The organism is Mycobacterium angelicum, from assembly GCF_002086155.1.
GTDB lineage: Bacteria > Actinomycetota > Actinomycetes > Mycobacteriales > Mycobacteriaceae > Mycobacterium > Mycobacterium angelicum.
Genome location: NZ_MVHE01000036.1, coordinates 1 through 52,149 on the forward strand (window position 1 = coordinate 1; position 52,149 = coordinate 52,149).

The 52,149-nt window shown below is 66.4% G+C and carries 49 protein-coding genes and 1 pseudogene; 18 read left to right on the forward strand and 32 right to left on the reverse strand.

Annotated features, from left to right (window positions below):
- Positions 1–1,083: glycoside hydrolase family 183 protein (locus tag BST12_RS18875; protein WP_139801772.1), on the forward strand; the 1,083-nt coding region annotated here is incomplete at its 5' end.
- Positions 1,084–1,090: 7 nt separating this feature from the next.
- On the opposite strand, the gene BST12_RS18880 is transcribed toward BST12_RS18875, so the two are convergent.
- Complete coding sequence (locus BST12_RS18880) at positions 1,091–1,960, reverse strand: oxygenase MpaB family protein (RefSeq protein WP_083114699.1); 870 nt, start codon at positions 1,958–1,960, stop codon at positions 1,091–1,093.
- 154 nt (positions 1,961–2,114) lie between these two features.
- On the opposite strand from BST12_RS18880, the gene BST12_RS18885 reads away from it, so the two are divergent.
- The 4 genes from BST12_RS18885 to BST12_RS18900 are packed head-to-tail and all read left to right on the forward strand — an operon-like array spanning position 2,115 to position 6,610.
- A complete protein-coding gene (locus tag BST12_RS18885; RefSeq protein ID WP_083114661.1) occupies positions 2,115–2,690 on the forward strand; it encodes a TetR/AcrR family transcriptional regulator in 576 nt (191 codons plus the stop codon).
- 2 nt (positions 2,691–2,692) lie between these two features.
- Positions 2,693–4,114 (forward strand): adenylate/guanylate cyclase domain-containing protein, encoded by a 1,422-nt coding sequence (locus BST12_RS18890; RefSeq protein WP_083114662.1) that lies wholly within the window; start codon positions 2,693–2,695, stop codon positions 4,112–4,114.
- Positions 4,115–4,132: 18 nt separating this feature from the next.
- On the forward strand, positions 4,133–6,370 hold the full coding sequence (locus BST12_RS18895) for a heavy metal translocating P-type ATPase (RefSeq protein WP_083114663.1): 2,238 nt from the start codon (positions 4,133–4,135) through the stop codon (positions 6,368–6,370).
- A gap of 21 nt (positions 6,371–6,391) precedes the next feature.
- The gene (locus tag BST12_RS18900) at positions 6,392–6,610 is read left to right on the forward strand and encodes a heavy-metal-associated domain-containing protein (protein WP_083114701.1); all 219 of its coding nucleotides are present in this window, start codon (positions 6,392–6,394) and stop codon (positions 6,608–6,610) included.
- Here BST12_RS18900 and BST12_RS18905 read toward each other — a convergent pair.
- Entirely contained in the window at positions 6,607–8,520 is a 1,914-nt protein-coding gene (locus BST12_RS18905; RefSeq protein ID WP_245850431.1) for a cytochrome c oxidase assembly protein, read from the reverse strand. The two genes, BST12_RS18900 and BST12_RS18905, sit on opposite strands and share 4 nt — an antisense overlap.
- 109 nt (positions 8,521–8,629) lie before the next feature.
- Between BST12_RS18905 and BST12_RS18910 the strand changes: the two genes are divergently transcribed.
- On the forward strand, positions 8,630–9,307 hold the full coding sequence (locus BST12_RS18910) for a DUF5134 domain-containing protein (RefSeq protein WP_170062155.1): 678 nt from the start codon (positions 8,630–8,632) through the stop codon (positions 9,305–9,307).
- On the opposite strand, the gene BST12_RS18915 is transcribed toward BST12_RS18910, so the two are convergent.
- The 6 genes from BST12_RS18915 to BST12_RS18940 form a co-directional block, all read right to left on the reverse strand.
- Positions 9,276–13,388, reverse strand: a complete 4,113-nt coding sequence (locus BST12_RS18915) for an AMP-binding protein (RefSeq protein ID WP_083114665.1) — start codon at positions 13,386–13,388, stop codon at positions 9,276–9,278. The genes BST12_RS18910 and BST12_RS18915 overlap by 32 nt on opposite strands.
- Positions 13,370–13,600 (reverse strand): acyl carrier protein, encoded by a 231-nt coding sequence (locus BST12_RS18920; RefSeq protein WP_083114703.1) that lies wholly within the window; start codon positions 13,598–13,600, stop codon positions 13,370–13,372. Before BST12_RS18920 ends, BST12_RS18915 begins: the two co-directional genes overlap by 19 nt.
- A 4-nt stretch (positions 13,601–13,604) precedes the next feature.
- Entirely contained in the window at positions 13,605–15,176 is a 1,572-nt protein-coding gene (gene fadD10 / locus BST12_RS18925) for a fatty acid--CoA ligase FadD10 (protein WP_083114666.1), read from the reverse strand.
- Positions 15,173–15,727, reverse strand: a complete 555-nt coding sequence (locus BST12_RS18930; RefSeq protein WP_083114667.1) for an FcoT family thioesterase — start codon at positions 15,725–15,727, stop codon at positions 15,173–15,175. The genes fadD10 and BST12_RS18930 overlap by 4 nt, the downstream gene beginning before the upstream one ends.
- Positions 15,724–16,602: a (3R)-3-[(carboxymethyl)amino]fatty acid oxygenase/decarboxylase gene (gene scoE / locus BST12_RS18935; RefSeq protein ID WP_083114668.1), complete on the reverse strand. Its 879-nt coding sequence runs from the start codon at positions 16,600–16,602 to the stop codon at positions 15,724–15,726. Before scoE ends, BST12_RS18930 begins: the two co-directional genes overlap by 4 nt.
- Before the next feature lie 101 nt (positions 16,603–16,703).
- Complete coding sequence (locus BST12_RS18940) at positions 16,704–18,119, reverse strand: PPE family protein (protein ID WP_083114704.1); 1,416 nt, start codon at positions 18,117–18,119, stop codon at positions 16,704–16,706.
- Between the two features lie 111 nt (positions 18,120–18,230).
- Between BST12_RS18940 and BST12_RS18945 the strand changes: the two genes are divergently transcribed.
- Positions 18,231–19,040: a class I SAM-dependent methyltransferase gene (locus BST12_RS18945; RefSeq protein WP_083114669.1), complete on the forward strand. Its 810-nt coding sequence runs from the start codon at positions 18,231–18,233 to the stop codon at positions 19,038–19,040.
- Positions 19,041–19,209: 169 nt separating this feature from the next.
- Here the strand turns inward: BST12_RS18945 and BST12_RS18950 are convergent, their stop codons facing one another.
- Both BST12_RS18950 and BST12_RS18955 read right to left on the reverse strand, forming a co-directional pair.
- Positions 19,210–19,920 (reverse strand): zf-HC2 domain-containing protein, encoded by a 711-nt coding sequence (locus tag BST12_RS18950; protein WP_083114670.1) that lies wholly within the window; start codon positions 19,918–19,920, stop codon positions 19,210–19,212.
- Between the two features lie 3 nt (positions 19,921–19,923).
- The gene (locus BST12_RS18955; protein WP_211281305.1) at positions 19,924–22,191 is read right to left on the reverse strand and encodes a heavy metal translocating P-type ATPase; all 2,268 of its coding nucleotides are present in this window, start codon (positions 22,189–22,191) and stop codon (positions 19,924–19,926) included.
- Positions 22,192–22,317: 126 nt separating this feature from the next.
- On the opposite strand from BST12_RS18955, the gene sigC reads away from it, so the two are divergent.
- Complete coding sequence (gene sigC, locus BST12_RS18960; protein ID WP_083114672.1) at positions 22,318–22,872, forward strand: RNA polymerase sigma factor SigC; 555 nt, start codon at positions 22,318–22,320, stop codon at positions 22,870–22,872.
- A gap of 10 nt (positions 22,873–22,882) precedes the next feature.
- Here the strand turns inward: sigC and BST12_RS18965 are convergent, their stop codons facing one another.
- The 6 genes from BST12_RS18965 to BST12_RS18990 all read right to left on the reverse strand — a co-directional run bounded on the left by BST12_RS18965 (position 22,883) and on the right by BST12_RS18990 (position 26,917).
- Complete coding sequence (locus BST12_RS18965; protein ID WP_083114673.1) at positions 22,883–23,689, reverse strand: SDR family NAD(P)-dependent oxidoreductase; 807 nt, start codon at positions 23,687–23,689, stop codon at positions 22,883–22,885.
- Between the two features lie 72 nt (positions 23,690–23,761).
- Positions 23,762–24,535, reverse strand: coding sequence for a 5'-methylthioadenosine/adenosylhomocysteine nucleosidase (locus BST12_RS18970; RefSeq protein WP_083114674.1), 774 nt, complete (start codon positions 24,533–24,535; stop codon positions 23,762–23,764).
- Between the two features lie 20 nt (positions 24,536–24,555).
- On the reverse strand, positions 24,556–25,023 hold the full coding sequence (locus BST12_RS18975; protein WP_083114675.1) for a winged helix-turn-helix transcriptional regulator: 468 nt from the start codon (positions 25,021–25,023) through the stop codon (positions 24,556–24,558).
- Positions 25,020–25,496 carry a PaaI family thioesterase gene (locus BST12_RS18980; protein ID WP_211281302.1) on the reverse strand — a complete coding sequence of 159 codons (477 nt, stop codon included), beginning with the start codon at positions 25,494–25,496 and terminating at the stop codon, positions 25,020–25,022. Before BST12_RS18980 ends, BST12_RS18975 begins: the two co-directional genes overlap by 4 nt.
- An 81-nt stretch (positions 25,497–25,577) precedes the next feature.
- The gene (locus BST12_RS18985; protein ID WP_083114676.1) at positions 25,578–26,351 is read right to left on the reverse strand and encodes a DUF2127 domain-containing protein; all 774 of its coding nucleotides are present in this window, start codon (positions 26,349–26,351) and stop codon (positions 25,578–25,580) included.
- Between the two features lie 32 nt (positions 26,352–26,383).
- A complete protein-coding gene (locus BST12_RS18990) occupies positions 26,384–26,917 on the reverse strand; it encodes an MmgE/PrpD family protein (RefSeq protein WP_245850429.1) in 534 nt (177 codons plus the stop codon).
- Positions 26,918–27,047: 130 nt separating this feature from the next.
- On the opposite strand from BST12_RS18990, the gene BST12_RS18995 reads away from it, so the two are divergent.
- The gene (locus BST12_RS18995; protein WP_083114678.1) at positions 27,048–27,461 is read left to right on the forward strand and encodes a nuclear transport factor 2 family protein; all 414 of its coding nucleotides are present in this window, start codon (positions 27,048–27,050) and stop codon (positions 27,459–27,461) included.
- Positions 27,462–28,049: pseudogene (locus BST12_RS19000) on the forward strand (SDR family NAD(P)-dependent oxidoreductase).
- On the opposite strand, the gene BST12_RS19005 reads toward BST12_RS19000, so the two are convergent.
- Positions 28,046–28,645, reverse strand: coding sequence for a class I SAM-dependent methyltransferase (locus BST12_RS19005; protein ID WP_083114706.1), 600 nt, complete (start codon positions 28,643–28,645; stop codon positions 28,046–28,048). The pseudogene BST12_RS19000 and the gene BST12_RS19005 overlap by 4 nt on opposite strands.
- Positions 28,646–28,670: 25 nt before the next feature.
- Between BST12_RS19005 and BST12_RS19010 the strand changes: the two genes are divergently transcribed.
- On the forward strand, positions 28,671–29,483 hold the full coding sequence (locus tag BST12_RS19010) for an SDR family oxidoreductase (protein WP_264062663.1): 813 nt from the start codon (positions 28,671–28,673) through the stop codon (positions 29,481–29,483).
- A 17-nt stretch (positions 29,484–29,500) separates the two neighbouring features.
- On the opposite strand, the gene BST12_RS19015 is transcribed toward BST12_RS19010, so the two are convergent.
- On the reverse strand, positions 29,501–31,177 hold the full coding sequence (locus BST12_RS19015) for a PE family protein (RefSeq protein ID WP_083114681.1): 1,677 nt from the start codon (positions 31,175–31,177) through the stop codon (positions 29,501–29,503).
- Between the two features lie 128 nt (positions 31,178–31,305).
- Between BST12_RS19015 and BST12_RS19020 the strand changes: the two genes are divergently transcribed.
- A complete protein-coding gene (locus tag BST12_RS19020) occupies positions 31,306–32,463 on the forward strand; it encodes a Zn-dependent alcohol dehydrogenase (protein ID WP_083114682.1) in 1,158 nt (385 codons plus the stop codon).
- Here the strand turns inward: BST12_RS19020 and BST12_RS19025 are convergent.
- From BST12_RS19025 to BST12_RS19035, 3 genes are all read right to left on the reverse strand, one after another.
- The gene (locus BST12_RS19025) at positions 32,403–33,974 is read right to left on the reverse strand and encodes a flavin-containing monooxygenase (RefSeq protein WP_083114683.1); all 1,572 of its coding nucleotides are present in this window, start codon (positions 33,972–33,974) and stop codon (positions 32,403–32,405) included. The two genes, BST12_RS19020 and BST12_RS19025, sit on opposite strands and share 61 nt — an antisense overlap.
- Positions 33,971–35,752, reverse strand: a complete 1,782-nt coding sequence (locus BST12_RS19030; RefSeq protein ID WP_083114684.1) for a flavin-containing monooxygenase — start codon at positions 35,750–35,752, stop codon at positions 33,971–33,973. The genes BST12_RS19025 and BST12_RS19030 overlap by 4 nt, the downstream gene beginning before the upstream one ends.
- A gap of 78 nt (positions 35,753–35,830) precedes the next feature.
- Positions 35,831–36,484, reverse strand: coding sequence for a TetR/AcrR family transcriptional regulator (locus tag BST12_RS19035; protein ID WP_083114685.1), 654 nt, complete (start codon positions 36,482–36,484; stop codon positions 35,831–35,833).
- Between the two features lie 88 nt (positions 36,485–36,572).
- On the opposite strand from BST12_RS19035, the gene BST12_RS19040 reads away from it, so the two are divergent.
- Positions 36,573–37,190: a TetR/AcrR family transcriptional regulator gene (locus tag BST12_RS19040; protein WP_083114686.1), complete on the forward strand. Its 618-nt coding sequence runs from the start codon at positions 36,573–36,575 to the stop codon at positions 37,188–37,190.
- On the opposite strand, the gene BST12_RS19045 is transcribed toward BST12_RS19040, so the two are convergent.
- Positions 37,167–37,802, reverse strand: coding sequence for a TetR/AcrR family transcriptional regulator (locus BST12_RS19045; protein ID WP_211281306.1), 636 nt, complete (start codon positions 37,800–37,802; stop codon positions 37,167–37,169). The genes BST12_RS19040 and BST12_RS19045 overlap by 24 nt on opposite strands.
- Positions 37,803–37,962: 160 nt before the next feature.
- Here BST12_RS19045 and BST12_RS19050 point away from each other — a divergent pair, with 160 nt between their 5' ends.
- Positions 37,963–38,517, forward strand: coding sequence for a pyridoxamine 5'-phosphate oxidase family protein (locus BST12_RS19050; RefSeq protein WP_083114688.1), 555 nt, complete (start codon positions 37,963–37,965; stop codon positions 38,515–38,517).
- A gap of 1 nt (position 38,518) precedes the next feature.
- Here BST12_RS19050 and BST12_RS19055 read toward each other — a convergent pair whose 3' ends face one another.
- Complete coding sequence (locus BST12_RS19055) at positions 38,519–38,992, reverse strand: SRPBCC family protein (RefSeq protein ID WP_083114689.1); 474 nt, start codon at positions 38,990–38,992, stop codon at positions 38,519–38,521.
- Between the two features lie 93 nt (positions 38,993–39,085).
- Between BST12_RS19055 and BST12_RS19060 the strand changes: the two genes are divergently transcribed.
- On the forward strand, positions 39,086–41,368 hold the full coding sequence (locus BST12_RS19060) for a heavy metal translocating P-type ATPase (RefSeq protein WP_083114690.1): 2,283 nt from the start codon (positions 39,086–39,088) through the stop codon (positions 41,366–41,368).
- A gap of 151 nt (positions 41,369–41,519) precedes the next feature.
- Positions 41,520–42,335: a polysaccharide deacetylase family protein gene (locus tag BST12_RS19065; protein ID WP_083114707.1), complete on the forward strand. Its 816-nt coding sequence runs from the start codon at positions 41,520–41,522 to the stop codon at positions 42,333–42,335.
- 145 nt (positions 42,336–42,480) lie between these two features.
- On the opposite strand, the gene BST12_RS19070 is transcribed toward BST12_RS19065, so the two are convergent.
- Genes BST12_RS19070 through BST12_RS19095 form a run of 7 tightly spaced genes read right to left on the reverse strand, consistent with a single transcriptional unit; the run spans position 42,481 to position 49,380 of the window.
- A complete protein-coding gene (locus tag BST12_RS19070) occupies positions 42,481–43,245 on the reverse strand; it encodes an SDR family NAD(P)-dependent oxidoreductase (protein ID WP_083114691.1) in 765 nt (254 codons plus the stop codon).
- Positions 43,242–45,515 (reverse strand): CaiB/BaiF CoA-transferase family protein, encoded by a 2,274-nt coding sequence (locus tag BST12_RS19075; protein WP_372511043.1) that lies wholly within the window; start codon positions 45,513–45,515, stop codon positions 43,242–43,244. Before BST12_RS19075 ends, BST12_RS19070 begins: the two co-directional genes overlap by 4 nt.
- Complete coding sequence (locus BST12_RS19080; RefSeq protein ID WP_083114692.1) at positions 45,515–46,486, reverse strand: enoyl-CoA hydratase/isomerase family protein; 972 nt, start codon at positions 46,484–46,486, stop codon at positions 45,515–45,517. The genes BST12_RS19075 and BST12_RS19080 overlap by 1 nt, the downstream gene beginning before the upstream one ends.
- 32 nt (positions 46,487–46,518) lie before the next feature.
- The gene (locus BST12_RS19085) at positions 46,519–47,355 is read right to left on the reverse strand and encodes a mycofactocin-coupled SDR family oxidoreductase (protein WP_083114693.1); all 837 of its coding nucleotides are present in this window, start codon (positions 47,353–47,355) and stop codon (positions 46,519–46,521) included.
- The gene (locus BST12_RS32080) at positions 47,355–47,513 is read right to left on the reverse strand and encodes a hypothetical protein (protein ID WP_170062156.1); all 159 of its coding nucleotides are present in this window, start codon (positions 47,511–47,513) and stop codon (positions 47,355–47,357) included. The genes BST12_RS19085 and BST12_RS32080 overlap by 1 nt, the downstream gene beginning before the upstream one ends.
- Positions 47,510–48,172, reverse strand: a complete 663-nt coding sequence (locus BST12_RS19090) for a TetR/AcrR family transcriptional regulator (protein ID WP_083114694.1) — start codon at positions 48,170–48,172, stop codon at positions 47,510–47,512. Before BST12_RS19090 ends, BST12_RS32080 begins: the two co-directional genes overlap by 4 nt.
- A gap of 32 nt (positions 48,173–48,204) precedes the next feature.
- Complete coding sequence (locus tag BST12_RS19095; protein WP_211281303.1) at positions 48,205–49,380, reverse strand: aromatic ring-hydroxylating oxygenase subunit alpha; 1,176 nt, start codon at positions 49,378–49,380, stop codon at positions 48,205–48,207.
- A gap of 64 nt (positions 49,381–49,444) precedes the next feature.
- Between BST12_RS19095 and BST12_RS19100 the strand changes: the two genes are divergently transcribed.
- Entirely contained in the window at positions 49,445–50,251 is an 807-nt protein-coding gene (locus BST12_RS19100; RefSeq protein ID WP_083114696.1) for a PaaX family transcriptional regulator C-terminal domain-containing protein, read from the forward strand.
- 32 nt (positions 50,252–50,283) lie between these two features.
- Positions 50,284–50,790 carry a DUF3558 domain-containing protein gene (locus BST12_RS19105; protein WP_083114697.1) on the forward strand — a complete coding sequence of 169 codons (507 nt, stop codon included), beginning with the start codon at positions 50,284–50,286 and terminating at the stop codon, positions 50,788–50,790.
- Positions 50,791–50,803: 13 nt separating this feature from the next.
- Here BST12_RS19105 and BST12_RS19110 read toward each other — a convergent pair whose 3' ends face one another.
- Together BST12_RS19110 and BST12_RS19115 are read right to left on the reverse strand one after the other, a co-directional pair.
- Positions 50,804–51,427, reverse strand: coding sequence for a hypothetical protein (locus tag BST12_RS19110; RefSeq protein WP_083114698.1), 624 nt, complete (start codon positions 51,425–51,427; stop codon positions 50,804–50,806).
- 35 nt (positions 51,428–51,462) lie between these two features.
- Positions 51,463–52,149: PE-PGRS family protein (locus tag BST12_RS19115; RefSeq protein ID WP_211281304.1), on the reverse strand; the 687-nt coding region annotated here is incomplete at its 5' end.

The following is a 52,149-nucleotide window of genomic DNA, read 5'->3' on the forward strand; positions in this document are numbered from 1 at the left end:
CCGGCCCCGCCGGCCCCGCCGCCGCCACCGGACGGCGGCCCCGGCCTGGGTGGATCAACGACGTCGCTCGCCGAGTGGGTAACCGGGCCCGACAGCCCGAACAAGACCCTGGACCGCTTCGGCGTCTCTGGCACCGACCTCGGAATCCTTTGGGACAACGGCGATCCCGCCAACCACCAGGCGCTGATGATCTTCGGCGATACCTTCGGCTACTGCGCCGTCAACGAACATCAATGGCGGTACAACGTACTGTTCCGTAGCCAGGACCGCGATCTGGGCGACGGAATCAACGTGACCCCCGGCGACCCCGCCAACAGATTCTCCGGATCGCCCATGCGCCAGGCCGGCTTCGCCAAGCAGCTGATCAGCAGCATCAAGTGGGCGCCGAAAGAGGACGGCATCATCCCGACCGCCGCCGTCTCCGTCGGCAAAACCCAATACGTCAACTTCATGTCCATCAGGGACTGGGGCCGCGACGGCGAATGGACCACGAACTACTCGGGCATCGCGGTATCCAACGACAACGGCCAGAACTGGGGCGTCTATCCCAACACCATCCGCGCGTCCGGACCGGACAGCGGCAGAGCCAGATTCATTGAGGGCAACGAGAATTTCCAGATGGGGGCGTTCCTGAAATCCAGTGACGGCTACCTGTACTCGTTCGGCACCCCACCCGGGCGCGGCGGTTCGGCGTTCCTGGCACGGGTGCCCCAACGGTTCGTGCCCGATCTCACCAAATACGAGTACTGGAACGGAGATTCGAATTCCTGGGTGCCGAACAAGCCGGCGGCGGCCACCCCGGTCATCCCCGGCCCGGTCGGCGAAATGTCAGCCCAGTACAACACTTATCTCAAGCAGTATCTGGTGATGTACACCAACGGCGCCAACGACGTGGTCGGCAGGACGGCGCCGTCGCCGCAAGGACCGTGGAGCCCGGAGACGATGCTGGTGTCGTCGTGGCAGATGCCCGGCGGCATCTACGCGCCGATGATGCACCCCTGGTCGACGGGCAAGGACGTGTACTTCAATCTGTCGCTGTGGTCGGCCTACAACGTGATGCTGATGCACACCGTGTTGCCGTAGCGCGGCGCTATGCGCGGCGCGGGTCGACGCCGGACCGGACCCACGCGTCGGCCGCCCAGGGTGTGTAGATCAGCCGCAGGGGAAGGCGGCTGATCAACGGATTCAGGGCGCGCATCGCCGCGGCAAAGCGCTGAAATCGCTTTTCCCGCTTGGCATTCCAGGCAAGGTCACACACCTCGCGCATTTGCGGCGGTAACGTGCCCACTACGACCAAGCGGGCGTATGCGTTCAGCGGTGCGGACAGGATGCGCCAGATCGGTCCCGGCACCTGGCGGGGACCGGGTATGCCCTTGCGCAGGTATCCGGTGCCGTACAGCACGGTCTTGTGCGGGACGAACCGGTCGAGCATGCCGTCCCAGTAGGCGACGAACTCGTCGTAGGTCTGCGGCTGGCCGCGGTCGCTGACGCCGTAGAGGCCGTACCAGACCTTGCTCTCGGCGAAGATCTGCTCCTTCTCGGCGCGCGACAGCCGCCGGATGAACATGTCGGTGTTGTAGATGACCTGATCGACGAATGTGGCGTGCGCCCAATAGAACAACTCCGGGTTCAAAGCGTGGTACCTGGACCCGTCGCCGATGGTGCCTTTGATCGGCTTGTGGAAATCGCGGACCGTGCGGCCCCATTTGTGCGGGTCGTCGGAGTAGATGGTCTTCATCAGCGGTGGCGCGGTGCGCTTGGCCCTGCCCAAGGTGTCGCTGAAGATCACCGAGTGGTCGAACACGCCCTGGGCGAGTTGCTCGATGCAGTTCTCGGTGCCGGCCACCCGCTGGAAGCCGAACAGCTGAGTGCGGTTGTCGCCGTAGAACTTCCAAATCAGCGAGCCGGGACCGAGCCGGGCGACGTCCGCGTCGTCACGATCGTCGAGGGGCATCGGCATGGCCTCGCGCACGCCGGTGTCGAAACTCAGTTCAGCCGTCACCGCCAACTCCCCACCCGTTGTGAAACAGTGGAACAAAAGCGTATCTTTGTTCCAGCCCAACCCAGCCCAGCCTAGCAGGTTGCATCCAGATTGCCGTGGGGGTCGTTGATCGATGCCAGACCGCAGCCCTGACGGCAATCTCGACGAAAGCATTCTGGACACCGCCCGCGCGGTCTTCGAAACCTACGGTGTGCGCCGGGCCAACATCGAAGACGTCGCCGCACGCGCCGGTGTCAGCCGCAGCACCATCTACCGCCGCTTTCCCACCAAGGACGAGCTGTTCGCACAGGTCGTGCGGCGCGAGGGTGAACGGTTCTTCGCCACCCTGGACCAGGCCACTAGAAACCGATCGGCCCGCCAGGCGGTCGTCGAGGCATTCGCCCTGGGCGTGCGCCTGATCCAGGATTCGCCGCTGTATTCGCGCATCGCCGAAAGCGAACCCGAGCTCTTCGGCCTGTTCTCCAGCTCGCACGTGTTCCCGATTACCCAATTCGCCGACGGCATCGCCCACACCCTGCGCCGCTGCGGCGCCGAGATCGCCGACGCCGACCTCGCCAACGTCGCCGACATCCTGCTGCGCGTCGCCGTCGGCATCATCATGTTCCCCACCGACCGCCTCGACACCTCTGATCAGGCGGCCGTGCGTGCATACGCCGCGAGGTATCTGGTTCCGATCATTAGCCTGTAACCGTGGCGCAGGCCCCGAGAACTCGCTACGCCAGGTGCGGTGACCCCGAACTAAACCTGGATATCGCCTACCAGGTTCTCGGCGAGGGTCCCATCGACCTGCTTGTCGTACCCGGCCCGTCAATCCCGGTGGACACGATCGACGCCGAGCCCTCGATGTACCGCTTTCACCGGCGGCTGGCGTCCTTCAGCCGGTTGATCCGGTTCGACCATCGCGGCGTCGGCCTGTCGTCCCGGGTTCCCTCCCTCGACCTGCTCGGGCCGCGGTCCTGGGCCGAGGATGCGATCGCGGTGATGGACGCCGCGGGCTGCGAGCGGGCCGCATTGCTCGGGTCCGGGTTCACCGCGACCACCGCTCTGGTTATCGCCGCCGAATACCCCGAACGGGTCAGCAGCCTGGTGATCGTCAACGGCTCGGCGCGAACGCTGTGGGCGCCCGACTACGACATCGGAACCCAGCCGGAGATCGCCGATCCCTTCATCAACATCGGGACCGAGCCGGACGCGGTCGAACGAGGCTTCGACGTGCTCGGCATTCTCGCGCCCAGCGTCGTCGATGATGACGCCTTCCGCTCATGGTGGGACCTGGCCGGCAACCGCGCCGCCTCGCCCAGCATGGCTCGCGGCTTCATCAGTGCCGTGCGCAACTGTGATGCGCGCGACTGCCTGGACGGGATCACCGCGCCGACGCTGATCCTGCATCGCGACGACACCCGGTTCGTCCCGTGCGCGCATGGTCGCTACCTCGCCGAACACATCGCCGGAGCGCGCTTCGTCGAGCTGGGCGGGTCCGACGCGCTGTACTGGGTCGGCGACACCGCGGCCATGCTCGACGAGATCGAGGAGTTCATCACCGGCGTCCGGGGCGGCGGCGAGGCCGAGCGGGTGCTGACCACGATCATGTTCACCGACATCGTCGGCTCCACCCGGCGTGCGGCCACCCTCGGCGACGAACGCTGGCGCGACCTGCTCGACAACCACGACAACCTGGTCCGGCACGAAATCCAGCGCTTCGGCGGCCGCGAGGTCAACACCGCCGGTGACGGCTTCGTCATGACGTTCACCAGCCCCAGCGCCGCCATCGCGTGCGCCGACGCCATCGTCGACGCGGTTCACGTACTCGGCATCGAGGTCCGGGTCGGCATTCATGCCGGCGAGGTCGAGATACGCGGTGCCCTTAAGAGCGACGTTGCGGGTATGGCCGTGCACATCGGTGCGCGGGTCTCGGCGCTGGCCGGTCCCAGCGAGGTGCTGGTGTCCGCCACGGTGCGCGATATCGTCACCGGCTCGCGGCACCGATTCGCCGAACGTGGCGAGCATGAACTCAAGGGCGTGCCCGGCCGCTGGCGCGTATATGCGCTGAGCAGAGCAGACGCGGCCGGCGATCGGGCCGAGCTGCGCCGGTACCCTGGCGGTACCGAATAAGCCGATCTGAGGAGAGCCGTGACGGCGCCGCTTGTAGAGGACTCCCACCTCGCCTCGGCGCGCCGCGTCCAGCTGGAAGTTTCGGGCATGTCCTGCGCGGCCTGCGCCGGCCGCGTCGAAGGCAAGCTGAACAAGGTCCCGGGCGTGCGCGCATCGGTCAACTTCGCCACCCGGCTGGCGACCATCGACGCCGTCGACATGGACGTCGACCAACTGTGCGAGGTGGTGCAGAAGGCCGGATACCAAGCGGCCCCGCGCACGGCCTCAGACGCCCGGGAAGCCAGGGATCCCGACGCCGCGCACGCTCGCAGTCTGCTGCGGCGGCTGCTGGTCGCGGCGGTGTTGTTCGTGCCGCTGGCCGACCTGTCCACGATGTTCGCCATCGTGCCCAGCGCCAGGTTCGCCGGCTGGGGCTATGTGCTGACCGCCCTGGCCGCGCCCATCGTGACCTGGGCCGCCTGGCCGTTCCACTCCGTTGCGCTGCGTAACGCGCGCCATCGCACCGCGTCCATGGAGACGCTGATCTCGGTGGGCATTGTGGCGGCCACCATCTGGTCGTTGTCGACGGTGTTGGCCCCCCGGCAGCCGCGGCCGACAAACGGCATCTGGCAGGCGATCCTGCACAGCGACTCGATCTACCTCGAGGTCGCCGCCGGAGTCACCGTCTTCGTCCTGGCCGGCCGCTACTTCGAGGCCCGCGCGAAGTCCAAGGCCGGCGGCGCGCTGCGGGCACTGGCCGCGCTGGGCGCCAAGGACGTCACGGTGCTGCTGCCCGACGGGGCCGAACTGGTGATCCCGGCCGCCGAACTGAAAAAGCAACAGCGCTTCGTGACGCGCCCGGGCGAGACCATCGCCGCCGACGGCGTCGTCCTGGACGGCACTGCGGCCATCGACATGAGCGCAATGACCGGTGAGGCCAAACCGGTGCGGGTAGGTCCGGACGCCGCCGTGGTGGGTGGCACCGTCGCGCTGGACGGCAGGCTGATCATCGAGGCGACCGCCGTCGGCGCCGATACGCAATTCGCCGCAATGGTCCGGCTCGTCGAGGAGGCGCAGGCCCAGAAGGCCCGCGCCCAGCGGCTCGCCGACCGGATCTCCGCCGTCTTCGTGCCAGTGGTCTTCGCCATCGCGTTGACCGCCGGCGCGGCCTGGCTGGTCAGCGGCGCCGGCGCGGATCGCGCCTTCTCGGTGACGCTCGGGGTGCTGGTGATCGCCTGCCCGTGTGCGCTCGGGCTGGCCACCCCGACGGCCATGATGGTCGCCTCCGGGCGGGGCGCGCAGCTCGGCATCTTCATCAAGGGCTACCGGGCGTTGGAGACGATCCGCGGCATCGACACCGTGGTGTTCGACAAGACGGGCACGCTGACCGTCGGGCAGCTGACGGTGACCAACGTGACGACGATCAGCGGCTGGGATTCGCAGCGGGTCCTTGCGCTGGCCTCCGCTGTCGAGGCGGCCTCCGAGCATGCGGTTGCGACGGCGATCGTCGCCGCTTGCGCGGACCCGGCTGCGGTCACCGAGTTCGTTGCGGTCGCCGGCCGCGGTGTGTCCGGAGCCGTGGACGGTCACCGCGTCGAGGTCGGCAAGCCATCCTGGGTAACCCGAGACCTGCCGGGCGACGCGGTGCTGGGATACGCCCGGTGCGACGGCGAATCCCGCGGCGAAACAGTGGTTTTCGTGTCGGTCGACGGTGTCGCCTGCGCTGCCGTCGCGATCGCCGATACCGTCAAGGATTCGGCCGCTGACGCCGTCGCCGCATTGCGCGAGCGCGGGCTGCACACCATTCTGCTCACCGGCGACAATCAGGCCGCCGCCGATGCGGTGGCAGCACAGGTCGGTATCGACACCGCCATCGCCGATGTGCTCCCGGAAGGCAAAGTCGAAGTGATCCAACGACTTCGCGCGCAGGGACGAACCGTCGCCATGGTCGGCGACGGCATCAACGACGGCCCCGCGTTGGCCGGGGCGGATCTCGGGTTGGCGATGGGGCGTGGTACCGACGTCGCGATCGGCGCGGCGGACATCATCTTGGTGCGAGACGATCTGCACATCGTCCCGCAGGCCCTGGACTTGGCCCGCGCCACCATGCGGACGATACGGATGAACATGATCTGGGCCTTCGGTTACAACATCGCGGCAATACCCATTGCCGCCGCGGGACTGCTCAACCCGCTGATCGCCGGGGCCGCGATGGCGTTCTCGTCGTTCTTCGTGGTATCAAACAGCCTGCGGCTCCGCACTTTTGCCGCTCACTAAGATGCGACGAAGGATGTGATGATGGCCGAACAGAGTTTCTCCGTCGACGGACTGCGCTGCGGGGGCTGCGTAGAGACCATTACCAACGCGTTGCTGGCCCTGCCGCCGGTCAGCGCCGTCGACATCGACCTGGACACCGATGGCACTTCCACAGTACGGATTTCGACCGATACCGAACTGACGCGCGATCAGGTTCAGGCAGCCCTTAGCGGCGACGGGAACTTCTCGGTAGTGGGTTAGCGGCGCATCCGCGACAACTCGCGAAGCATCGCGTTGTAGGCCTCCAGGTCGTCGTCGGCGTAGTCGCTGTCGGCGTGCCGGTCCTCGCGCGACGCGACCCGGCGATCCTGGCGCGCCCACTGCGTCACCAGCGCCACGATGACGATGACCACCGGCAATTCGGTTAGCGTCCAAGCGATTCCGCCGCCCAAATGCTGATCGGCGATAATGCTGCCCAGCCAGGGCAGGTTCACCGACCGGTAGAAGGTACCGCCTACCGCCGTCGACATGGTCATAAGTGCCACACCGAAGAACGCGTGGAACGGCATCACCGCGAACAGCAGACCGATCCGGCCGGGATAGGGCAGCCGGCGTGGGCCCGGATCGATACCGATGATGGCCCAGTAGAAAAGATATCCGACCAGCAGGAAGTGGATGGCCATGAACTCGTGGCCCCAGTGATAGCGGACCAGGGTATCGAAAATCGGTGTGAAGTAGACGATGTAGGGCGAGCCCACGAATAGGACGAACGCGACGACAGGGTGCGACAAGAACGTCGTCACCCGGGAATGCAGCAGCCAGGCCAGCCACTCCCGCGGACCGGGTGGCTGACCTTCACCGGCGGCGGGCAATGCCCGCAGCGCCAGCGTGACCGGTCCGCCGAGGACCAGCAGGACCGGGATGAACATGTTCAGCGTCATGTGTTCGGCCATGTGCACGCTGAACATCGCCGAGCCGTAGGCGCGCACACCCGAGCTGGCGGTGAATACCAGTGCTGCGCAACCGATCAGCCATGACACCAGGCGACCGGCCGGCCAGGAGTTGCCGGCCCGCCGCAGCCGGACGAAGCCCACCACGTAGACGACCGCGAGAACCAAGCCGGCCGTTCCGACGAAACCGTCATAGCGCCAAATGGTAAGCATGGTAACGACGGTCGGCGGTTGCGGCAGTTGATAGCCCAGGAACACATCCCACGCCGTGAACTGGTGGGTGAGCAGTCGCGGCGCGGTGGTAACGGCCATACCCGCGAGCGCCGCCCCGGCGGCCATCATCGCCAGCGCCGCGACGACGTCAGGAACAGCGCGCGCCGAGCGGCCGAACAGCCGCCAGCAGTCGGACAGCCACACCAGCGTCACCAGAACGCCCGCGGCAATGCCGAGGCGGCCGAAATCCGAACCGAGATCCCAGCCGGGGATCAGCAGATAGAGCAGCGCCGCACCGTACACCAGCGCCACTGCCCCACTGACAACCTGCGTGACCTGCACCGCGCGGTTGGGCGTCGCGGCCGCCAAGGCGGCGGTGATCTTCAGTCCGGTCAACAGGGCCACCGCGACCGCGAAGACGATGGCGGCGCTGGTCGCGTAGTCATGGTCGGGCCCCTGGCCGGGGTTGCCGGTCACCACCGTGGCGACGACGGCGACCGCGGTGGGAACCAGCAGCACGCAGTGACCAAGCCAGCGCGTGCTGAACCGCATCGTCACCGTGACCACCAGCGCAAAAACAGCGACCAGACACCACGCCGGGGCGGTCTCGGATGCACTGATGGCGTCGGGCAGTGCACCACTGGACACCAGCCGCCCCGGCGGCACTCCGCAGTCGTGCGATGCCTGAATCACCACCATCGCCAGGGCGATCACCAGCCACGCCGGTGAAACCCGCTCTAGCACAAGGTGAATGCGAAAGGCCGCGGGATCGATCAGGCCGTCTTGCTGCGGCCGTGCCGTCATGACCACGTAGCACAACGCGCCGAGAGTGATTGCGCCCAGCAGGGAGCCGACGAAGTACCCGACCGGTTCGGCGATGCCGACGAAGGCGCCGGGGTAGGGATTGCCGGCCTCGGCGAAGCGGCGTGGCCCCGACACCAGGCCGTAGCCGGCCAAGGCGGCCGTGATGGCCAGAAACCCAGCCAGTAGACCAACCCGCGCCGCGATCGAGGGCCCGGCAACGTGCGCAGCCGAGGACGCATCTTCGGCCGGCCGGTCATTCTTCACCCCTGCAGCTTACGGCCGTGCAGCGTCAGCGACCGAACGCATAGTCTTGGTGACCGCTGTACCCGGCACGGTATCCGAACCGCGAAAGCAGGCCCATTACGTGATCGCTGACCTAGCGCTTCGTTGGCTGGTCACCGGCCTGTCCCTGCTCAGTGGCACCGGATTCCTGGTGCTCATCGACCGCCGCTCGTGGATTTCTGCGCTGAGCCACGGTTGGCACGTCGCGATGGCAATCGCGATGGCCGTGATGGCCTGGCCGCAGGGGCTTGCGCTGCCCGTGAAGCTGCCTGAGGCCTTTTTCCTGGTCGGTGGGCTGTGGTTTGTCATGACGGCTGTGGTTGCCGCACGGCGGCTGGCCCAGCGGCTGGTGTGCGGCTACGGCGCGGCGACGATGTTCGCGATGACCTGGATGTATGCCGTGCACGGTCAGCTGCGGCCCGGCCACGTCAGCGTCCCCGAGCAGCACCACGGACATCACCACATGGTGCCGGGCGAGGAGATGACCGCGACCGACGTGCACGCCGCCGGCGATTGGCCGGGCTGGATCGACGCCGGCAACGGGATCTGGACGGCCGTCTTCGTGTGCGCCGCGCTGGCGTGGAGCTACTGGTTCGTCACGCAACGCGGTGCCCGGCGGCGCCGGCGCCTGTCGCTGGCAACTGCGGTTCAGGCGATGATGGCCGCCGCGATGGCGATCATGTTCGGCACGACGCTGTTGCAGGGCTGAGGCCGCGGGTTAACAGCTCCCGCAACGACAGTGGGGTCGCGACGAGCGCACCGACAGGTTCGACGCCAAGGTCGATGGTGGGATATTGCGCCAAATGCTCGGCGTAAGAGCGCGGCCCCAGCATCCTGCCCAAGCTGGCCCACGCATCCACCACCGACCACCGGCGCGGGTTGCGCTTTGCCCAATCGCTTTGATCCAGTAGGCATTTCCACTTTGTGACGTCGAGTTCGTCCAGCCCGTAGCCACTGAGCAGTTCCGCGTAGGCCAGCGCCTGCCCGTGAACTACGGTGATGCCGCGGCCCAGTTCACCTCCACCGCTTACCTCCGGCAGCAGGCCCAAGATGGCGGTTGCCGCCGCTCGGCCGGTGGTGACCTCTTCGGTCAAAGTCAGCTCCGGATAGGCCCCCATCGCGATGCAGGCATCGACGACTGAGACCAGAACGTCGGCGGAGTCGTGCAATTGGTAGTCCTCGCCGAGTACCCGCGGCAGGCGCGCGATGGTGAAGTCGATCGGCGCGGTGGCTACCACCAGCTCCGCGAGCGACTTGGACGCCGCATAGGGATACGGCGATTCACGGGGATCGGTTACTCGCGGGGCGCTGACATCCGCGTTGACGACGAAGGTCGACAACTGCACCAACCGCGTACCGCGGATGGCGCATGCCTCGGCAATCGCCGAGACCAGCGCCACGTTCGCCGGTCGTAGTTCGCGATAGGGCACAACCACATTGGTGTTGCCGATGCAGTTGATGACGGTTCCGGCATCCGTTAGTAACGCGTCCAGTTCAGCGGCACCGAGTTCGGTAGGGAGCGTGACGACCCGAACTCCGTCGAGGGCGTTGAGTGCGGTCCACGGATTGCGTTCCGGGAGCGAGGATCTGGTGGCGAAGACGACGTCCGGCAGCAGCGCCCCCGAATGTTTGAGGTCGAGCACCGCTCGGGCGAATCCAGTGCCGAGAATTCCGGACGCGCCGAGTACGACTATTGCCTGCCCGCCGCCGGTGTTCGGCAACGTCGGGGCCCGCGGCCGCGACAGCGCCGCAAGATCGCCCTCGATCTCGGCTGTCACACCAGAACCCAACTCGCACACCAGGTTCGAAGCGGTGTCAGCGCTGATCAGATCCAGAATGGAGAGTTGCCGGCCCAGGTACCGCCGCGTGTCGGGCAGTATTCTGATCAGGTCGAGCGAGCCGATCCCCTCATCGAGTAGCGACGATTCCGGCCGGATCGTCCGGCCGAGGTGCAGGCTCCAGACTTCGGCGAGCCCTGTCGCCGTCGCGTCCGTCTCGTCGTCTCGCAGCGGGGCGGGGACGCCGGATGTGGTGTGCAGACCGCCGCTGTCTAACTTGCCGTTGGGCTTTCTCGGGATATTCGCCACTGCCACAACGAAGAACGAAGACACACCCAGACTCACCAGCTTGCGCCTGATCCGCGCGGCCACCGCATCGTCCTCGGCATCCTGGCGAGTCCGCGGGGTTTCGAACCACACCCCGAGACGGCCGGCGTGCAGCTCGACGGCGACATCGGACACCTCGGGGTCCTCGGCGATGCGCCGGGTTACCTCGGCGGTATCCACTCGCTTGCCGGAGATCTTGACGATGGCGTCTCTGCGTCCGGCGAATACCGGAAAACCGCTGCCGTCAAAGGTCACTCGGTCGGCTGTGGCGAAGGCGCGGCGTCGCGAGCCGTCACTGGCGGTGACGGTGCCGAAGCCGCCGCCGGCGCCGAGATAGCCGGCGGCCACCGGGTTTCCGACGATGACGATTTCACCGAAGGCGACGAACACCGTGTTCGCCACCATCGGCCGACCCAGCCTGAGCCGAGCCTCCCGTTCGACGGCGCCTTCGCCGACGATCGGCACGTGGGTGGCGACGACGGTGGCCTCAGTCGGGCCGTAGCTCGACAACAGCGAAATCCTGTCTCCGGCAATGGCAACCCACTTGTCGACCGCGCTGGGCCGGATCGCTTCCCCGCCGACGACCACCTGCCTGAGTTCCGAGCGGCAGAGCGCCGAGACGGCATCGGCGTCTTCACACAATAGGTGCCAGACCGCGGTCGGCAGATCGACGACGGTCGCCTTGCTGGCGACGACATCTCGGGCCAGTGCCTGCACGTCTCCCGTGCGGGTGGCCGCCGAGCGAATCACCTCGGATCCGCAGAACATGCCGCAGCAGATCTCCTCCACGCTGATGTCCGACGTCAGCGGTGCGCACTGCAGGACGGTGTCATTCGGGCCCCACCCATAGGCGCGGCCGGCCGCGTCGCAGAAGAGGGCGAGCGACCCGTGAGGGATCGGAACGAGTTTGGGTTCTCCGGTCGAGCCCGAGGTCGGCATGACGTACGCGGTCTTGCCGGCCAGCGAGTTATCCTGTGCCACTTGGGCGATGCGCGCATCGGCCAGCGCCCGCAGCTCTTCGTCGGACCGGGTAGCCAGGCGGGCGGCAGCGACGTCAACCGTGCGCGCCGAAACTCCGCGCGCGCCAAGCGCCGCCACGCGTGCGGCCACCTCGTCGACGGAGTCACAGACGCTGTAGCCGCAGCCGGCAAGGTGTGCCGCCAAGAGGAGGTCGACGGTCTTGTCGGTGTTGTCGTCGGTGCACACCACGACATCGCCCGGCATCGCGCCGCTGCGCACCAACCAGGCGATCCATGCATAGACGTGGCGGCGCCGCGCGAGAATGAGCTGGATGTCGACTGCCGGATCCAGAAACCAGGCGGGGGCCCGCGGCTCGTCTGCGACCGCCCAATCGGCCTGGCAACACGCACCTTCCGGGCCGATCTCGATCCACTCGTCGACGGTCATGGCGATCGGCAGCTGCCACATCGTCGCCATCGTTTCCAGCGCCGCGGCGATGCGCTGCGCGACCTGACGCGGTGTCGTCGTCGCGGGCAGATCGGCCCGGTCCCAGATGCCGATGTCGAGGGTGCGCTGGCCTTCGTCCAGAACGCACGCCACCGTCATGCCTTCGACCGGCCCGATATCCGTGGCAACCGGCATTTGCGCCAGGAACGGCCGCAGCCCCGGCGCGCATGGCTCGCGAATGAAGTTGAGGGTCAATGCCGCCACGCCAGACGTACGGTTTATCGCCAAATACATTCGGCGGTAATGCTCTTCACGAAGCCACCGGCGTCTTACCGCTTTGACATAGCCGCGGTCAAGCACTCGGACGACATCGCGCACCGAGGCGAACGCGGGAAACCGCACCGAGTGCACAACCGAGTTGACCAGACATGTCGCAACATTCAGTTCGGGATCGCCGAACCTGTTGTCCACCGCGTGTACGAGCAGGCTGGTGGTGTGCTGCCGAAGGCTGGCGTGCACCGCAACCGCGGCGGTAGCAACCAGCACGTTGAGCGGCACCTGCTCGGCGTCAGAAAGCCCGGCAAGTGCGTCAAAAGCATTGCCGGAGAGTCGCACTGACTCGCACAGCACGCCCCTGGCCGCTGACCCCGTAATCTCGCTCGATGCGTGGTCGCCGTCGCGCGCCTGGTCGACAAGCTCGCGTTGCACCACATCGGTCAGACGCAGTAGCGAATCCTGCACTTTCGCCGACTCACGGCGATGCGCCTGCTCCAGCTTGGCCAGTCCGGCTGCCCTACAGAGGCTCTCGGGCGCGCTCCCGGCCGCGAGGTGCCGGGCCAGGCCGTCCTCCACGATTCCCGTCGCGCCGCCATCGAGCAGGATGTGATGGGTGTAGACGTCCAGGCCCGACACACGGCCGTCCTGGTCGGTTCGCACGGCATAACGCGCGAGTGGCTGGACGAGAATCCCGGCCGCCCAGTTGCCGACGAGCTCATTGCGGTCTGTTTGGCACCGATCGTCGGACCGCACGCGCACGATGTCGCCGAACTGCAACGACCCCACCAGCTCCGGATAGTCACCTTCGGCCCCGGAAGCCTGAAGCACACAGAGGTGCACGGGGTTCTCGAGGATGGTCGCGGCCAGCGCATCCAGGAATGCCGTGAGCTCCAGAGGATGGAACCGATAACTCTTGCCGATCAGATACAGCTGGGGATCGCTATCCTGCAGTACCCCGTGGTAGATGTTCTGTTGCGACCTACTCAGCGGAATCCGTTGCACGCCAACTCCCGAGCCCAGCCCGCAATCGACAGGTTTTCGGCTAGGCGGGACGGCAATTCCGATTCCCGGTCGACCCCGAGCTGCTTCATCAGCAGCACGAACCGAACAGAGTCCAGCCCGAGGTCCCTGAGATCGGTCGCGTCGCCGTCGACAAGATCCGCTTCGTCGATGTACAACACCTCACAGACAGCGGCGAAGACCTTGTCCCGCACCGTTTCAACCAGCAACGGTTGCTCCGTTTGCCGCCGCTGCCAACGACACTCGCATGACCTTGCCGGACTGCGTTCGTGGGATTTCGGCGACCAGCACGATTGTCGACGGGCGGGCCATCGACTCCGATTCATCGCGATAACGCGCCGCGATCGCCTGCTTGAGCTTGCGCGCCGCTGCCTCGTCCAGATCTGCCGACGCGACCACGGCCAGACCCACCAGGGCGCCGAACTCCGCGTCGGGAATCTCGTAGCATGCGGCCTCGCGGACTCCCGCGACACCTTCGGCGATGCGGTCCACCTCATCGGGCGCGATGTTCACCCCGCCGGAGATGATCATCTCCGACGATCTGCCCTTGATGTAGAAGAAGCCGTCCTCGTGCCGCTCCAACAGATCGCCGGTGTTCACCCAGCCGTCAACGAGAACCTCTCGGGTGCGTTCGGGATTGTTCCAGTACCCCAGCATGTTTGCCGGTGACCTTATCCACAACGTTCCGAACGCGGACGACGGCGGTGCTCCCGGTGCGGTTGGGCTGCTGCCCTGGCCGCCGGCTAGATACACCTCTACGCCGGGGTAGGGCCGGCCCACCGCGCCCGCCTCGATCTTGGTGATCGAGCCGGAGTCCGTCGGCAAACACAAAGCGGTGCAACCGGTTTCACTCAACCCGTAGACCTGAGCGGTACGAACCCCGGTGGATTCGATGAATCGTACATCGGCCGCAATGGCCCGCGAACCGCCGTAGCCAACCAGGCGCAGTGACGGAGAAACGCCGGCGTCACCAGACTTCAACTCGGACACCAGCTTCGAGAGCAGCGTTGGCACCAGGCACGTCGTCGCCACGGCGTTCACGTTCAGCAGCTCCAGCAGGGACGCCGTGTTCTCACCCCCGGTGATGCACACCCCGCCGCGCATCAAACAGGTAAGAATCCACCACAATCCGCCAATGTGTGTGGCCGGCAACGGTGAATAGGTGGTTTCGCCGTCGACCCAGGTGATCCAGTCCAGTCCCGCGTCGCGAAGAGTGTCCGGGATGGCGTAGAACGTGCGGTTGGCCAGCAGCACCGCCTTCGGCTCGCCCGTCGTGCCGCTGGTGAAAATCATCGCCAGCGGATCCTCGGCACCCAGTTCCGAGGGCCACGCCACCTCGGCAGGCGAGACGGGATCCGCTGCGGCAACGGTCAAATCGACGGAGAGAGTGGGCGCCGACCGTAACCCGTCGGGCAGCGCGGTGGCGCCGATTCTGCTCCCCCGCGTGATGAGAACCGCGGCCGGCCCGGTGATTTCACCGAACCGCCCGATGGTGGCGCCTGGCAGATTGGCGTCCGCCATGACGGCGATCGCGCCGATCCGAGCGCAGGCCAACACCGACAGGTATGTCTCGGGGCCGTTGTCCGCGATGACGAGGACCCGCGATCCACGGGACACCGACCGCGCATGAAGATCGGCGGCTAGTATCTCCGCTTCGGCGACGAGCCGTCGATACGGCACTGCGCTTGTTCCGTCGCAGCGGCGCAAGGCGATTGCTTCGGGTCGTTGCCGCGCCTGGTCGTAGATCCGTTCCCATACGGTGTGCTTCACGGGATGTTCAGGGCGGCCAGCTCGATCTCACCGGACGCGGAGCCGCCGTCCTCGTCCCAGAACTCGATGGCACAGGGCACCAGCAGATAGCGCAATGCCCGGTCGATGACTCGAAAGTCCTTGCACAGCAAGCGTGCGGAGAATTTCTGCGCGTTGATCGGCCTGCGGAAGCGCGTCGCCGTGGTCTTGATCAGCATGCTGGGCAACTGGTAGTCGAAGTAGTCCGCGATCGACCAACCCCGAAGCACCGGAATCTCCTCATTGAGAATGGCCGGGGCAAAAGCGCTGTAGGCGAGCTGGTTGAAGCACAGGATCAGCTCCGCCGCGTTGAAGTGCCCGGTGCTGCGAATGTAGGCGGATTCGGCGATGGTGAAATTTCCATATGCCAGAACCGAGTCGGGAGTTGCTCGGTATTGCGCGTCGAGCAGGTAGCGAGAGCCCTTGTAGGAGTAGGGCTCCAGCACCCGGCACAGCAGTTCCTCGGTGATCGGGGCTGTCTCGGCGGAATCCAGTACCACTGGCGTCGACTCGGTCAGGTCGGTGGTGCTCATACCGCGTACCCCGGTGTCTTGAGGCCATCCAGCATGGTGAGGCGATGCGTGGTCAGGGTGCCACTAGCGGTGCCGTGCTTCGCGCGATGCATGAGAACCCTGTTGTCCCACAGGATGATGTCGCCGACCTCGTAGTGCTGGGTGTGGATGAACGGGGACTTGTACTCGGTGTCGAGCTGGCCCGTCGCGGCCATGAGTCCCTGCAGCACGGATGGATCCAGCAGGTTTCCGTCTTTGTCCTCGATCGACGTGGTACCCGTCGCGCAGATGTAGAGGATTTCCTGCTTGGTCTTGGGATGGCGAATCACGGTGGGCCACTTGATCGGTGGTGTGGTCCGGTTGATTTCGTCCCACACTTCACCGATGGGCTTGTACACGTCGCGTGGGCGGATCTTGATGTGCCGGCGCGGATCGTGGGTGCTGAACGTTCCGCGAGCCGGGTCCTGCTGCGCTGCGGGCAGCGATTCCCACACCTTGTTGAGGTCGATGAAGTACGTCCCGCGGTCGGGGCCGGGTACCGCCAGCGGCAGCACCATGGAGAACGCGAACGGTTCCGGCATGAACATGTAGTCGATGTGCCAGAACGCGCCGGTCCTCGGCACCCCCTGGCCTTCCTCGGTGGACGAGACGAAGATCTGCGGATATTCCTTGTGGTGGTAGACCGGTTCGTAATAGGTGACGATTTCACCGATGATGTTGCCGAGCTTGATGAATTCCTCCGGAGACGGATGCACGTCTTTGAGAACGACGAGTTTGTGTTCGTAGACGATGTCGCGGATCTCTGCCGTGGTGATGTCGTCCAGGTTCTTGGGATCGATGCCGGTGACTTGCGCCCCAAGCCCCTCGCCTTTCACGTTGAGCGTCCTGAGCGTCATGGACTGTCTTCTCCTCGGTCATTTCGTGGCAGTAGGGCGCACCGACATTGGCGCGGCCTCGGGCACTACGAGAACAGTCGGACACGGCGGCGAAAAGTTCCCTATCCGGCGCCGGCCGATCGCTCGGCGCCGAGTGGCCAGGTAGTGGGAAGCACCGGGACGGTAATGCTCGCGCTGTCCGGCGACCGCTGGACGATTCCGGTGGCACCCGCATTGGTGGTGGGCGCGGTGCCGGTGAAACCGAGCGGCCCGGCGCCCTGGCTACCGGCCAACAGGGTGTCGAATTCGTTGGTGCCGAGCGGGTCGGCATCGTCGCCCGTGGTGGCGGTCGCGTCCAGGAATTCGTCACGGTAACCATGCGCTCCGGACGTGCTCCTACCGCGCCGCCGGCGCCGCTGCCGGGCGGGCACACCCAGTCGACCTGCGGCAGCGGCCGCGACGCTGTCCTTGGCGTGCGCGCTCGATTCGGTCCCGGCCTTCGGGCCGAAGCCCACGGCGGGGGGAGTCAGACCGGGTATTGCGTAGCCGATGCCGACCGCCGGGGCAGTGCTGCTAGCTGTTGCCGCAGCCGGGGTGCCGGGTGCTGTCGTGCTGGTTTGCGATCCCGCGGTGAAGGCGGCCGACCCGCCTGAGGCCGCCACCACCCGAGCGCCCGAACCAGCCTGCTGGCCGGAATTCGGCGCCGCGGCAACCGGAATCGCTCCGGCCGCGGGCGCTGTGTTCAGCAGCAACGCCAGGGCGCTCAGGGCACTCAAAGCGGGTGCGAAGAACGGCAGCAGCAACAAGCCGTACGACGCGTAATACGGATACCAGAGGAAGTCGTACAACTGCAGGGCGATTACGGCGAGAAGGACGGCAACGGCGGGACTGAACCCCATTCGCTGGAAGAACTCGAGAAAATATTTGTACGGATTGGCGATGAAATCCAGGATGTCCTTGAAGAGTTGAACGAGCCAATTCGGAATGGCCTGCGGGACACTTTCGGCTTCGGCCCAGGGTACCAGGATGGTTGGCGCCGGCTGGGTGGGCGGTATCGCCGACGTCGCCGCCGCACTGATGGCCTGATAGGTGGCCATGGTTTCGGCGGCTTGCACCCACATCCGGACGTAATCGGCCTCGTTGAGGGCGATCGGGATGGTGTTCATCCCGAAGAAGTTGGTGGCGGTCAGGACGCCGTGGGTCAGGTGATTGGCGGCCAATTCCGCCAAAGTCGGCATGGCGGCCAGGGCGCTGCTGTACGCGGCGGCGACGGTTTCGTGCTGTAGGGCGGTGACCGCGCTGTCCATCGAGGTCCGTTCCAGCCAGGCCAGGTACGGGCCGTGCGCGGCCACGTACTGGGCGCCGCTGCTGCCCTGCCAGCTACTGGCGGCGACCTCGGCCAGCAGCTGACCCAATTCCGCGGCCGCCCGCGCGTATTGACTGCTGAGTTCGTGCCACTGCGCAGCGGCAGCCAGCAATGATCCCGGACCTTGCCCGGCGCTCAACAGAGTCGAGTGCACCTCGGGAGGCAAAGCCATCCACGCCATCCCCATCAGGGCTATCTTGAACCTCCTTGCCCTCCATCACTTGCCGTGTAGTCGGCTACAGCGGGGCGAAAGTTCCGGCCGGGCGCTATATATAGTTCATCCGTGCCAGTCATCGATGCCCGTCATCTCGACGGCATATCCGAAACCGCGCTGCTCACACTGCATCAACGGGCAACCGAAGCCGCACGCGCCGACGGCATCATCGACGACGCGACGGCCATCGCCCTGCGCGACGGCCTCGACTACGACTACCAACACTTCGGCCGGACGCACCAGGCTACTGCCCTGCGGGCCTTGGCATTTGACGGCGCGACCCGCCAATACCTGGCCAGCAATCCGCGCGCCACTGTGGTCGCCCTCGCCGAGGGGCTGCAGACCAGCTTCTGGCGCCTCGACAACGGCCGGCTGAACTGGCTTTCGGTGGACCTCGAGCCCATCGTGGCGCTGCGCCGGCAGCTACTGCCGCCGTCGGACCGGTTGCGTTACTGCGCCCAGTCCGCGCTGGAGTACTCGTGGATGGACCAGGTCGACGACACCAACGGGGTGCTGATCACCGCCGAGGGGCTATTCCAGTACCTACAGCGTGAGGCGGTGTTCGATCTGATCGCGGCCTGCGCTAAGCGATTTCCGAACGGCCAGTTGGTCTTTGACAGCATCCCGTGGTTTTTGAGCGTGTACTCGCAGCGGCGCGGCTTCCGGCTCAGCGAGCACTACACGGCACCGGCGATGCCATTCTGGTTCACCGCCAACCAATATGACGAACTGCGCGCCATCGACGGCATCCGCACAGTGCGGGAACTTCCCGCGCCACCCGGACGGGGCAAGTTGCTGCGCGGCGCTATTTCGTTGCTGTACAAGCTGCCTGCGCTCGACCGGTTGCGGGCGCCGGTGACGGTCGTCGAATTCGGTTGATCCGCCGCTAGGGACCCCTGCGCGATATCGCCTGCGATATCGCAATTCAAAAGGCACTCATGGTTGAGACCGGCGCTCCCGGGCAATAGTGCCCTTCAAAAGGCGATATCGCAGGCGATATCGCGGTTCGAATCTGGATCGGACACGGCGTCCTTCCAGGTCAAGGTCGCTAGGCCGCCGATCCGTCGGTCGGCCACAAATGGCCGCGCCGACGGCCGCGAGATGCATTGGGCGGCAACACGATATCAGGATCTTCGGCCACGCCGTCCAACGGCGGCCGGGGAGCCGAAACGCTTCGCCACACCGCGATCGCCAGCACCGCGCCGATCAGGACCGGGACGTGCGTCAGGATCCGCATGGCAGAGACGGCACCCGACAGTGCATCGACGACGACATAGACCGACAGGACACCGACGAACACCGTCAACACGCCGGCCAGACCGGCAGCCGCGCGCGGCCACAACGCCGCACCGATCATGACCACGGCCAGTGCCACCGACCATGAAGTGGATTCGTTGAGCAGATGGCTTGCGGAACCGGCCGGGTGCCCATGCGCCAGCCCCACTCTCAGGCCTAGCCCCTGTACGACCGCCAGGACAAGCTGCACGACTCCCACGCCCAGCAACGCCCAGCGCGACCAACTCATCCGCACCCGCCGCCGCGACGGGACCCGCCCGATCCCAACAGGGCCGAGAGCGGTGATCACCGCCCGGGATTCGACCAGCCGGCGCAGCGAGCGCGCCTGGTCTGCCGCCTGATCAAACCAATCGCGGCAGTCGGCACACTGCTGGACGTGCTCGTCAACTCGCGCCGAGGGCACCGGCTCGCGCTCGCCGTCGAGCCTGGCCGACAACGCTTCGCGCGCAACCTCGCAATCCATGCCTTAATAGTCGCGCATTCTCGGCGAAATGTTCCCGGGATTTCCGGCCCCGAAGTTGCGCAATCGCAAGCTGTTTGACACGACGAAGAACGACGAGAGCGCCATGGCCGCACCGGCGATCAGCGGGTTGAGCAGACCCGCGGCGGCGATCGGAATGGCGGCAACGTTATAGCCGAACGCCCAGAGCATATTGACCTTGATCGTGCGCATCGTCGCGGCGGCCAGACCGAGCGCCAACGGCACCACATCGAGGTTGTCGCGAACGAGGATGATGTCGGCGGCGCCGATCGCGACGTCGGTGCCGCGCCCGATCGCCATGCCAAGGTCGGCGCACGCCAGCGCCGGTCCGTCGTTGATGCCGTCGCCGACCATGGCGACGACGCGCCCGCGCGCCCGCAACTGCTCGATGACGTCGACCTTGCCTTCGGGCAGGATGTCGGCGATCACCTCGTCGATGCCGACGCGCGCGGCCACCGCCGCCGCCGACGCCGGGTTGTCACCGGTCAGCAGCACGGTCCGAAAGCCACGATCGTGCAGTGCCGTCAGCGCGGGGGCGGCCGAGTCCTTCACCGCGTCGGCCACCGCGACGACACCGCACAGGTCACCGTCGACCTCAACGAAAACCGCTGTTTCGCCGCGGGATTCGGCAACCCGGCGCGCCGCGACCAAAGCCGGCGAGCCGCAGGAGGGTGCGACCCACGACGGTTTGCCGACGCGGACCGTCCGTCCGTCCACGCTGCCGCTGACGCCGCGGCCGGCCACGGCACGGAAGTCGGCCACCGTTGCGCGCTGCTGTGCGGCGGCGGCGATCGTCAGCCCCACAGCGTGCTCGGAGGCCGCCTCCACCGTCGCCGCCAGTTCGAGTACCTCGTCGGCATCCCAGCCGGGTGCGGCCGTCACCGCGCTCACCGTCAACTGGCCCGTCGTCAGCGTGCCGGTCTTGTCGAACACGACCGTGTCCACCGCGCGAGTGGCCTCCAACGAGCGGTGGCCCTTGAGGAAGATCCCGAGTTGGGCGCCGCGGCCGGAGGCGACCATCATGGCGGTCGGGGTCGCCAGTCCCAGCGCACACGGACACGCGATGACCAGTACGGCGAGTGCGGCCGAGAAGGCCCGGTCGGCGCCGCCGCCGGCGATCAGCCAACCCGCTGCGGTCACTGCCGCCACCAGGAGAACGCACGGAACGAACACCGAGGCGATCCGGTCCGCCAGTCGCTGAGTGTCGGCCTTTTGCGCCTGCGCGTGCTCGACCAGCCGAACCATGCCGGCGAACTGGGTATCGGCGCCGACGGCGGCGGCCTCCACGATCAGCCTGCCGTCGAGCACGGTGGTGCCGCCGATCGCCTGTGAACCGGGATCCACCCGGATCGGTTTGGCTTCGCCGGTCATCGCGCTCAGGTCGACGCTGGCCGATCCTTCGACCACCAAACCGTCGGCGGCGATCGTCTGACCCGGGCGCACCACAAAGCGCTGCTGTTCTTCGAGTTCGTCGGCCGGGATGACCAGTTCGGATCCGTCGGGCTGCAGCACGGCGACATCCTTGGCGCTCAGCGCGGCCAACGCCCGCAGCGCGCCGCCCGCCTTGGATTTGGCCCGCGCCTCGAAATAGCGCCCCGCCAGCACGAACACCGTGACACCCGCGGCGACTTCGAAGTAGATGGCGTCGCTGCCCAGCAACGCTTGCCATACGCCCTGGCGTTCGGTGACCCGATGCTGGCCGAACACGGTGTACAGCGACCACACGGTGGCCGCCGTGATTCCGACCGAGATCAGCGATTCCATGGATGCGCTGCAGGTATGCAGGTTGCGCAGCGCCACCTTGTGGAACGGCCACGCCGCCCAGGTCACGACCGGCAGCGCCAGCGCGGTGAGCACCCACGCCCAGCCGGTGAAACGTGAGCTGGGCACCACCGCGAACATCACCGACAGATGAGCCAGCGGCACGAAGAACACCGCGGCCACGCCCAGCCGAAGTAAGAGGTAGCGCGCGTGCCGAGCGTCGGGATCGCTGTCGTAACTGCCGCCGGCCGGGTGTACCTGGGCCTGGTAGCCGGCCCGCTCGATGGCCTCGCACAGCGCGGCGGTGCTGGTCTGCTCGTCGGCCTCGACGGTTGCCACCCGGGTGGCGAAGTTCACCGAGGCCCGTACGCCGGGCAGCGCGTTGAGCGTCGACTCGACGCGGTTGGCGCAGGATGCACACGACATCCCCGTGATCTCGAGCTGTACCAGCTGCTCACGCACCGAATGTGCGTCAGTCGCCGCGATCGTCATCGACATCCTGGGCCCTCACCTCCTGCCAACCGCGTCCCGCATAGACAACTCACATACAAGAGTCGTCACAGCCCGGCAATGAGTTCCCTGCATGTTCGCAGCCGTCATGGCCTAGGCTCAACTCCCGTGGCGACAGGCGGCGATGACGACCAAATTACTTCCCTCGCCAAATCAGCCGGCCGGGGCGACCGGGCCGCACTCTCGGAATTCATCCGTGCCACCCAGCGCGATGTCTGGCGGACCGTCGCCTATCTCGCCGATCCGGCCAGCGCCGACGACCTGACCCAGGAAACCTTCCTGCGCGCGATCGACGCGCTGCCGCGCTTTGCCGGCCGTTCGACGGCGCGCACTTGGCTGCTGTCGATCGCGCGACGGGTGGTCGTCGATCAGATTCGCTATAACAAGAGCCGGCCCCGCCTGTCCCACGTGGCCGACCTCGACGATGCGTTCGGGCGCGACCGGCGTGGCACTCGCATCGAGAACATGGTGGAGATCCGCATATTGCTGGACGGGCTGGAGGCCACCCGCCGCGAAGCCCTGGTGCTCACCCAGGTCCTGGGCCTGTCGTACGCCGAAGCGGCCGAGGTCTGCGGATGCCCCATCGGCACGGTACGGTCCCGGGTGGCCAGGGCCCGTGACGACCTGCTGCGCGCGGCCAACGAGAGCGACTGCGCCGGCTAATTCGCTTGCGCTACTTGCGTTTTAGCGCCGGATGGTTGCGCGCCAGGAACGGCAGCATCAATTCCGGTGGTGCCACCCTGAATAGCGACGACGAGATCCGGTTGGCCAGACCCGGGACGACGACGGCCTTGCCGGCCGCCAGACCGTCGATGCCGGCCTGGGCGACTTTGTCCGCGGGGACCCACATGATCTTGGGCAGCGCGGCATCGGCTTCCTCTTTGCTGAAGCCGGCCGCCTCGCCGAATCCGGTGTCCACCGGCCCCGGGCACAGTGCGGTCGCGGTGACTCCGGTGCCGCGCAGTTCACCACGAAGGCTGTGGGTGTAGGACAACACGAACGCCTTGGCAGCGCCGTACGCCGCTTGTCCGGGCAGCGGGCCGAAGGCGGCCACCGATGCCACGTTGAGCACGGCACCCCGGTGCCGTTCGACCATTCCCGGCAAGAACCTGCTGCACAGGTCGACCACCGCGGCGACGTCGACTTCGACCAGGTTAAGTTCTTTCTCCGGAACCGATTTCGCGACCACTCCGGTGGTGGACAGCCCGGCGTTGTTGACCAGTATGTCGGGAACCAGGCCCAGCGCCGAGACGCGATCCAACAGGCTCGCCCGGTCGTTTCGGTCGGACAGATCGCCGGGCAGCGGGTGTGCGTCGGCACCCAGCCGCCCGGCGATCTCCTCGAGCTTTTCGACGCTGCGGGCCACCAGGACAACCTGATAGCCGCGCTGGGCAAGTATGCGGGCGAATTCCTCCCCAATGCCCGACGAGGCACCGGTGACAATGGCAGCGCGGTCTTTTCCTGGTGGTGGGAGAGCCATACGAGGACCGTACTCGCCGGGCCCCGCGGTTGCACCGACCTCAGCTCGCCCGCAGCGCCTCGACCGGCGAACCTACGCGCTTCCCGGGCCCGTCGGCGCGAGCGTGGGCAGCACGCACAGTAGGACGCGCGCCGACCTGGCCGCGACGTCTTTGAGGAAGCGCTGGAAGTCCAGACCCGAGTCGGTACCGGCCAGATCGGACAGGCCGCGGACGACGAGCCAAGGCACGCCGAAGGATTCGCAGACTTGCGCCAGCGCACCACTTTCCATGTCGACCGCGACACCGCCGAGGTCGTTGTGCAGCCGGATACGGGTCGGCTCGCAGTGCAAGTACTGGTCGCCGGTCAGGACGGTGCCGTAGGTGATGCGCGGTGGGCACCCTTCGTCCGGAACATTCGACAGCGCCGGCAACGTGATACCGGCAAGACGGCGTTTGACGCGAGCCATGAGCTCGGGGTCGGGCTCATAGCCAAGCCGCTCGGTCCGGTTGATGAACGGAATGTGGCCGGGCTGATAAGTATGCAGCTGCTCGTTCATGGTCAGGCCGAAATCGTGCTGCACCACCCGGTCGGCGATCACGATGTCGCCGATGCGCAGCCGCGGATCCAGCCCCCCGGCAACTCCGGTGAAAACGATTGCGCTGCAATGGAACCGATCGACGAGCAGCGTAGCGACCAGCCCCATGTTGACTTTGCCCATGCCTGAGGCGACCAACACCACCGGTTGCCCGTCGAGTTCCCCGCTGTCGAAGGCGATCTGAGCCACCGTCGTGCGTTCGGTGTCGCGCAGGCGGCCGCGCAGATACGTCAACTCCGGCGGAATTGCGCAGATGATGCCGATCGCCACGCGCGTGATTGTACGGCGGATCAGCGCTTCACAATTCGCGCTGTCGCGTCGGCGGACGAGACGTCGTGTCCAGCAGTGCACCGGACGTTGGGCACCAAGGGTGCGCCGCAGCCTTCGTGAACCAGTTCCATCGCACTGGCGTCGCCTTGCAGCTGCCTGCCGAACTCGATCAGGCTGACCAGCACCGGATACAGGTCACGGCCGCGGTCGGTCAGCACGTACTCGTAGCGGGTGCGCTGCCCCGGCTGCCGATACGGCTGCTTGATCAGCAGCCCGGCGTCGACAAGCTGGCGCAGCCGCTTGGCGGCGATCTGCTCGGTCACCCCGGCGCGGCGGGCCAATTCGTCGAAACGTCTTGCACCCCAGAATGCTTCGCGAAGCAACACCATCGCCGAGTGGGTGCCGATCAGTTGCAGTGCCCGCTCCATCGGGCACCAATCGGCGACCGTCCAGCGATCCCGGTCGGCGAGCGGACCCGACAGGTTCATGGCGCGGGATTGAGAATGAGGCAGTTGCTCGTCGCGGTCGCCAGCAGCTTGCCGGTGTGACTGGTAAGCACCGCTTCCGCCAAGGCGGTGCGCCGCCCCAGATGCTTGACGGTTCCCGTGCAGCTGACCGGTCCGGTATCGACGCTGATCGCCCCGATGAACCGAACCGACAGGTCCAGGCTGGTGTAGGCGACGCCGGCCGCCAACATGCTGTGCACCGCGCAGGCCGCGGCCGAGTCCAGCAGCGTGGCATAAACCCCGCCGTGTACCGAGCCGATCGGGTTGTAGTGCGACTCGGTTGGCGTCATCGTGAACACCGCTTCGCCCTTGGCGACCGATTCCAGCCGCGCGCCCAGCGTCTGCATGATCGGCGGTGGCGGTAACTCCCCATCGACCATGGCCTGTAGAAACTCCAGGCCACTGCGGCCAGGGGCGGCTCGGGCCGTGATCGTGGGATCTGCCCATTCGATCAACCGGGTTCGTTCCATATTCGTTGTGCCGCAAGCCGTGTTGCCCATGCTCACATACTCACCGCTGACTAAACCCTAGTCAAGTCAGATCGCCGTCATGGCCGCGCGTTCCAGGTCGAGCAGCTGCTCGCCGTGGCGTTCCTCGTCGTAGGCCTTGCGTCCGCCGCGCAGACCGAACAATCGCTTCGAGACCAACAGGTAGATCACCGCGGCGACATTGATGCCGAAGGTCACGACCCGGGTCATCGTGATGCCCTTGGCCAGGTCATGGATTTCCAGCGGCAGGAAGATGGACGTCGCAATCACCGCGAAGTACTCGCCCCAGCGTTTCAGCAACCACAGGCCGACGCCCTCGACGACCTGCAGCACCGCATAGCCGGCCAGCATCGCGGTGATCAGAGCCAAGGTCGACGGCTTTGCCGCCAGTGCCTTTTCCAGCTCCTGTACCGCCGACATCTGGTCGACCTTGAAACCGGCCGCGCGGAACACCGGCAGGTCGCGGTCGAGCGTGGCCTGGATGGCGCCGCGGGCACCGCGGAACTCCCACACCGCCCAGGCAGCGAGCGCCAGCACCAGCGCCCGCAGCAGCCGCTCGACGCCGAGCGCACGGAGGATGAGGGCCTGACGTAATGCCTTGCCGCGCATGATCATTGGCGCATCTTCGGGCTGGCCACGGCCATGCGGTTCCCCCAGGGCGAAGTCGCCGCAGCGCAGGCAGCGCCACACCTCACCGAGCTTCGTCTTGGCGTGCAGCCGATCGGCGAGTTCTTCGTCGTCGGGTGCGTAGGTGGCGTGCCCGCTGATCGCGCAGGTGATCAACTCCCACCGGTTGGTGCCACGATTGTCATGCTTGGCCACTTGCGCTCCTTAGCTGGCGAGCGATGCGCCGATCATTCTTTCATCAGTCGCCGCGCGCTACGTGGACGTTGGGCGGTAAGGTTCACCGCGCCGAGCAGGCTGGTGAGTTCGGCGGTCGGAAGCTCGTCGATGCGGTCGATCGCGGCGACGATGTCATTGCGCAGGCCGTCGTCGCAGAACGGTTCGGCCAGCCAGTGAAATTTCTCGACAACACGGTCCCAGGACAGCGGCCGGGTGGGCGACCTCTCGTACTCCGCTTCCTCCCGGCTGAACTCCCGCCCGTCGCGCATCGCGACGCGCACCCGCGGCGCGGTGCGACCCGGATAGCCGGCGGTGAGATCGGCTGCCGGCCGGACATCGACGCGCGCCAACAGGTCTTGGACGTCGGCGCGCCGGACTCGTTCGGTTTCGAGCTGTTCGGGGCCGACGCCGCCGTCCAGCAGTGCGACGGCTGCCAGGTATTCGAGGTTGTAGTCGGCCTGCTCCTTGGTCCACGGATGTTCTTTGTCGCCGTAGGCTTCCGGCGGCGACGACAAAACCGGCCAGCTCGTCGACCACGTGGTCACCCGGTTGCACGGCCGAACCTTCCCACAACCGACCGGCGAATGCGATAGCGCCGGCGATATCGCCCTTCAAATCGCAACATGGTCGCCAACTGCTTGAGCCGCTACGCCGCGGCTTTTACAGTGATTTCGCATGACCGAATCCCAGGACCGCCAGGATATTTCCGATCTGCTGGTGCGCTACGCCACCGGCATCGATCGGCGCGACTGGCCGCTGTTCCGCACGGTGTTCACCGCGGACTGCGAACTCGACTACGGCGAGATCGGCGCATGGAAGGGTGTCGATGCCGTCACCGAATTCATGGACAAGGTGCATGCGACGGCCGGGCATTTGCTGCACCGGTTGAGCAATCAGGTCATCACGATCGACGGCGACACGGCCGTGGCGCGCACTTATGTCGACGCGCTGATCATGATGGCCGACAACCAGACTGGCGTTAACGGCATCGGTTTCTACGACGACGAAATCGTCCGTACGCCCGACGGGTGGCGCATCGCCCGGCGCCGGTTCACCGTGGTGCGCGTGAGCACGGTTGGGGGCACTTAAGTGACATTTGCCGCGAAGTACCGACCCTGGGCATCGGTTGCCGGCGCGTTGGCCCGCCGGCAGACAGCGCTCGATCGTGTTGCGGCAGAGATTAATTCGCAGACAGGCGCGCGAACCCGGACTCTGGCCATAGATCTCGCAGAGCCGGGCGCGTCGGCGGCCATCATCGCGGCCACCGCTGATCTCGAAGTCGGTTTCCTGGTCTACTGCGCCGGCGGCGACCCGAATTACCAGCCCTTCCTGGCCGGCCCGATCGCAACCGCGGAGGCAATGGTGCAGCGCAACTGCATGGTGCCGATGCAGCTGTGCCATCACTTCGCCCCGGCCATGGCCCAGCGGGGCAGCGGCGGAATCGTCCTCTTCGGTTCCGGCGCCGGGCTGGCCGGCGGACCCAACATCGCCGCCTACGGCGCCTCCAAGGCGTTCGACATGGTCTTCGCCGAAGCGACGAGGCGATCACCGAGGCATTCGAGAACCTGGGCAGCGGACCGACTTTGATGGTCGGGGAAACCATGCGCGCCGCCGCAGTTCCTGGGTTCGATCATCCGCAACCAAGCCGCCGCCGTGACGATGGGTGCCGCCGGCTAGCCCGGGGCGCGCCAGGCGATCAAGACCCGGCCGTAGCGCAAGCGGCGGATGCTGGCACCGGGCAGCGCCGCGTTAACGTGGGCGCGCAGTTGCGCCGTCGTATCGTTGGGCGGCCACTTGATGGGAGCGCTGTGTTCCCACTTGCCCTTGACACGGTTGACGACTCCGCACGCCACCGCGGTGCTCAAGTGCCACAATATGTTTCGCGGCGAGAACTTGACGAAAGTGACCACGGCCAGTGTCCCGCCCGGCGCCACCAGCCCGGCGAGCCGGCGCAACGCGGCGCGGGTGTCCGCGACGTGGTGCAGCGCGGCATTGGAAACCACCGCGTCGAAATCCGCTTCGGGCAGTGCGACCGTCATGACATCGCCGTGCACCCACCGGATGGGCATGCCGGCAAAGCGGACCCGGGCACGTTGCAGGACGGGCGCGTCGGCGTCGAGCGCAACGACCTCCGGTATGCGCTTCGCCAAGCGGGCTGCCAGGAATCCGTCCCCGCATCCGACATCCAGCACGCGACGCGCACCAGGTGGCACTTTGGTATCCAGCAGCCCGTCGTAGTGGATATTGATGTTCCACGGTTGGTCCGGCGACATCCCACCGAAGCTATACCCTGGTCCGGTGACGGAAGTGCTTACCGTTATCGGCGTCGGCGGCATGGGCCAGGCGATTGCCCGGCGGCTCGGCTCGGGCAAGACGGTGCTGTTAGCCGACTACGACGAGCATGCCTTGGCGTCGGTCGCCGCGTCGCTGTCCGGGGACGGCCATTGCATCGAAAGCCGTGCGGTCGATGTTTCGTCGCCGGATTCGGTGCGCGCGCTCGCCGAATACGCGGCGGCACTGGGCAACGTAACCCAGCTCGCACACACCGCCGGCCTTTCCCCGGCGCAGGCCCCTGCCGAAGCGATCGTGGCGGTGGATCTACTCGGCGTCGCGTTGGTGCTGCAGGAGTTCGGCGAGGTGATCGCCCCCGGCGGCGCTGGTGTGGTCATCGCCAGCATGGCCGGGCATTTGCTTCCCCCGCTGACCGCCGAGCAAGAAAAGGCATTGGCTCACAACCCACCCGATCAACTCCAATACCTCGACTTCGTGTCCAGTCAGGAATATCCGGGACTTGCGTATGCAATCGCCAAGCAGGCCAACCACGTTCGCGTCCGGGCGGCCAGCATTCAGTGGGGCCGGCGGGGCGCGCGGATCAATTCGATCAGCCCCGGCATCATCTCGACGCCGATGGGGCAGCAGGAACTCGCCTCGCCGGTTGGCGACGGCATGCGGGCGATGATCGCCATGTCCGGTACGGGCCGCATTGGGACAGCCGCCGACATTGCCGCCGCTGCCGCTTTCCTGCTCGGTCCCGAGGCAACCTTCATCACCGGCACCGACCTGTTGGTCGACGGCGGCGTCGTCGCGGCGGCCAAGTCTCAGGCCACCTAGCCCGCCCAGCTAGGTCGTCACGTGTTTTGCGAATAGAGGTGCAGGGTCTGGCTCGTCCCTTCACTCACCGTGACATAGCCCGAACCGTCGGGATAAAAGGCGACCGCCTCGCCCTGCGTTTCGCTCACCACTGGGCCGTCCACCGGCTGCTGGCTGAGCGGTGCCCACGCGGTGGTCCCGTCGGCGCGGTTCCACAGCAACACGTCGCGGTAGGTGCGGATCGCCAATTCCGAACCGTCCGGCGAGAAGTCCGCGCTGGTGACCAGCTTCGAGCCGGCGTGGGATAGGTCCAGCGTCCCGACCTGTTGCAGTGTGGTGTCGCCGCTGGAGCCCCAGGCGCTGTCGGCGACGGTATAGACGCGCGAGGTTGTGCCGCTGGTTTTCTCGATCATCATCATGTTGCCCGAACGCGGGTCGACCGCCAGCGATTCGGAGTTGATCTTCTCGCCGTTGGGGTAGGTCAGGCCGAGCCGCTGAACTCCGCTCAGCGTGGTGGTCTGCGGATTGGCAGCGGTGCCGGTGACAATCGGCTCGGGGACCCGATAGATGGCCACGTCGCTGCGGGATAGACCGTTGTCGCCGATGTCGCCGACATAGATATAGGACTTGCCGTCCAGTCCCTTGGCGACCTCGATATCCTCCCAGTCGCTGGCCGTGGCACCGCCGAGTTTGAATGTCCCCAGTGTTTGGCCGGACTTTGCATCGACGGCGAATATCCGCGCCGTGTCGCCCGAATCGTTGTGCACCCAATAGACATTGGGATTGTTGATTCCGGCATCAATGCCCGAGATTTCCTTGAGGTCGGGATTGGTGATGGTGCCTCCGTTGGAGGACTTGAGATCGCCGTTCTTGGCGGCATCAACCGCGTTTTGTCCCGGTGTGCCCGGATTGCCCGGGTCGCTGGGATTGCCCGGGTCACCCGGATTTCCCGGGTTGCCCGGATTGCCCGGATTCCCGGGGTCACTAGGGTTGCTGGGCACGGTGATCTTGGCCCCCGTCGCGCCGGCCTGACCGGCATGGCCGCCCAGGAGCCCGCCGGATCCGCCGGCCCCGCCAGGCCCGGGAGTGATGCCCGTCCCGCCGGTGCCGCCGGCGCCGCCGTCACCGAGCAACAGCCCGCCGTTGCCCCCGCGGCCACCGGCCGGAGCAACCTTGGCGGCGTCGACGCCGGCCCCCCCTTGCCCGCCGGCGCCGCCATTGCCGATCAGCCCCGCACTGCCGCCGTTGCCGCCGGGCTGCCCGGCCGCACCCGAACCGCCACTGCCGCCATTGCCGTACAACAACCCGCCGGGTTTGCCGTCCTGGCCGGTGCCGGACAACCCGTCGGCGCCGTTGCCGATCAACGGCCGGCCCAACAGCGTCTGGGTGGGCCCGTTGATCAGGTTGAGCGCCGCCTGCTCCAGCGGATTGGCATTGGCCGACTCGGCGGCCGCATACGACCCGGCACCGGCCGTCAGCGCCTTCACGAACTGCTCGTGAAACGCCTCCACCTCGGCACTCAGCGCCTGATACTGCCTACCGTTGCCGGCGAAAAACGCGGCCACCGCGGCTGAAATCTCGTCCGCGGCGGCCGGCAGAATCCCGGTAGTCGGCAGCGCCGCCGCGGCACGCGCGGCGCTCAGCGCCGCCCCGATTCCTGCCAAATCCGACGCCGTCGATGATAAGAATTCGGGAACCGCGACCAAATACGACATAGCTGACCTTCCGGCAATTCAACGCGCGTCATATAATCAATCGTTTGATAGTAAACACGCCGCGGCGATTCGTGTGGCCGTTTTCGCCGAGGTAGTTATCGTGACCACGACAGAGAGGGCACGAGTCGATGAGAAGCCGGGCGGCCATCCTTTATGAGTACGGCCGTCCGTGGACCGTTGAGGAATTCCAGCTCGATCCACCGCGCGCCGGCGAGGTGCTGATCCGACTCGCTGCCACCGGGCTGTGCCATTCCGACGAACACATCCGGCAGGGCAAGCTGGCCCCGCCGCCGGAGACCCTGCGCGACCTGGGGCTGCCCTCGATGTCCCCCACCATCGGCGGACATGAAGGGTCCGGCGTGGTGGTCGAGGTCGGCCCCGGGGTGACCCGATTCTCGCCCGGTGACCATGTGGTGACGTCGTTCGTAGCGGTGTGCGGGCAGTGCCGGTGGTGCGCCTCGGGCATGGAATACCTGTGCGACACCGGATCTGGAACCCTGGCCCCCGGCATGCCGACCGACGGCACCTTTCGCCATCACAGCGCCGACGGCCGAAACCTCGGACACGTCTCCAAGATCGGGGCGTTCGCCGAGCACACCGTCGTCTCGGCCGATTCGCTGGTCAAGATCGATGCGGAGCTGCCGCTGGTGCCCGCCGCACTGCTGGCGTGTGCGGTGCCGACCGGCTACGGCTCGGCCGTGAACCGGGCCAACGTCCGCGGCGGCGACACCGTGGTGGTGATCGGTACGGGCGGCATCGGCAGCGCGGCCATCCAGGGTGCGCGCATCAGCGGCGCCGCCCGGATCGTCGCGGTCGACCCGGTCGCGTTCAAGCGCGAGTGCGCGCCCACCTTCGGCGCCACCCACACCGCGGCGACGGCAACCGAGGCAATCGAGCTGGTGCGGGAGCTGACCCGCGGCGTGATGGCCGACGCGGTCGTCGTCGCGCCGGCGATGATCGGCGCGGCCGACGTGGCCGCAGCGCTGACGCTCACCCGCAAGGCCGGCACTTGTGTGCTCGCCGGGTTGCCGTCGCCGGGATTGAATTCGGTCGAGTTCGGCCTGCAAGAGTTCATCCTGATGAACAAGACGTTGTCCGGCACCGTATTCGGCTCCTGCAATCCCAAGAGCGACATTCCGCTGCTGGCCACGCTTTACCAGTCGGGCCGGCTACTTCTGGACGAGATGATCACCAAGCGCTACGGCCTCGACGAGATCAACGACGCCTACACCGATCTGGCTGCCGGCGAATTGATTCGCGGGGTCATCGATTTCGGGCTGGACTGACCGCCGGGGGCGTGCAGCCAATCCCGCGGCCGCAGCCGCCAAGTCCGGCGGGCATACTCCAGCTCGGTGTAGGGCCATTGGGTGACGATGCGGCCGCTGGGTGACCGGAAGTAGCTGGTGCACTGGGTCCAGATGGTGCGCTCGAGGTCCGCGGAAAGCTCGTCGTTGTAACGTTTTTCGGCTTCCGGACGGACATCGACGTAGCCGCCGCGACGGGCCAGCCGGACTACGGCGCTGGCCACCAGTCGTGCGCCGGCCTCCAGGATGTAGACGATCGAGTTGCCGCCCTGATTGGTGTTGGGGCCGTACAGCATGAAGAAGTTCGGAAATCCACTCACGGCCACACCGAGATACGCGCTGGGGTCGGTGCCCCAGCGTTGGTGCAACCGCTGACCACCGGCGCCGATCACCTCGATGCCCGAAAGGTATTGCGACGTCTCGAAACCCGTGGCCAGGACTATCGCGTCGACATCGATCGCGTCACCGGCCGCGGTAACAACCGAGCTCGTGGTGACCCGCTCGATGGGATCGGTGACCAGATCGACGTGCTGTTGCTGCAGCGCGCGGTAGAAGTCCTCGCCCAGCAGCACCCGCTTGCAGCGAAACGGATAGTCCGGTGTCAGCGCTTGCCGCAGCCCCTCATCGGGAACGACGCGCTGCAGGAACGTGGTCGCGAACTGCGAGCGGGCAGCCACCACCGGATCGTCGGCGAACGTCGCGGTGTTGTCGTGCTGGAACTTCCAGATCTGCCACCTCGCCCGGCGCGTGGCCAGGGGATCGCGGGCGAACCGCGCCAATTCCGTTGCGCTGTAAGGACGGTCGTCCTTGGGGACCATCCAGGGCGGGGTGCGCTGAAACACCGACACCTGGCCGGCGATCTTCGCCAGTTCGGGAACGACCTGCACTCCGCTGGCGCCGGTGCCGATGACGGCCACCCGCTTACCCGTCAGATCGATGCTGTTGTCCCACTGCGCGGTGTGCATGAGCGTGCCGCCGAAGCCGTCCAGGCCCGCAATGTCGGGCAGCTTCATCGCGCCGAACAGCCCGACCGCGCTGACCACCACGTCGGCGCTAAGCAAGACCGGACAACCGTCCCGGTCCGCGGCCAAATCCCACTGCGAGGTGTCCTCATTCCAGCGGGCGGTATGCACCCGGGTGCCCGGCATCAGGTGACGGCGCAGATCGAAGTTGTCGGCCACCGACTCCAGATAGGCCAGGATCTCGGGCTGACGCGCGTAGGTGCGGGTCCACGATTTGTTGGGTGCGAACGAGAACGAATACAGGTGACTCTGAATGTCGCAGGCCGCACCGGGATAGATGTTGCGCCGCCAGGTGCCGCCCACACCGTCGGCGCCCTCGATGATCACCAGGTCGTCGATACCCCTGCGGCGCAGTGCCACTGCCGCACCCAGACCGCCGAACCCGGCTCCGATGATCGCCACCTTCGGTGAACCCCGGCGGCGGCCGGCCGCCGCGAGCCGGCCGATGACGTATCGCCGCCGGCGCGTCATCGGATGTCGACCCCCTGCAGGTCCCCCTGCACCCGCCAGGATTCCAGGATGTCGGCATACTCGGTGGGCCCGCCGAAGAAGAAGCTGCCCTGCCGAGTCTTGGCGTCCGCCTTGCCTTCCCGGTTGTAATAGCCGGGTGTGCACGATTCGGCCCGCTCGGCGGTCAGCGCCGAGCGCTGTACCACCATGTCGACCCAGGCCGCTTCGGCACCGGCCGAGGCCTCGACCTCGGTGACACCGTGTTCGAGCGCCCAGGCGATGATCCACGCGGCGTGGGTGGCCTGCACATCGAGCAGGTAGGGGAAGTTCACCGTCAGCCCCGCCTGGGCGATGCTTTCGATGAAGCAATTCGGAAAACCGTTGGCACACAAACCGTGAAACGTGCGCACACCGTCGTGCCATCGGTCGGTCAAGGTCATGCCATCGCGGCCGATCAGCTCGAATCCGGTGCGGCGGCAATAATCAGTACCCACCTCGAAACCCGTTGCGAAGATCAGGCAGTCGAGCTCGTAGCTCACCCCGCCGACGACGACGCCGGAATCGGTGATGCGGTCGACGCCGCGCCCGAGAGTGTCGACCAGCGTGACGTTGTCCCGGTTGAAGGTTTGCAGATACTCGTCGTGGAAGCAGGGCCGTTTGCAGAAGTACCCGTACCAGGGTTTGAGCGCTTCCGCGGTCGCGCGATCGGTCACGATGCCGTCGACGCGGGCCCGGATCTCCTCCATCTTGGCGAAATCGGCGATCTCGATGTCGCGCGTGCGCTGCTCGGGGCTCACCGACCCGTCGGTGTCGTGGCGCATAACCGGAAGCTTGCGGGTGATGCTCGTCCAGGCATCGGCGACCAGATCCTCCTCGGCTTGGCCGCCGGCGGTGAGGATCTGGAAATTCTGGATGCGCTGGCGCTGCCAGCCCGGCCGTAATGTGTTGGCCCACTGCGAATCCGTGGCTGCATTGGCCCGGATGTCGACCGATGACGGAGTGCGCTGAAACACGTAGAGCTGCTGCGCTGCGGCGCCCAGATGCGGAACGCATTGCACCGCAGTCGCTCCGGTGCCGATGACGCCGACGCGCTTGTCGGCGAGCTTTTCCAGATGCGCGCCCGTGTACGCGTAGTCCCAGCGGCTGGTGTGGAACGTATGACCGCCGAACGTGCCGATGCCCGGGATTCCGGGCAGCTTGGGCTTGGCTTGATAGCCGTTGGCCATGGAGACGAACCTGGCCCGCATCTCGTCGCCGTGGTTGGTGCGAATGATCCAGCGGGAATCCGTGGCATCCCAACGGATCTCATGCACATCGGTTTGCAGGCAGGCGTCGTGGTACAGGTCGTAGTGCTCGGCGATGCGGCGGCAGTGCGCGAAGATCTCCGCGCCCCGGGCGTACTTGTCCCTGGGGATGTAGCCCAGCTCCTCGAGCAGCGGCATGTACACATAGGACTCGACGTCGCAGGCGATGCCGGGATACCGGTTCCAATACCAGGTACCGCCCACGTCGGCGGCTCTGTCGATCAACCGCACGCTTTTCACGCCCAGCTCACGCAACCGCGCACCGGTCAGCAGCCCACCGAAGCCGGCGCCGATGACCGCCACGTCCACTTCGTCGGTAAGCGGTTCGCGTGTGAAGCCGGGATCGGCCCACGGGTCGTCACCGAAGCGGGCGAAATCGCCGGCGATCTCCACATACTGAGCGATCCCGTCGGGGCGTAGTCGCCTTGCCCGCTCCTCGGCATATTTCTGGCGCAGCGCATCGACGTCCAACGCGCAGCCGATGGTTTCGGTCAAGGCCTCGACTCCCTCTGGATGACCCCGACTAATCAATCGGCCGATCGTATCAGGGGAAGATGTCAACGCCCGGAAAAGCTAGGAATTGGCGAACAAAGTGCCGCGGACCAATTCTTTGGCCGAACCCAGCGACGCCTGATATCCCTCCGGCGGCAACGTCGCCGCCAACTCGGTCAAGCCATACATCAGCGCATAGATCGCCTCGACCGCAGCGTCCGGGTCCGGACTGTCACCGAGCTCACCTCGGCGGCAGGCGTCGGCAACGACACCTTCGATGATTTCGCGGAATGTCCCAAACCCCGGCTGCATTACGGGGGCCGCCGTCGTGTTCCCGTTTTGCGCGGGCGCGGATGAATCCGGGATGACCAGATATTCGGCCTGGATGGCCCATTCGAATGCGGCCAGGTCTGGGTATTCACGCATCAAATGACCGCACTCGTCGAGTATCGCCTCGATTCGCTCGACGATGGTGCCGTCAATGGTGGCGGCCCGGCGAAGCCGTGGCATGGAAGCCTCGGCCCGGGCCGCGATCGTGGCCTTGATCAGTTCGGATTTGTTCGGAAAGTAGTTGTACAGGCTGGCGCTGGTCACCTTTGCGGTACGGGCGATTTCACGTATGGTTGCCCGGGCGTAGCCGACCTCGGCCACACATTGCATGGTGGCACGAATGATGCGCTGGCGGGTTTCCTCGCCACTCGCGCCAACTGGGCGCCCCAGCTGCGACTGGGTCATTGTGGTTGTGTCCTCACCCGTCGAATATATTCGACTCGAATATATTCGACTGATCAGTTAATTTCGGCGACGGTTAGGGGTTCGCGGCATGACCGTCGGCTCGTCTCAAGCGGGAGCTCAGCTGGGCCGGCCTGTCGGCGCTGTCGGCGAGGAAACTCGCCGGCGCATCACCACTGCCGCCATGCGGTGCGTGGCCGAGGTCGGGTACTCGCAGGCGACCATCCGGGAGATCGCCCGGGCCGCCGATATGACCAGCGGCAGTTTGTATCACTACTTCCCGAACAAGGCCGAACTGCTCAAGGCGACCGGTCAGGAGATCGAAGACATCGTGTTGCCGCGACTGCGTGCCGCCGCCGCACGATCCGATGATGTCGTCGACCGACTCGGCGCCGTGCTGGACGAGTCGAAACTGCTGATGCACGACTATCCCTATTTGGCCGCATTCTTGCGGGCGCTGCGCGCCGAAGGCACTGCCCAGTCGCGGCGCGGGGGGCCCAACTACCCGGGTTCGCGCGCGCTGCGGGAAGTGGTCAACGAAATCGTCGGGCCCGAAACCCGCCACGTGGCCGCGGTGGAGGCAATCTGTGCGCTCACGCGCGGCCTGTCCGAACAGGCCGCCAACCTGCCTCCGGAGGCCTATCAGGCCAGCCTGGAGTCGGTCAAGAAGCTCATCAGGGGCACGCTATTCGCCGGGGTCAACCCGTAACGGCGTGCGCAGCCGCTCCAGCCCGGCGACGATGAGTTCCAACCCGAAGGTGAACTCGTCGGCCAGCGGGACGGGAAGTTCGGCGGCGACGGCGACTACCGAGGGATAGCGGTCGGCGTCCAGTTCCCGGAAAGCGGCGGACAATTCAGCATCCTCAGCGTCGGTCTCGGCCGAGCCGGAAAGCTGGATCGCGAAGCCGAGCACATAACGGACCAGCGTGGCGTAGGTGTGCGCGGCGATGGCCCGCGGGAATCCGTTGTCGAGCAGGACGGCCAGCACGAGTTCCCGCCGGGCCATCGCATTGGGTCCGATTGGAACGTGCCCGATCAACAACGGCGCGACGTTGCCGTGCCGCGCCAGAGCCTCAAACATGCCCTGGGCGAACGAGATACAGGCCTGCTCCCAGTGCAGTCCGGCCATCTCAGCGTTCTTGAGGTCGACTTCGCCGAGCATGCGGTCGACCACCTGGGCGACGAGTTCATTGCGGCTGGCGAAGTGGCGGTAGAGGGTTGCGGTGCCCGACCCCAGTTGTTGCGCCAACGACCGCATGGAAAGGGCATCGGCACCGCGCTCGTCGACGAGCTCGAGGGCGGCGTCGAGTATCCGGTCCAGGGGTATGGCCGGCCGCCCGCGGGACCGGCCAGGGGCTTGCACGTTATCCATCGAGGTCCATTCGGGTCCACTTGCCGCTTGACACGGCCGAGCAATTTTGGACACACTGTATCCGTAATTACGCCGGGGAATCAACCCTCTGACAGCGAGGACGTTTCACATGCTTCTCCCTCTAGCCGCAGAACCGTTCACCGCGCCGACGGACCGCGACATGCTGCCGTCCGAGCGACGGGAATTCGTACGTACCCACCGCACCTGCGTGTTCGGCTATCGCCGCCGTAACGATGGCCCCGGCATGTCGGTCGTCTATTACGTCCCCACCGACGACGACGAACTGCTGGTATCCACCATGGCCGGGCGCGGCAAGGCCCGCGTGATCGAGCGCGACGGCAAGATCAGCCTGTGCGTCCTGGACGAGCGGTGGCCGTTTACTTATCTGCAGGTCTACGCCGACGCGACCCTCGACCGGGACCGCGATCTCGCGGTGGACGTGATGATGGCGGTGGCCGGCCGGATGTCGGGCCAGCCACTCGGCGAGGAGGCGCGCCCGTCGGTAGCGGCGATGTGCGAAAAAGAGAACCGGGTGGCGATCCGCTGTCGGCCCTACGAGACGTTCGCGACGCCGCCGCGCCACCTACACCGCAATGACCAGGTGCGGGAACTGAGCCATTGGGTATCCGGCGTCGTGCCGTGGGACGCCGGCGACCCGGCTTGACCTACTTCTCGGCGTACCGCTCACGCAGCTTGGCCAGGGTCGCCTCGATGCCCTTTGCGTTGGCCTTCGCGAAACCCATCCGCTCGTAGTACTTCAGCTTGTTCTTGAGCATGCCCGCATCGTGGTAGTCGAACGTCTCGGTGACCCGGGTAAGCGTGGGCGAGAGCGACTCGAATTCCCACCGCCAGCGATGCCCCAGCGGGTGGCGCCATTCCACCAATTCATAAGGCTTGAAGGCGGTCACCGTGCTGGTGATGCGGTATGGCAGGCCGAACATCCGCATCTTGGTCGAAAACTTAGATCCCTCAACGAGATTCGCCGGGGCATCGATGTTGTCCCGGACCGTTCCCGAGCCGTCCAGCTCACTGTGGCGCCGGGGATCCGCGGCGATCGCGAACAATTCGGCCGCCGGCGCGGCCACTTCAGTCCGGCGGCTGATTCGCCGGGGTCCTCTGTCGACAACTATGACTGTCATTGGGAGAAATCTACTCGGCATTTTCCGGTTCTGGCCGCCCAGACCGGATGCCGCCTCTTGACGTATATACCCCATGGGGGTATATACGTCATTATGAAAGCAGCAGCGCAACTCACTACCGACGTCGAACTCAAGATTTCGGGGATGACCTGCGCCTCCTGCGCGATGCGCATCGAAGGCAAGCTCAACAAGCTCGACGGCGTCTACGCGACGGTGAACTACGCGACCGAGAAAGCCACCGTCAGCGTTCCCTTCGGGTATGACGCGCAGGCATTGGTCGCCGAAGTAGAGAAGGCGGGCTATTCCGCGGCGCTGGTGCAGCAGCACGAAGAACCCGCCGAACAGCAGGACGATGATCCCGAGTTGGCCTCACTACGCGACCGCGTGCGCACCGCGACAGTGCTCGCGACGCCGGTGATCCTGATGGCGATGATCCCGGCCCTGCAATTCCGGTACTGGCAGTGGGCGTCGCTGGCGCTGGCCGCACCGGTCATCGTGTGGGCGGGCCGGCCCTTCCACCAAGCGGCGTGGACCAATCTCAAACACGGCACCGCCACCATGGACACCCTGGTCTCGGTCGGCACCCTAGCGGCGTTCGGGTGGTCGCTGTATGCCCTGTTTTTCGGGACGGCCGGGGAACCGGGCATGCGCCACCCGTTCGCGCTGACGATCACACCCGGCGATGGCGCGGCCAACATCTACCTCGAGGTGGCTGCCGGCGTGACGATGTTCGTGCTGATGGGCCGGTACTTCGAGAAGCGTTCCAGACGACGGGCCGGGGCGGCGTTGCGGGCACTGCTGGAGCTCGGCGCGAAGGACGTCGCGGTGCTGCGAAATGAACGCGAAACCCGCGTCCCGGTAAGCCAACTCGCGATCGGCGACGAGTTCGTGGTGCGCCCCGGCGAAAAGATCGCCACCGACGGGACAGTCGTTTCGGGCTCTTCGGCCGTCGACGCCTCGATGCTCACCGGTGAGTCGGTACCCGTCGAGGTCGGCCCGGGTGACACCGTCACCGGCGCGACGGTGAACGCCGGCGGGCGGCTGGTGGTGCGCGCCGACCGAGTCGGCGACGACACGCAGCTGGCGCAGATGGCCAAACTCGTCGAAGCGGCGCAATCGGGCAAGGCCGAGGTGCAGCGGCTCGCCGACCGCATCTCCGGGGTGTTCGTGCCTGTCGTGATCGCCGTCGCGGTAGCCACTTTCGGCGCGTGGCTGGGCGCCGGCTTCCCGATGCCGGGTGCTGTCTCGGACGCGCTGACGGCCGCCGTCGCGGTGCTGATCATCGCCTGCCCCTGCGCGCTCGGGCTGGCCACTCCGACCGCATTGCTGGTCGGCACGGGACGCGCCGCGCAGCTCGGCGTGCTCATCAAGGGACCCGAAATGCTGGAATCCACCCGCAAAGTCGACACGATCGTGCTCGACAAGACCGGCACCGTTACCACCGGCAAGATGACGCTGGTCGACGTGATCGCCGCGAGCGACACCGACCGCGCCACCCTGCTGCGCTACGCCGGAGCCCTTGAGGACGCCTCCGAGCACCCTGTGGCGCGGGCAATTGCCAAGGGCGCCAAGGCAGAACTGGGCGCATTGCCCACACCCGACGATTTCGCCAACTCGGAAGGCCAAGGCGTGCAAGGCATTGTCGACGGGCACGCCATTATCGTCGGCCGCGCGAGTCTGCTGGCGGACTGGGCGCAACACCTCGATCCGACGTTGTCGGCGGCAAAGGACCGTGCCGAACGTGCGGGCAAGACGGCCGTCGTCGTCGGCTGGGACGGACAGGCCCGCGGCGTCCTCGTCGTCGCCGATACCGTCAAACCCACCAGCGCCGAGGCCATCGGCGAATTCAAGCGCCTGGGGCTGACCCCGGTGCTGCTCACCGGCGACAACCAGACCGTCGCGCGACGTATCGCCGATGAGGTCGGCATCGACCGGGTGATCGCCGAGGCGCTGCCCGCCGAGAAGGTGGCCGCCGTCCGGCGGCTGCAATCCGAGGGCAAGGTTGTCGCCATGGTCGGCGACGGCATCAACGACGCCGCGGCGCTGGCCGCCGCGGACCTGGGGTTGGCCATGGGCACCGGCACGGATGTGGCGATCGAGTCCGCTGACCTCACCCTGGTGCGCGGCGACCTGCGGGCCGCAGCCGACGCGATCCGGCTGTCCCGGATGACGTTGGCCACAATCAAGGCCAACCTGTTCTGGGCGTTCGGATACAACGTCGCCGCGATCCCGCTGGCCGCGCTGGGGCTGCTCAACCCGATGCTCGCCGGCGCCGCGATGGCGTTTTCCAGCGTGTTCGTCGTTGCCAACAGCCTGCGGCTGCGTTCCTTCCGCAGCGTCATCAAGGAGGACGGCGCACTGGTCCGACCAAAATAAATGGCCGACCCTCCCGTCGTCAGCAGGGCATATCGCCCCTGGTAATGGTACGGTTCGCTGCTGTGGTGTCGTCGTTAGTCAGGCTAGGCGCCCCGTGCGCGGGGCTGTCTGGTTCGAGGCGCACCGGAATTGCGGCCGTCACATGTCCGAGCTGAATCGACGTCGTTTCCTGGGCTCGCTCGCCGCAACCACTGTCGTCGCGGTGGGCGCCGCTCGGTGCATGGTCGATCCCCAGCCGCGGACATTCGCGCAGACTCCGGCGGGGGCCGCCGGCGCCGCTCCGACGTCCGGTCCGACCGTCGCGGGTCTGTTGCCACCACCGTCGCCCACCACGCGGGTCCGGCTCCCCGGTGGCGGTGTGCTCAACCAGCTGCCCGGCAAAGGTGACCTGCTGGCGCTGACCGTCGACGACGGCGTCAACTCCGAAGTGGTGCGCGCCTACACCCAGTTCGCCAAGGACACCGGTATCCGGCTCACCTTCTTCGTCAACGGGACGTACGACTCCTGGACGGACAACCTGGCGATACTTCGGCCGTTGGTCGACTCCGGACAGATCCAGTTGGGCAACCACACCTGGTCGCATCCGGATCTGACCACGCTGACGAAAAGCGATATCGCCCAGCAACTCAAGCGCAACGACGACTTCCTCAAGAAGACTTATGGCGTTGGGGCTAAACCCTATTGGCGTCCGCCGTATGCCAAGCACAATGCGACGGTTGACGCGGTGGCGGCCGAATTCGGTTATACCGTACCGGTTTTGTGGTCGGGATCGCTGTCGGATTCGACGTTGATCACCGAGGAATACATCGTGAAGATGGCTGACCAGTACTTCACCCCGCAGGCCATCGTGATCGGGCACCTCAATCACTTGCCGGTTACGCACGTCTACCCGCAACTCGTCGATATCATCCGCGAGCGCAACCTACGCACTGTCACCCTCAACGATGTGTTCCTCAAAACGCCGTAGCGCTTCGGGTAGGGCTTCGGCGAGGGCACAATACGTTCCCAACAGCGATAGCACGGGCGATATCACGATCACGGGCGATATTGGGCATCTTCGGCGTTGGCAGCCGGTAGCCCGACACGCAGGTCGGCGGCGACCCACCGATCGCTCACCACGTCTGTTCGGCCGCGCGCACCAGCATGTGGTTGACCGCCACGCGGCGATCACGCGTCACCATGTAGAGCACCGCATCGGCGATATCCTGCGGGCGCAGCTTGACCATGCCCGCCGTCTGCCGGTCGAACGCTTCCCGCGAGGGTGCGGCCAGGTGGTCGAAGATCTCGGTATCCACGGTGCCCGGACCCACCACTCCGACGCGCACCCGCTTGCCGAGCACCTCCTGGCGAATGCCCTCGCTAAAGGCGTTGATGCCGAATTTGGTGAGTGAGTAGACCGCGGTCCCGGGCCGGGCCACCCACCCGGCGGTGGAACTGACGGTGACCAGATCGGCCACCCCGCGCGGTGAGTCGGCGGCCGCGCCGATCAGATGCGGCAGTGCCGCGCGTGTGGTGTAGAGAACCCCATGCACGTTGACGGCCACCAGGTCATCCCAGTCCTGCAGCTGCGCCTCGGCCGCATTGCCCATTCGGATCAGCCCGGCATTGTTCACCAGAGTGTCGAGACGTCCCAACTCGGCAACGGTGCGCTCAACGGCAGCGGCTACCTGTGCGGCATCCGTAACGTCTGCGGGCACGACAAGTGCAGTGCCCCCGGCAGATTCGATATCGGACTTCAGGTCCTGTAGCCGATCGGCTCTGCGCGCCAGCAACGCGACCGCGGCACCCTGCCCGGCGAGCGCCTTGGCCGTCGCCGCGCCGATGCCGCTGCTCGCGCCGGTCACCAGCGCCGCGGTATCGGCCAGCGTCGCCGTCACGTCCCGGCTCCCTCGCGAAGCAGCTCGTGCAGCACGTACTCATTGTCCTCACCGAGGTCGGGCGCGCCGCGCTCGATGCGGGCCGGGTTTCGCGCCAGCTGCCACGACGGACCAACGATGGGACGCTGGCCTTCGCGGTGGTCGGAGACGAAGCGATACACCCCGCGGTCCCACAGTCGTTGATCGCTGATCACGTCGACCGCCGTGGCGCTCTTGGTCGCCGCAATGCCCGCCGTCCGCAACCGGTGTGCGAGTTCTTCGGCGTCGTGACACCGGGTCAACCCGGCGAGTTCGGCATCGAGCGCGTCGCATTGGGCACGCCGATCCCTAGCCGTGTGATAGCGCCCGGCCAGCTCCCGCGCATCCAGGACGTCGCAGAATCGTTGCCATTCAGCGTCATTGGCCACCGCCACCGCGATCCACCCGTCATCGGCGCAGGGATAGCAGCCGTGCGGGCATAGATCGGGATGGCGGTTCCCGTTGGGCCCCAGCATCTTTCCGGTCAGGCTCTGTTCGAACACACGGTCGCCGATCATCGATGACAGGGTCTCGACGGCCGAGACGTCGACGAACTGGCCTTCGCGGCTGACCTCTCGATGCAACAGTGCCACCACCGCGGCGTACGCGGCGGCCGCACCGACCGTGGAGTCTCCGTAGCGCATGCTCGCCCCTCGGGGCGGACCGCCGGGATAGCCCACCAACGAAGCGAGGCCCGCCAGCGCCGCGAAGCAGGGCGCGTAGCCGGTCTGATGGCCCAGCGGGCCGTCGTTGCCCCACATCTTGATAGACACCGAGATGATGTCCGGCTTGATCGACTTCAGGTCCGCATACCCCAGGCCCTGGCGCTCCATTGCACAGGGGCGCAGGTTGTTGATGACGATGTCGCTGCACGCGATCAGCTCACGCAACCGCGCCATGCCGTCGGACGATTTGATGTCGAGGTCGACGCTGAGGATTTCGGGATTGATGCTCAAGAAGAAGGGCGCGTGGTTGATGTCCGTGCCGCCGAAGGCGCGCATCTCGTCGGGCAAGGCCGCCGTCTCGACCTTGATCACCTCGGCACCCAGCATCGAAAGCAGCTTCCCCGCATACGGTCCGGCCCACACCTTGGTCAGCTCGACAACGCGCACCCCCTGCAAGGGGCCGCCGCGGGGACGCCTGGGCGCCTTGCGCTGCCGCTGCCGCGCCGGCGGCGCCGTGCGTGGCGTAGTTAACGCGTCGAGCACCGACGCGGTGTGTTGGCCCCGAGTCGGTGCGGCAGACGTGATGTGGGCCGGGCTCTCGCTGAGCAAGTACGGGACGGTGGGATATGGAACGCCACCCACGTCCTGAAAGAAGCCGCGGTGCCGGTACTGCGGCGAATCATGCAGATCTGCGGCACTGTTCACCGGAACCAGCGGCACGCCCAGCCGCTGGGCCTGTTCGGCCGCTGCAACTTTCGGCAATTCCCGCACCCATGCGGCGAATCCCCGCTGAAACTCCGCGACCTTTTCCGGCGTCACCGAGAACTCGAGCCAGTCGTCGTCAAACCGATCAAGCCATTCCGGCTGACCCAGCAGCGCTTTGACGCCGAGCCAGTGTGCCCGGCTGGTCACGTACAGGTACACATATCCGTCGGCGCATTCGAAAAACGTTGCCGGTCCGCGTTGTTCGTAGTCGCTGCGGTGACCCTCGGCGGTTACCTCTCCGGTGATGAATCGGCCTAGTATGCAGTCGGCACGCGACACCAGCACGGCCTGCTGCGAGATGTCGATGAACTCGCCGCTGCCGGTGTGCAGGCGCCCGAACAAGGCGGACGTGACACACAACGCGGCCTCCAGCCCCGCTTCGTAGTCGGCCAGGAAGTAGCCGGGACCCTGCAGCGGCGGCTCGGCGGCCCGCGCGTGGCTGGGCGTGTGGTAGCCCCAGCCGCTAGCGTGAAACACGTTGATGCTCTTCGCATTGTCGAACTCCGCGGGCGCGTCGACGCCGAACGGGGTGATCGAGCAGCACACCACATCCGGATACCGATCGGCCCACGACCGCGATTCGGCTATCACCGCGTCGGCGCGGCCGACGAGATCCGGCAGACGCTGGGCATCGAGAACGGCCGAGCTCTTGTTGGTGTTGAGGTAGGCGAACAGCGCGGCCCTGCTGCGACTGCGTGAATCCGGCGGCTCAACCTTGATCACCTCGGCACCGAAGTCGGCCAGCAGCTTGCCGCAGTACTGACCTGCGACAGAGTCGGCCAACTCGACGACCCTGACTCCGCTCAGCGCTCCCAACGGCATCAGGGCTTCTTGCGTCCCGAGCGAGACAGGCGCCATTCCGGCGGGAAGTTCAGGTCGTTGTCCTTGACGACATTGTTGAGGCCCTTGCTGAAAGTTCCTTCGGTGAGGTCGACTTCGTTCTCCTGATCGTTGGCGATCATCGGCAGCATTCCCTCGACCATGCCGGTGAGCAGGCTGCCGAAGTATTCGCCCTTGTGCTGCTTGTAGAGCTCCAGGAAGGTCTTCTGCACCGCCACCGTGTCGGTCGGGCGCGAGCGGGAACATGCCATCGCATACTTCAGCGTCTCTGCTTCCAGCTTCTCGCGGGGCACCACGCTGTTGACGAATCCGCAGTCGTACATTTCCTTAGCACTGAAAGGCCGTCCGGTGAACAACATTTCGGAGAACTTGCGCAAACCCATCGTCTCGGCCCACCACCACAGCCGTGGTCCCCACCCCACGTAGCGGAAGGCCGGGTGCCCGAATAGGGCGTCGTCGGAGGCGACCACCAGGTCGGCGTCGCCGGCCTGATAGAAGTGCCACCCGTAGCAGTAGCCCTTGGCCTCGATGATGCTGACCTTCCGAAGTTCCTGCAGCGGACGGTTTCCCGCGCGCGCCTTGGCGTAGAAGTCGGTAACGGTCGACAGGTAGCGATACGACCCACCCGGCGGGTACTTGACGTCGTCGTCGTTGATCGCGAGCTCGTGCAGCAGCGGCATGCCCGGGTTCTCCAGCATCCCGCGCTGCTCGGGGAGGTCGCCGCCGCTGCCGAAATCCTCTCCCTCACCGCGGATTACCACGACCTTGACATCGTCGTCGACATTGCACTTGTGGATCAGATCCGCGTAGTTCTGCCGCATCCCCAACGTGGTGGAGTTCTGTGCTTCGGGCCGGTCGAAGGTGATGTAAGCTATCCGGTTCTTGACGTCCTTTTCGAACTTGATGTACGGCTCGGCTTCCTTCTTCATCTCTTCGTAGTCGTACTCAGGCATGTGGTCCGCTCTCCGCTTCTGTTGTTTGAGTGTTATTTGAGCAAGGCGCCCGCATCGACCGGCAGCGAAACGCCAGTGATGTAACGAGATTCGTCGGAGGCCAGGAACAGCACGGCGTTACTGATGTCGATGGCTTCCACCCAGGGCACCGGCAGCGTATGGGTCATCTGCGAAAAGGGGGCGAAGTCGTCGGGCCCGGGATTCTCCAGGTCCGGCCGGAACAGCCGGAACGTCACCTCGTTCATGGTCATCGGAGTGTTGACCTGGCTGGGATGTACCGAGTTCACCCGGATCATGTGCTGGCCCAGCTCGACGGCGAAGCTGCGCATCAGCCCCAGCACACCGTGCTTGGCGGCGATGTAGTGGCCGGTGTAGGCCAGGGCCTTGTGTGAGCCGACCGAACCGGTCAACACGATGGAGCCGCCGCGACCTCCGGAGATGATGTGCGGCACGCCGGATTTCACTGTTTTCCAGACGCCGGAGAGGTTGACGTCGATCATGTCCTGCCAGATGCTCTCCGGCATCTTGTGCAGTTTGCTACCGAAGGTGCCGATGCCCGCGTTGGCGACGACGATGTCGAGGCGGCCCAGCTCCGCTACCCCGCTGTCGACGGCGGCTTTGAGCGCCTCATAGTCACGTACGTCGAGTTGCGCGGTCACGATCCGGCGTCCCTGAGCCCGCACCAGCTCAGCGGTCTCGGCGAGATCGGCCGGGGTCGACGCGGGATAGGCCAGGTTCTCGATCGGTCCGCAGATGTCGACCCCGATGATGTCGGCGCCCTCCTGAGCCAGGCGCACCGCGTGGCTGCGCCCCTGGCCGCGAGCCGCGCCACTGATCAGCGCGACCTTGCCCTCGACCCGGCCGGTCATCACGACACCAACGCCGGCATCGATTCCCAGCCGCGCACCGTGGACGTCGGGCTGAGTTCGGCATTGGCCAGATCGATCTCCCAGTCCCGATACCGGTCGGCGACGAGGTCGACGACGTAGGGATCGAAACGGATTTGACTATGGGCGCTCGCTGTCACTGTTCGGTCAACCGCCCCTTCTGCTTACTTCGGAGAATTCCGATCGCGATGGCCGACAGGATCCCGTCCAGCTGCTCGGGACTGTTGACGATCCGATCGCCGTGGGTGAACCGCAGCAACAGTCCGTTGATGAAGGTCAGGGTGATATTGCTCAGATCTTCGACGACGGCCGGTTCCAGCTCGGCGCCGTGCGGCATGAGGCGTACCAGGATGTCGCGGTGCAGCTTGGTGAAGGCGTCGGTGCTCTGTTGCAGAATCTCGGCCAGCGCCGGGTCGCGGGTGGCCTGCATGGTCAGCTCATAGCGCGCCTTCGTCAACGACAACTGCGGTTCGCGGCCGGATTGGATGACCATCACCGACAGCAGCGACGGCGACGAGCGGTCCCGGTCGGCACCGGCGCTGTCGGCGATGGCTTGCAGATTCGCCAGGTCCAGCTCGGCCAACCGCTCGGCCACCCCGCGCAGCAACGCCGAGCGGGTGCGGAAGTAGAACGATGTCGTACCGTCGGGCGCATCGGCCTTCCGGTCGACCTTCAAGTGGCTCAATCCCTTTGCGCCGTCCACGGCCAGCAATTCAATAGCCGCGTCGCAGAGTTCGCGGCGGCGCTCGACGGGGTTCGGCTTCCGTCTCTTGGGTACGGCTGGAGTATGGCGAGCCATCGTGAGCCGAAGCTTACTCTATATTCGTAGTGTTAGCGACGGAGCCGGGTCAGACGCTCCTCGAGGGTGGCGTGAAAGTGGCCGATCGCGCTCTCGTGCCGGCCGAACTCGACGAATTCGTTTGCACCGGAGGCCAATCCGCGCTGCACGCCCTCCGACATCTCGTTGTCCTCCACCGCGCCGCGCGCGATGAAGCTGGCCGCGCCGGCCGGATTGTTCGGTCCTGGGTCCCGGGACGTCCGGTCTGCGACTTCCGGCCGGACCATCGAATAGATGGTGACTGTGCTGTGGCCGACGTCCACCGGGTCGATCACGATCATCAACATGAGGTCGGGGAACGTCGCCAGCATCACGTTGGGAAAGAGCTGATACAAGAAGGTCACCCGCGCATCGATCGTCCAGGTATCCTCCGGACGGTCGCGCAGTCGTTCAATATTGCGGTAGGGGAAGGTGATCCGGCAGTTCGGGCCGAACATCTCGACCACGTTCAGGTCGTCGTACTGCACCGGATAGAAGGTGTCCTTGTGCGTGGAGCGGATGTGATATCCCTCTAGGAACTGCTCGACGAGCACCTTCCAATTCATCGCTCGCGCAGTTGAATCCACGTACACCAGTCGCCGGGCCGGCAGTAGCTTGTCACGCCACGGCGTGCCGTCACTCAGCCACTCCTCCCAGGCCGGCCCCGACTCGCCGCTGGGCGTGGACAGTGCCCCGATGACGATCAGCCCGTCCACCTCCCGGCTGGCCACCTCGACGAGGCCGCGGGTCGACATGTCCAGATCTGGAAAGGCGTCGGCGTGCGGGACATGCGCGAGCGAGCCGTCCAGCCGGTAGGTCCACCCGTGGTAGCGGCACACCAGCGCGTGGGTACAACCGGCGGACTCGACCAGCGCAAAGCCGCGGTGGCGGCACGCATTGCGAAAGACCCGGACCCGCTGATCACGGCCACGCACGGCGAACAAGGGCACGCCGAAGACGCTCCGCTCGACATGGTCGCCCGGGTTCGGGACGGCCGCGGCGGGAACGAAGACGCTCGGCATCGCCTGGAGCAACCGCAGTTCTGCCGCGAATCGCTCCGGGTTCAGATAGTTTTCCACCGGCTCACGCCAGGCTGCGCCTTCATCGGTAGTGCCGGCATCGATGTGGGCAAGGACGCGCCGTGCGATCTCCACATCGTCTGCCACCAACGCCTTCGTTGGGGAACTCATGCGTGTCAGTATCACGCTGTGAGAATCACGTGTCAACGATTCGGTGATACGGAAAGATACCTGTGTGCCCGCAGTACCGCAGTCCCGCGTACGCGACCTGATCGGCAACCGGCCGCTCAGCGCGCGCTCGGTGCTCGCGTCGGCGTTATTGGGCGCCGACGAAGCCCGGCTGACGGTGTCCGAACTCGTCGGGCTGGCCTCTTTGTTCGGCATCAGCGACGGCGCCGCCCGCACCTGCCTGTGGCGGATGGTCTCCAACGGCGAACTCAGCGGTGACGGCGGCAGCTACGCGCTCGCCGGGCATTTGCTGCAGCGCCGCCAGCGCGTCGACCAGGCGTCGCGGGTTGCCGACGCGACCGTTCCGGACTGGGACGGGACCTGGGAGCTGGCTATCGTTTCGCTGGATCGGCGCTCGGCGGCCGATCGCCTCGAGCTGAGGAGGGCGGCGACGGCATTGCACCTGGCCGAACTCCGCGAAGGTGTGTGGATACGTCCGGACAACCTTGACCCCCAACGGCTTCCACCGTCGCGGGCGGTGCTGGATCAGCAGTGCACACACTTTCACGGTGCTGCGACCGACATCTCCGCCGACAAGATGCGATCGCTGTTCGCCCTTGACGGGTGGGCCGAGGATGCGCGGGCGCTTATCGAGGCAATGGACGCCGCGCTCGACGCGAGCCCGCGCGACGACTCGGCCGAAGGCTTCACCTACGAGTTCGCCCTGTCTATCGCGGTGGTCCGCCACCTTCAACTCGACCCGCTGCTGCCCGCCGAACTCATCGACGACCACTGGCCCGGACCGATGTTGCGCAGCACCTACCGCCGTTTCGACCACGCCTTCAAGCAACGCCTGAACAGTAGGACCCGGTGAGACGCGCAGCGCTGGCCCCAGTCGTGTTGGCCATGCTGTTGGCCGCGTGCTCCGGTGGATCGCCGGGACCGCAGCCGTCGGCGCCCCCGTCCCGGTCCACTTCGGCCCAGCCGAACGCTTCGCACGGCCCGTTCTTCCCGGAATGCGGCGGCGTCAGCGATCAGACGCTCAGCCAGTTGACGGGGGTACCCGGGCTGGTGGTCACGGCGCGCAACCCGACGGGCTGTCAGTGGCTGGTCGGCGGCGGCATCACCGGGCCATGGTTCTCGTTCAGCTGGTACCGGGGCAGTCCCATCGGCCGTGAACGCAAGAGCGAGGAGCTGACCCGGACCAGCGTCGACGACATCACCATCGCCGGGCACAACGGGTTCATCGCCAAATCGATCGACGCCCGGCTCGGCGAAAGACTCTGCGATGTCGGGATCCAGTACCAGGACGACTTCTTCGAATGGTCGGTCCGATTCACCAGAAAGCCGTTTCCCAGCCCCTGCGACGTGGCCGTCGAGCTGGCCCGGCAGTCGATCGCCGCCGCAAAGTAATCCGGCCGCCCGTTTAGCCGGGCCACCGGGTGGCGAAATTGGCGTAGTTGGCGTTGGTTGCGCTACAGAAGTCGGCGGCCGTCCCGGCGAGCAGGATGTAGTAGGTCTCCGGTCGGTGGTTTTCGCCGGAGGTGGGGTAGGTCCATCCGCCGGCACACATCGAGGTGGGTCCGCCGGCGGTCGGCGCGGGCCACGCCGACTTGACGCAACCGGTCAGCGCGTCGAGGTTGGCCGTGGCGCTCTTGGCGATCACCAGCATCGCTCCGCCCCACTGTCCGTCGGCCCGACGGTAAGCGCGCGCCGCGAACGAGGTGTTGTCGCGCTGGCAGCCCAGCGCCCGTTGCAACGGCACGAAGGCCGATGCCAGCCCCGGACTGGGCACTGCGGCCGAATCCATGATGAAAGCGGCCGCGTCCGATCCGTCGCCCTCTTGGATGTCGGGCTTGCCAAAGCTGTTCAGCTGCAGCGACATCCGGTACTGAGCGGCCTCGTCACCGCCGCCGATGATCGGCCCGCCACCGGTTGACGCGATCGGGGGTAGTGCGACGCCGGGGTCGGCCGGTGCGGTCGGCATGCCAGCCAGGCCGGCGATCGCCAACAGGAATGCCGCGCTGCTCACACCGATGCGGAGGGCCATAACCCAGGCAGCCTAGCCGACGTGGCCACCACGGACTACGCGAAGCCTTGGATTCCGTTGGCGCCCAGCAGGATTCCACCCAGGCCACCGCCGCCGCCAGTCGCCGGCGTGGGGACATTGCTGCCGTTGCCGCCGTTGCCGCCATTGCCAATGAACACCGAGTTGCCGCCGGCCCCGCCGACGCCTGCGGCGGTTCCGCCGTCTCCGCCGACACCACCGCCGCCCCCGTCGCCGAAAATGCGGCCGGCTTTGCCGCCCGTGCCGCCGTGGCCGCCGTTGCCGGTGACACCCAACGCGGCGCCGCCGGCTGCGCCGGCACCGCCGAAGCCGAGCAATCCGGCGTCACCCCCGGTACCTCCGAACCCGCCGTCGGCTACCAGGCTGTACCCGCCGGCCCCGCCGCCGCCACCGGAGCCGAGCAGCAATGCGGCGCCACCGCCGTTTCCGCCTGCCCCACCGGCGCCATTGCTGCTGATCCCCCCGACGCCGCCGGCGCCGCCAGACCCCGCGACAGCGCCGCCGTTGCCGCCCGTGCCGCCCGCACCGCCACCGACCGTACCGAACCCGCCGGTGCCGCCGTCGCCACCGCCGGCGCCCACCAAACCGGCGAGTAGCCCGCTCGTCCCGCCGGACCCACCCGCGCCGCCGGCGGCGCTGAGTCCGCCGAAGCCGGCGCCGCCGCTGCCGCCGATGCCGCCGGAGCTCAACAGGCCGCCGGTCCC

Bases quoted from the DNA above. Each gene is read 5' to 3' on its own strand.
- BST12_RS19020 (WP_083114682.1), top strand. From the start codon at position 31,306: ATGAGAAGCCGGGCGGCCATCCTTTATGAGTACGGCCGTCCGTGGACC.
- scoE (WP_083114668.1), bottom strand. From the start codon at position 16,602: ATGACGCTCAGGACGCTCAACGTGAAAGGCGAGGGGCTTGGGGCGCAA.
- BST12_RS19080 (WP_083114692.1), bottom strand. From the start codon at position 46,486: ATGCCTGAGTACGACTACGAAGAGATGAAGAAGGAAGCCGAGCCGTAC.
- BST12_RS18940 (WP_083114704.1), bottom strand. From the start codon at position 18,119: ATGGCTTTGCCTCCCGAGGTGCACTCGACTCTGTTGAGCGCCGGGCAA.
- BST12_RS19040 (WP_083114686.1), top strand. From the start codon at position 36,573: ATGACCGTCGGCTCGTCTCAAGCGGGAGCTCAGCTGGGCCGGCCTGTC.
- BST12_RS18885 (WP_083114661.1), top strand. From the start codon at position 2,115: ATGCCAGACCGCAGCCCTGACGGCAATCTCGACGAAAGCATTCTGGAC.
- BST12_RS19055 (WP_083114689.1), bottom strand. From the start codon at position 38,992: ATGACAGTCATAGTTGTCGACAGAGGACCCCGGCGAATCAGCCGCCGG.
- BST12_RS18995 (WP_083114678.1), top strand. From the start codon at position 27,048: ATGACCGAATCCCAGGACCGCCAGGATATTTCCGATCTGCTGGTGCGC.
- BST12_RS19090 (WP_083114694.1), bottom strand. From the start codon at position 48,172: ATGGCTCGCCATACTCCAGCCGTACCCAAGAGACGGAAGCCGAACCCC.
- BST12_RS19095 (WP_211281303.1), bottom strand. From the start codon at position 49,380: ATGAGTTCCCCAACGAAGGCGTTGGTGGCAGACGATGTGGAGATCGCA.
- BST12_RS19105 (WP_083114697.1), top strand. From the start codon at position 50,284: ATGCTGTTGGCCGCGTGCTCCGGTGGATCGCCGGGACCGCAGCCGTCG.
- BST12_RS19025 (WP_083114683.1), bottom strand. From the start codon at position 33,974: ATGACGCGCCGGCGGCGATACGTCATCGGCCGGCTCGCGGCGGCCGGC.
- BST12_RS18965 (WP_083114673.1), bottom strand. From the start codon at position 23,689: ATGGCTCTCCCACCACCAGGAAAAGACCGCGCTGCCATTGTCACCGGT.
- BST12_RS19015 (WP_083114681.1), bottom strand. From the start codon at position 31,177: ATGTCGTATTTGGTCGCGGTTCCCGAATTCTTATCATCGACGGCGTCG.
- BST12_RS19110 (WP_083114698.1), bottom strand. From the start codon at position 51,427: ATGGCCCTCCGCATCGGTGTGAGCAGCGCGGCATTCCTGTTGGCGATC.
- BST12_RS18955 (WP_211281305.1), bottom strand. From the start codon at position 22,191: ATGACGATCGCGGCGACTGACGCACATTCGGTGCGTGAGCAGCTGGTA.
- BST12_RS19085 (WP_083114693.1), bottom strand. From the start codon at position 47,355: ATGACCGGCCGGGTCGAGGGCAAGGTCGCGCTGATCAGTGGCGCGGCT.
- BST12_RS19035 (WP_083114685.1), bottom strand. From the start codon at position 36,484: ATGACCCAGTCGCAGCTGGGGCGCCCAGTTGGCGCGAGTGGCGAGGAA.
- BST12_RS19060 (WP_083114690.1), top strand. From the start codon at position 39,086: ATGAAAGCAGCAGCGCAACTCACTACCGACGTCGAACTCAAGATTTCG.
- BST12_RS19075 (WP_372511043.1), bottom strand. From the start codon at position 45,515: ATGCCGTTGGGAGCGCTGAGCGGAGTCAGGGTCGTCGAGTTGGCCGAC.
- BST12_RS19050 (WP_083114688.1), top strand. From the start codon at position 37,963: ATGCTTCTCCCTCTAGCCGCAGAACCGTTCACCGCGCCGACGGACCGC.
- BST12_RS18880 (WP_083114699.1), bottom strand. From the start codon at position 1,960: ATGCCGATGCCCCTCGACGATCGTGACGACGCGGACGTCGCCCGGCTC.
- BST12_RS19005 (WP_083114706.1), bottom strand. From the start codon at position 28,645: ATGTCGCCGGACCAACCGTGGAACATCAATATCCACTACGACGGGCTG.
- BST12_RS18950 (WP_083114670.1), bottom strand. From the start codon at position 19,920: ATGGATTGCGAGGTTGCGCGCGAAGCGTTGTCGGCCAGGCTCGACGGC.
- BST12_RS18975 (WP_083114675.1), bottom strand. From the start codon at position 25,023: ATGAACCTGTCGGGTCCGCTCGCCGACCGGGATCGCTGGACGGTCGCC.
- BST12_RS18900 (WP_083114701.1), top strand. From the start codon at position 6,392: ATGGCCGAACAGAGTTTCTCCGTCGACGGACTGCGCTGCGGGGGCTGC.
- BST12_RS18930 (WP_083114667.1), bottom strand. From the start codon at position 15,727: ATGAGCACCACCGACCTGACCGAGTCGACGCCAGTGGTACTGGATTCC.